Here is a 55434-nt window from a genome sequence, read left to right on the forward strand (position 1 = left end):
CGGAAATGAACGCCGATAAGTTTGCCCCACTTGAAATACTCGGCCGTAATCTGCCAATCTTTCTTATAGCGTTTGATTCGGCGAATGAGCTCTCGGTCTTCTGTGTATCCAGCAAGCCACCCCTTTTCCTGCTTCCAGATCTCATTTGATCCCATTGAAACCCCTCTTTTATTTTTTGTATAAAAAGACACCCTCCAGCTCTGCCACGGTATGAGCCTTCATCGGGTGTTAGCTATAATTTTTTAAAGTTATTGACTATTTACATTTGATATGGTAATGTTATTTTGGACAAGTGTAGATAGTAACCAATATAATCATGGAAAAAGTTACTGTATAATTCTTCTATGATTTTCTGAAAATCTCATATATTCTTCTGTAACTATGAATTTATGGGAAAGTCTAGCAGCTACAGCGTCACTGACTCGTCGTTTACCGGACTCAATCATCGCAATTGTTGCTTGCGCCACTCCCAAAAACTCGGCGAATTGTGTCTGATTCATTCCTAGATACAATCTTATTGTCTTAAATTTATCCCCGCTCATAAGCTACCCTCCTTTTTATCACTATTAAGCCAAAGAAATAGCAGATACGCTGCCGGCTTGCGTACCTACCTCGTTCCCCTTATACCTTTTTACTGCGGCTAAATTTCTTACTCTTTTCCTTTCGTGATACATTTTTTTAACCCCATATTTCTCAATGAGATATTTATTTATCTCGTCAGGATCCATGTAATATGTTTTCACTTCTCCCGGCTCTCTTCCGATCGGCTTTCCGAATTTAACCGATACTTTTGGTCGTTCGACTTCATTCCCATTGTAGGGTACAACGTGCTTCGGCTTGCGTTTCCCACCGATAAGACTATCCCTCTGCTTTGCAGCGGCAATACGCTCTATCTTGTGTACGTCGTAAGGTGCTTCGTGCTTCCATGAAGATTTAAGCATTTCGTATTCATCTAGCCAAAAAGGGTATTCAAACCAGTGGTAATAATTCAGTTCGCGCTTGGTCCTTTTCTTTGGTTTAAAAAGCGCTTGTTTCTCACGTTTCATTTGGCGCTGTATCGTATCACGTGCAACTTTACAGCCAGCAGAGCATGTCTTACTATTATTTGGTTTAGTACTGTCACGATAAAGATATCCACAGTAATCACAAGTCTTTATCCGCTTATCACTCTTATCATGGAGATCCCCTCGTAATAAGGAGGTAATAACTTGAAGTGCGGCCGACTTGCTTAATCCATAAACATAATCTCTTGCATATCTAATCGAGCCCTCTCCCGGATTCCGATACCTCATTCGACCACTCCTTTAAAGTTTGTATTCCGCCCATTCCCGAAGTACACGACGCATTCTTGACGACGGCAAGTAAAGTTGAATAGGTTGTCCGTTTCTAATCCGCGAACGGTATATCCACTGCAGCAAATCACTAACCGCTAGTAAGTCTTGATTAACCTTTACACCGTTGTCTTGGAAGAACGCCTTTTCTAATGGATTCATATATCGATTAAAGACATACGCCAATGCTTTGCGGTCACTATATTCGTTAGTTGCACGGGCATTACATTGAAGGAATGACCTTGTATATCCTCTTCCGGAATGTCCTGACTTCGCTTTTTTAACTGTGGTCCATAAGATTTCCTTTGATTTAGCCTTCGCGATATTCCGGAAGTAATTGTAGATATTGTTTCTAATTTCTTCTTCTATTTCTGCGCTCATGTTACCTAAATAACTTGAACTAAAGGCATTTTCCCTATCTCCGATCTCATTTAATTTCCCCTCATATAAATCAATTAGATTAAAAAGCTCCTGCCGATTCTCCGAAGAACGGTCATAACTTGCGAGAACGTATTCAGTGCCTTGCTTCTGGACAGAATTGTATTTATAATCGAAGCTATAGAGATCGAAGTAGTAGCGTTGGATTTGTGCATCGAAAAGGTATGTTAGTATGAAGACATTATCAAAAGCGCGGAATACTTGCGGCGGGAAAGCCCATATTAAAAACTGGCCGCGATGGTAAAATAAATTATTTGAGTTTGCTAGTAACTTAATGTCCAGATATCGACCTTCAACATACTCATCGCAATTCCAAACCACTTTATTATCGACTATTTGGATATGACCCAATCGCTGTAAGTCTGTTATGTCTCGCTTAGTTATGTTTGCTTGTTCAATAACATCCATAACTTCATCGAGAATTAACGTATAACCTGCGTCCGTTAATAGATCGATTAGCTCGTCGTCAGAAGCTTGGAATAATGAGTGTGTCGAAACTATATCGCATCCACTTACGATAAGTTCTTTAAGGCTGCGCAACTTACTCCCTTCGCTATTGTTATTATTCGGAGCAATGAAATCACGGGTACTCTGCTCTTGTATTCGCTCCACTTCGGAAAGATACGGCGTGATGTAAATGAATTTATGTGGCTTGTCCGCTTTGTTCATATAATTGATTGCCCAACTCGTCTTACCACTACCCATGATCGAATCCACTACATTGATTGTCATCAAATCACTCCCATAAATTTTGTTAGTAACAACCATCAAATAAGCAAAGGGCAAAAAGTACCCCCTACTGTATGTACGCGTCCCGATTGCGTTTGGAGCATTTTTCATGTCCGTTTTTCGCGTTTGTAATGTAACATTAATCACAACGAAACATTCTCGTAATAAAAAATACATAAATTGTAATTTATTCAGACTCATAAAATCATTCGAGTAAATGCACTATGTTTATAATCTAAAAAAATTGATAAGTATTTCAGTTCAAAACGGCCTCAATCGTGATCGTGGCGTTCAAACTACGCGCAACCTCTTCGCCCTTTCGTACCCGACGCTTGTATTCTCGCTCAACCTCCGATATATGACGGCGCAGAAGATCGTGAGCTGGCTGCAGTTGTATTAATTCGCTCTTAATGCACCGGCGTCTCTGCAGAACGTCTTTCAGTTCACGGGCATACTGGAATCCTTCCGTTTCATCGAAATCGTGCTTTTCGATCTCGTGATATATGGCGCTGACCTGCTTGTCCGCTTCGGATTGCATCTTATTCAGCATTTCGAAATTTTCGGCAATTTCTTTATGTAGTTCCTTGAGACGCTCGAAATAGTGAGAGGCGAGAGTCATGCTATCGCCCCCTTTACAGCAGTTTCGACTTCTGCTCCGAAAATGGCAATTAGGCAGCCGGCCGTAATCATTTCAGAAGTTGACTCGACATATCCTAACGGCTTCTCATGCGGATATAGCTCGGCGTACTCTTCCGGCGTCATATGCGCGACAAAGGTATGTCCGTTTGGCGCTTGGTACTTCACTGTAATATCGCCGGCAACTCGGACGAACTGCGCGAGATATAGTTCAGCTTCGAAAGGATCGGCGCTAATCCATCGGAAGGACGGCTCGGTAGCTTCCGCCTCTGCTTTCGGGAAGTCTCCGTAAATTGCGTGCAGTTCTGCGTCCAATTCTTCGCCGAAGATATCTGTAAGGACTTCGACATAAACACATAGCGTTCGGCTATCCTGCGATTCCTCTAGCGGATCAGTCGGAAACATGCGATCATACTCCGCGATTGATACGGCCTTGCTTCGGTTAAATCCTTCATCGTTGAATCGAAGTTGTACACGGTTCCCGACACGAGTTGCCAATAGGAAGAACTCCTCGACGTCCACCTTGCGCCATTTTACGTAAGGACCGGTCGGCATTTCTCCGGCAACATCCGGGATATTGTAACGTTGGCGGATTGCATCGAAGATCTCGTCGATATTACTCATTTCATCGATAGAAGCGCGGCAATGTTTGCGGACAGCTTCCGGCATATCGAATGCCGCGAAGTATAGATCGGCTAGTTTTTCGAATGCTTCTGCGGATACATCCGGGCGGACCTGCGGATGACCTTGTACCTTAATCGCTTCGATGATTTCGTTTCTTTTCATTATTTATCGCTCCCTTGTAGGCGTTTTTTAGTTTCGGTAATACCACGGCGGACGACTTCGAGTAGACTATCGGACTGGAATACGTTAACGATGGCGGCTGCGCCTGCGGCATCCAGCGTCGGAAATGCTAGCGCGAATGTTTCGTTTTCCTCCGATATAACGATGATTCGATCTCCAATTCGGCGGCTGAATCGGTAAAAAGTGACTTCCTCCGGATCGTGCGGCACCATTACGATGTCCTCCGATAATGCGCTGCCTGTTACAGTGACGGATTGCTGCTTGCGGTACTCGTCCATAAAGCGGATTTCTACTTTAACTTCGTTCATTTTCCGGCTCCTTTCGCTATAAGGCGATAATCAAAGTGACGTAGACAAAGGCCAGCGTTGCTGCGAATAGTATCGGGAAAGCTATTTTCGGATTTGTTATTGTGAGCGCCTCCTTACGTTTTCAGTTTAACTATTTGAGTAATACTTTATGAGTTAATAATATAACTCGACGAGTCATACGTCAAGCGATTTACGAAAAGAATTTTTTAAGGTATAATGAACGCATAAATAAACGGAGGTTATATATAGGATGGGGAAAATAAGATTCACACTAGAAGACACACTAAACACACTAGATGTATCCCGTAACAAGCTCGCCGTAGAAGCAAAGGTACGTCCGGCAACTATTGCGGATATCGTTAAGAGCGAAAGTAAGTCGATTAACTACGATACATTGACCGCGATACTCGATACGATCAATAGACTTGCCTCCGAGAAGAAAATAGACAAGCGATTCAACGTCACTGATGTTTTTACATATGACGCAGAATAGGCGCCAACTAGGCGTCTTTTTTATTGCGTAATTCCTGCTCATAGGAATCGGGTACGTATTTCGGACAAACATAATAGTTCAACATTTATTTTGGTACGATGTCGTACCAGTTAAAGAACGATAACCCTCGCCGCACACTTCGCATCCTCCGCCATCGTCCGAAGCATCATCGCACGCCCCTCCGAGAAAAGTCCCTATATATAGTACCCAGCTCAACCGCCTAGAGAATACAAAAAAGCGCCGATGCCGTAGCATGAGCGCAGTTAATTCCTATATAAGCCCCTGAGATTAAAATTTTTGGCGCGAATTTTTCAGCCCCCGGAGTTAAAAATGATGCTCGTTCGGTTTGGCTGCTTGGAGAGGGCGGACCCGGCGCGACCACCCCCGCGGCTTTCTTCGGCTGCCGATCTGGGAATATTGCATACACTTCCGGCCAATCACCGTTGCATAACGTTGTATATCGTATAAATTTACAGTTTACATAATCACCATTTTCGGAACTTGCGTTATGCCACAAACCGCATCATATCAACGTTTCACAAAGTGCCGAATTTTATTGTTTATGCACGTTCTTATACATCGTTGATATACCGGCATTCGTCACGCTTATTTCGTTTGTGAAATCCGCCGATAATGTATAAACGATAGGCCTGTCGTTATTCATTCGGCTGCATATCCGATTCATTCAGCCCCCGAAATTTTGGCACCCTCTCCCGCGTGAAGCCTGCGCCTGGTATATCGGCATATCGTAAACCCTCGTCAAGGTTTCGGCACATGTTGCAGCTACCTCCGATATATGTTGTAAAGCGCGTGGCTATGCGATTCGTGGCGATTTATTGCCGTCGATATGTGCATGAGGATAGCGACAAGGTGCAGCTTTACACGGGAAATATTTCCGATGATATTTACTACTACACTACCGACCCTTTCGGACAAAGAACGTCCTCAGCAGGGAAAGATCGCCCTGCAGATTACTTTACTCCGAATAATATCTTATCGGTGGAATTAGATGGCATGAGGTACGGTTTTTGTACCGATATGCAGTGCTTGTATTTTAGCACTTTTATATACTCTCTTTAAGGGAAAGACGCTACAACCCGCATTATATCAACGTTTTCGACGGATTTTAGCACATTTATCCTGCTAAACGGAATGTAGTAGTAATTAGCGCGGTATCTGCCCAAGTATCACTTTTCCGGTAGCTGATCGGAGTAAATCTCGACGTCGACGAATAACGTAGTACGTTCTCCGAAATGGTTTGACGTCAAACCGTCCGCGTATTTACCGATTGCTCACCTTTCGGCGGAATTACTGCCACGATAGGGCGGGTTTTGACCGCATGTTGTCCGAGAAAAGTCATATTCGATTCCTGATCGACTTTCGTTTATAAAAATCCTTACTCGGCGCAAACTTTTCATGAGCTGCAACGATATCATCTCGCGAAAACTGCAGATAATTCTCCGTTGTCTTTATTGATGAATGTCCCATTATCTTGCTTAACGTCATTATGTCTCCGCCCTTTTTTAGATACTTTATCGCGAACGTATGGCGGAATCTTCCCGGCTGTATTTGCGCCAAACCTGCCCGTCTGGCATACCGGTGAAATAGTCGACGAATAGCATCAGGTTTCAACGGATCCCCGAACGCCGACAAAAAGATAAAATCGCTCTCTCCGAAAAATTTCTCGTTCTCCTTAATAAGCCTCCCGATAAGATCGAGGACAAACTTTGATACGGGTACATCACGATACTTCCGAGTTTTGGATTCATTTGCCGGTAGCGTACAGATACGTCTATCGAAATCAATATCAGATTTCCGGAGGTTCACTGGCTCAGCCACTCGATATCCTCCGTCCAGGTAAAAGTAAATAAGTATCTTACTGCGGAACCCTGCGTATGTTTTAACATCAATTACGTTGAGTATCTTATTTATTTCATCGTCGGTAAAATATCGGATCTTCTCGGTATCAGTACGCAGCTGTTTTATCGGTGTCATCGGATTGATATCCGTGTAGCCTTCCCGATTCAAGAAATTATAGAAGGTCCGGAGATTACGTAGCCTTATATTTATTGTTGCCGGCGCCAGTCCGACCTTTCCGTTCTCTTTGTCCGATAATCCATCATATTGGATCCGATCAAACTGAAGAAAGTTTATGTAATCCCTGACGTCTGATGTTGTTAATTCATGAATAAATCGAATCTCCGATTTGAACTCGTCAAGGTAATCCGTAAAGTAACCAAAGGTCCTGCTATACTCTTTTAGTGTACTGTTTCGGCAGCCCTCCGCCTTCTTTACGTTAATAAATGAATCAATAGCTTCGGAAAACAGATAATCTACTACTAAGTCTTTTCCTTCTGCTCTAACTTCTCGGTTGCCTAATGATATTTCGTGTTCAAATTTGTCATAGTTGTATTTGTGTCTCATACTGTTTTATCACCTATTCTCCATCTTCGATAATCAGCACCAAAAACCCTTTAAAACGTTGCTATGACGGCGTTTTCGAAGTGTCAGCGAAAACAAACGGAAGTTAACGGAAAAAACGAAGGTACAAAAATAGCGCCACCCTCCGAAAAGGATGACGCTAGTCTTATCGTTTCTTATTTATATCGGTTACTCACGAATGGCGAAAACTGATCGTGCTTCTCGCGCATTTCTTTTATGTCCATCTGAATATATCGGCGCATCGTACGAATATCCGACCACCCTCCGAGCTTCTGCAGCGTAAAGGCATCGCAGCCTTCGAGGACCATATTTTTCGCCCATGTATGGCGGTAAACGTGCGCTGTTCTTTTCTTCGCAGTCACTCCGGCCTTCTCCGCATAATACTTCAGTCGCTTGTTAAAATGGTTCTGACCGAGGGGCTCTCCGTAGCTGGAAAGAAACAGCCGGTCTGTCCGGAAGTGCTCGTTGTTTTCTGTTATCAATCGCAATATTAATTTCGAAGTATGCGTAGACATCGGCACCATCCGTTCTTTCCGGTTCTTACTTTTATCGGCGTCGATATGGATGAACCGCGTCTGGAAATCGATATTTGCCGTTCGTAGCGACAATAGCTCCTGCGCACGCAATCCGCAGTCAAGCAGAATATTAATCGCAACATAATCTCGGAATGATACGTATTCCTTTAGATTCGGTACCGCTAGGATCCTGCGCACTTCATCGTCAGTCAACGCGTTAGTCAAATCGTTCTGGTCGAAACGAAGCAGCTTAATGTTCCGCATCGGACTAACCGGAATCAATTCTTCGCGCTCCAAGAAATTAAACAACGCGATAAGCGCACGGAGGTTAATGTTTATCGTAGTATCGGAGAGACCTACGCCCTGGTCCGCCGTTATAAATTTGTGGCCGCCATAACGAGGCTTATCGTATTTCATATAGTTGATGTAATTTCGGAACATCTCCGCAGTTAATTCGCCGACATGCGATACCTCGTAATTTTCGTCGAGCCATTCTCGGAAGTATCCGAACATCTTTACGTAGTCTCTTAACGTTCTATCCCGCACGCCCTCCGCTCGTTTTCCGGCAACTACGATTTCTAGCGCTTGATCTAGCGAAAGCTCCGGATACTCCTTCACTTTTTCGGATAATGCTACGACTCTTTTCCGTGTCTTCTTCTTTAACGCCATAATAAAACGACCTTCCTAACGAGTAAGTTTTACCGTTAAGAAAGCCGTGATTAACAATCCATTCCCGCCGATATTACGGTTGTTTACGTTCATTATCGGAATTGTTTTTCTTCAAAATCCGCCCGCAATCCGTAACCCTCCGCTAACGTTTCCGATTAGCCTATCGGATGATGAAACGCTAGCAATTCTCCGGCGTACCAGCATTCGTCGCTGTCTTGAACGACGACCCACACCCGCAGCTGACAATGGCATTCGGGTTATCGATGGTGAACCCGCCGCCCATCATGTTTTGTTTAAAATCGATGGTGGTTCCGTCGATGACCGGGATATCCATGGAACGGATGATGACCGGGATATCGTTAACCACTTCATATGTGTCCAATTCTTCGTTTTTCTCATATTCAAAGCCGAGGCTGTAGGAAAGACCGCTGCAACCGCCGCCTTTGACGCCAAAGCGGAGAAAGACAGTTTCTTCGTCTTCTTCCTTCAACATGTCCTTGATCTGAAGGCTGGCACTGTCCGTAATATTCAACACCATTCAGGTTACCTCCCATTCTAATCTTATCTTTAGTATACGCTCCTATATAAAGATGCTCAAGCACCGCGCTCCCAATGGAATGTTCCAGATACTGTCTTTTCGGCTGCACCGCGCATCCAGACAGATCCATCCTTTTCCCAGCGAATGAACAGATCGCCACCGCTTAGATGAACAGTCACTTCTTCCCCGTATGGTGCCTTTTCATTCAGGATAGCTGCAACAACTGCCGCACAGGCACCGGTGCCACATGCCTGTGTCACACCTGAACCGCGTTCCCAAACGCGGAAATGCATCTCCCTATCTGAGAGCATCTCGATGAATTCAACATTGACTCCTTCCGGGAATCGAGGGTCATTCGTAATAACGGGACCTTGTGTGTAAAGCGGCGCATCATCGATGTTATCGACGAAGAAGACCGCGTGCGGATTGCCCATGCTCACCGCCGTTACCAAAAGCTGTTCTTCCCCTGACTGAAAATCTTCCGCTACTACTTTCTGGGCTGGTGCACCTTGCATCGGAATCAATTCCCGCTGTAAAATCGGCGCGCCCATATCCACCGTCACTTCATGTACATGCGCTCTGGTTCCATGGACTTGTGCTTCTACCTGTCCCGCTTTTGTCTGGATGGTGAATGTATCACTTTCCACTAAGTTATTCTCATAAGCGTATTTTGCAACACAGCGCAGACCATTTCCGCAATTCATGGCTTCAGATCCGTCAAGGTTGAAAATGCGCATGCCGACATCACATGTATCACTAGGATGGATGAGAATCAAGCCATCAGAGCCGATGCCGGTATTCCTGTCTGCTACAGCTATCGCAAGCGGTGCCAAGCTTTCCTCCTCCAGTTGGAATTGGAATAGATCTACGAAAATATAGCTATTTTTCAAGCCGTGCAATTTTACAAAAGGTATGTCCATTGTCTCTTCTCCTCTACTATGAAAAAAGCCATGGCCTGCGGAATGCAGACGCATGGCCAATTAAAATAACGGATTTTCTTCAATGAACTTGTAAACATTCTCGACAAGTTCATCGGCTGTTTCAGCAGTCACCGGCTCGCCATTAACTAGCGCGAACATGTGCTGCGCGCAAATGCCGCAAAAGCTTGTACAGCCGTATTCTATCACATCGAGACCTGGATCGCTGTCGAGCTTTTCGAAAGCTTCCTGCGAGCCGGAGGCCAGATTATTTACACAAAACTCGATGATCGGATTCATCCCGCTCACTCCTATTCTAGGATGTAACACTATCAAGTGATAATCCTACCATAATGCGGGATGCAAGCACAACTAGGCTGACTTTTCGACTGCTTTTGTGACCGCCTTAAGCGAGATGATCCCTTCCCCAGCAATTTCATCATCTACCAGTACAACCGGATAGAACAAATCCTCATCGATCACTTTAGCCGCAAATTGTTTGTGTTTTTCATCCGCCGGCGGTTCGTGGATGTCGATATAGTCGAATTGGAACTGCTTGTTTGCAAACTTCCTTGCCAAGGCTGCCTGAAGCCATTCATATGTATCCTTTGAGCTCGGTGCGTTGACACAGCTTGCACAAATGATATCTGCACCGTACACGGTGATCCTGGTTGTCATCCTGTTCCACCCTTTCGTATGCTGTTACCTTCAGTTTACCGTAACCAGTAAGATGTTGGAATACATTTTTAATTGATAAAATTTCTCAGTTAGCTATCGTGGATTTTTTGACGGAAAGGATTTATAATGAATATATAATCGTAAGGGGGATAATGGATGATGGAAAACCAAGTACAAGAAGTTCTGAATAAATTACGTCCATTCTTGCTTCGTGATGGCGGTGACGTCGAGCTTGTCGATGTTGATGAAGGTATCGTGCGTCTGCGCCTTATGGGAGCATGCGGTAACTGCCCAAGCTCTACGATCACATTGAAAGCCGGAATCGAACGTGCCTTGATGGCTGAGGTTCCTGGAGTGCGTGAGATCGAGCAAGTATTCTAATAGAAACAACAAACCCACAGAGAAGTGCTCCTTCTCTGTGGGTTTTTTCTACAAAATTACTTAATCGCTATGTAAATCTCTACTTCCCCATTCGGATGATATTCCTCCAAATCATATGAGAACTCTCTTTGCAGGCGTCCCCTCCTCCTCATGCTTCCATATACATTTCCAAGTATTTATGATACCTTGTTCATTTGTTGTGTCTACAGGAAAGATTTCATATTTTGTATTATCAGATAACTCTATTGAAGATTCGCTTGTATCATCCTCTGTCGCAATGCTCAAAGTATAGTCACCCTTGTAATCAGTTTCAAATTCATGGTATACACCATAGTCAATAGCTTCTTGGTTTGTTAAGCACATTGAAGCAGATTTCCACAATTCGGCAATCGTTTGCTTTGAGAATTCATCTTCAGAATTATTCGTTCGATTGTTAATCTCATAAGTACCCCCTACCCAACCATGTTTAGTGTGACACCATTCTTCTGTATCTTCCTAGCGAAAATGAAAACCAACATCAGGCTTTTTGTTGATTCCTAACGTCCGAAGTAAAATCCTAGTAACCTGAAGACATACAACCCCCAAAAACAATAAACGTTAAAAACCACAGAAATATATGATTTCTGTGGTTCGGATTAAGCTTCAACCGCAAGTTCTTCTGTACAGCTGCCTTTTGCAGCACAAGAAAGCAACAGCCACTCAAAGCCTGGATATTTATTTTGATAGTCCGCATGGATGGCATCCGCTGCTATTTCATCTACGACAGCAATCATCGTCGGACCGGCTCCGCTCAAATAGACGCCATACGCTGTACCCTGCAAAGACGCTGCTATTTCGCCGTAATGAGGAATCATCGACTGTCTGTAAGGCTGATGGAAAAGATCCCTTTTCATCATCTCCCCAAGCAGCTTCCAATCCTGCTGCAGCAAGGCAGCCACTGCTACATTGGCAATGCCGCTAGCTTTTACCGCCTCTTTATACGGAAGCTGTTCGGGCAGGACCGCCCTGGCATCCGCTGTAGCGAGCTCGAATGGCGGAATCACAGCCAGAAAACGCACATTTTTTATAGGTGTTTGCACATGATGGACTTTGTCATCATAATATCCAATCACACAGCCGCCCAAAATCGATGGCGCTGCATTATCTGGATGTCCTTCCAAACTGACGGCGATCTCAAGCTTTTCTTCATCGCTCAGCTGAAGCGATAAGAGGCAATCCGCCAGCTCGATCCCAGCCACAAGGGCAGTCGCACTGCTGCCGAGTCCCCTTGCCAGCGGGATTTCGCTATTCATACGGACTGTACAAGCTGGCAGATCTTCAAATCCATATCGTTTAGCGACAAACCTGGCCGTTTGGTAAATCATATTGTCCTTGCCAGACGGCAGGCCTTGTACTGCATCTGACAACGGGATGAATTCCCACTCGTCCCCGAGCTGCACATTTAGTTCCAAAAACAGATCCAAGGCAATTCCAACAGAATCGAAGCCTGGTCCGATATTGGCAGTGCTAGCCGGGACGCTTATTTGCCAGCGCTTCATTACATCCGCTCCTTGATGGCATCCGCAATCACTGTCTCATCATTCGGGAGAACAACCGGCTTGATCGTGCTGTATTCGATTGCTGTATTTGGATCCTTCAATCCATTCCCAGTCAGCACACAGACCACTTTTGAACCTTTTGCCACCTCTCCTTGTTCCAATGCCTTCAAAAGTCCTGCAAATGACGCGCATGAACCCGGCTCAGCAAATACGCCTTCCTTACGGGCGATTTTCTGATAAGCTGCGATGATTTGCTCATCTGTCACCTCGTCGATCGTACCGCCGGATTCATCTCTTGCAGCGGTCGCCTTTTGCCAGCTTGCCGGATTCCCGATACGGATGGCCGTTCCGACGGTTTCTGGATTCTCGAACACGCGGTCATGCACAATTGGTGCTGCTCCACTTGCCTGGTAGCCTTTCAGAACTGGCAGGTTAAATCCTTTTTCCTGCTCATATTCTTTGAAGCCTTTCCAGTAAGCACTGATATTGCCGGCATTTCCGACGGGAATGAAAAGATAATCAGGTGCTTGTCCCAATTGTTCACACAGCTCGAAGGCTGCCGTTTTTTGTCCTTCGAGACGATATGGGTTGACGGAATTGACAAGTGCGACAGGTTCCGTTTCGCTCAAGTTCCGTACCACTCGCAGTGCATCATCGAAGTTACCCTCGATCGAAAAGATCTCCGCTCCATACATCACTGCCTGTGCAAGCTTGCCTTGGGCGATTTTCCCTTCCGGAATGACGACGAAGCAGCGCATTCCGGCACGTGCGGCGTAGGCTGCTGCTGAAGCCGATGTATTCCCTGTCGACGCACAGATGACTGCTTTGGCCCCTGCTTCTTTCGCTTTGGCAATCGCCATCACCATGCCGCGATCCTTGAAGCTGCCTGTCGGGTTCGCTCCTTCAATTTTGGCATAGGCATCGATGCCATACGCTGCTGATATTTTCTCCAGCTTTACAAGGGGGGTATTGCCCTCCCCAAGGTTTACAGCTGGTGTTTCCTCTGAAATTGGCAAATGCTCTCTATAAGCTTCCAATAGTCCATTCCATACCATCCTGCTCAATCCTCTCCGTCTACACGATAACAGCTGATAACACGTTTCACGACGTCCAATTGTTCCAGCTGCTGTATGCTGTTTTCGATTTGCCTTTTGCTATGTTTGTGCGTCACCATGACAACCTCTGCTGTCTTCGAGCTAGGATGCGGAAGCTGAAGGATTTTCGCAAATGAGACATCTTGTTCGGCAAACACGTTGGTGACTGCGTGGAATGCACCAGTCTGGTCCTCTGCTTCCACTCTGATAAAGTGCTTGGCATGTTTTTCGGTATCATCTTTTAAAGCGGTCTTGTATTGCGGCTGTACATAAGCTTTTCCGCTTACGCCAAGCCGGATGTTTTTGACGACTTCCATCAAATCCGATACGACTGCCGTCGCTGTGGGCAGTCCGCCGGCGCCCGGACCATAGAACATCGTCTCTCCCACTGCCTGCCCATATACATAGACAGCATTGAATTCATTCTTCACCTGTGCGAGCGGATGTGCTTCTGGCAGCAAAGTCGGCTCGACACTCACTTCGACTTTGCCCTCATCCATCGCGGCAATTCCGATCAGTTTCACGATATAGCCGAGCTTCCCGGCAAACTCGATATCTTCCCGGGAAATGGAAGTGATACCCGCTACATCGACATCCCCATAGGCGACAGGCATCTTGAAAGCCAAATTCGCAAGCAACGTCATTTTACGGGCTGCATCCAGACCTTCCACATCCGAAGTGGGATCTGCTTCAGCGAATCCGAGCTCCTGGGCTTCCTTCAGCACCTTTTCAAATGATCGTTTCTCGTCTGTCATCTTCGTCAGGATGAAGTTCGTCGTCCCATTGACGATCCCCATCACTTTCTGGATCTTATCTGAAGCAAGGCCGTCACTTAGCGAACGGAGGATCGGAATCCCGCCGGCCACGCTAGCCTCGTAGTAGATATCCGTATCATATTCCTGGGACAACGCAAACAGCTTATCCCCATGCTCGGCCATCAGGTCTTTATTGGCTGTCACAATCTGCTTGCGATTCCGGATACTGCGTTCCAGCAGCTGATAGGTGTCCTCCAGTCCGCCCATCACTTCGACCACGATATCGATCGCTGGATTATCGGTGATAGCAGCAGGATCTGTGGTCAAAATGCTGCCATCCGCCATATATTCCCGCTTTTTATCCTTATTTTTGACGAGTACCTTGGCCACTTCCACTTCACAGCCAAGCCTATAGCGGATTTGTTCTTGATGCTCCTGCAGAATCTGAACAACACCGCTTCCGACTGTACCAAGGCCGCATAAGCCGATTTGTATCTTTTGCTTCATCTCATCCAGCCTCCTGTCCACCTGAAATACACAAGTGTTCTTATATAAAGGACATTATAACTCTATCAATCTACTATCGCAACCAACTTTACAAAAAATTTTCCAACAAAGGTATTTCAAGAGCCTGCGGATCCACTTGCATATGCTGAAAAAGTCCAGCTAAACGCTGTTCATACACACTTTGCTGCATGATGAGTTTTTCATACTCTTTCCCAGCTGTTCCTTCCAGTCCCCGCTCCATTTGATCAAACAGATGAAGCGGCATGATCAGCCTGGCATACAGCAGCCTCATGCCGAATACAGACAGAGGGCAGACCTGCATATAAGACTGCAGGAAGTCCGCCGCCTCACTCATTTCCTCTTTTAAAAAGGAATTCCTTGTATATTCCGCCAGATCTCGTGCAGGATGATCATATATGATTGCGTGTGGCAGTACATATGTATCAGCCAGCTCGGATTGGTATTTCACAAATACCGTCGTTGGCTGATCATAGTCTGTAAAACGGAATTCAGTGTTTGTTTCATTCAAATATTGGATGGCGAGTTCCGCCCTGCCAATCACATAATAAAACGTGTCCAGGAAAACCCGCTCCTCATGGACAAGTGGACGTTTTTGATAAATATCGGAATAGAGCTTTTCCGCCTGGGTCAAACGCGCAGTCCACAAATCACTCCATCTTCCGTAGCTGGATAAAGTATCCGGCGCAAACGGACAGCCGGCACCAAGCTGGTGGAATAACGCCAATTCAGCCCCATGGGCATGAAGCTTTCGCGTATATGGCGGCGGCATCTCCACGACTAGATAAGCGGTATTCTCATAAACAGTCAAAATTTGTCCTTTCGTCGAGAGTAACGGCTGCGCGAGACGCGAAAAACCCGCCTCCTGCATATAGGCGGTGATGGCAGCTAATTCATAATAGCTGTCTTGATCCGTCCTTGCTGGTATAATGACATATAAACGATCCATTGTCTGATATGCATGATAATTGCGATAGGAAACCGGTTTTCCGGTGAATCCAGGTATATATTGCTGCATCAACTGCAACACGAGCAAACACCTCCTGCTTTATTTTATGAAGCAACTGTGCGAATCATGTTCAGAGCTGATGGTTGACGCATAAGCTAGAAGGGTATACTGCTACCAGTATCATACATAGGAAAGCGAAGTGATCTTATGACAGCTGAATTAGAAAAAAAAGCACGGGAGTGGCTCATCGAACGAGGGGTACAAGTAGAAGACATCGCTGAGCTTGTCCATTTCCTGCAAGACAAATATTATCCTGGTCTGACTATGGATCGATGTATTTATAATGTGGAACGAGTGTTGTCCAAGAGAGAGGTCCAGAATGCCATCCTGACAGGGATCCAGCTTGATGTGCTTACCGAACAAGGAAAATTGGAACAGCCGCTTCAGGATAACCTGGCAAACGATGAGGGCCTGTATGGAATCGATGAAGTCATTGCACTCTCCATCATCAACCTTTATGGTTCGATTGGATTTACGAATTACGGCTATATCGACAAGCAAAAGCCAGGGATTCTGGCAAAGCTGAATGACAAGAGCAGCGGGGAATGTCATACGTTTCTGGATGATATCGTCGGCGCGATAGCCGCAGCCGCAGCCAGCAGACTTGCCCATAGTCAGAATGAAGAAGAAAATATCGATGGTTGAACAAAAGAAGCAGCTTACAGAGGCTGCTTCTTTTTTATGGCAAAAGTATCAAGATAACAACTGCCCGAATATAGTGTAAACGTCTATTATACGAGGAGGTAAATCTCTTGGAAAATACATCGACCAGCTATCCAAATCATTTGGCATGGCATGAAACACTTGAGCTGCATGAACTCGTCGCTTCCCAAGCTGTAGCATTGATGAAGCTCAAGCAATTCATTGGAAACGTCAATGACGGAGAACTTCGCATTATATATGAGCAAACCATCAAAGGGTTGGAAAACAATCTCAATGAATTGCTTCAATTTTTCCCATATGCACCAAGCGTACACAATCAAACAGAGACTCGGGTCAGCACAGCCTTCTACGCCAGTGATTTACTTGTTTTTGCCAAAACTTCTGTTCGTAATTATGCCATCGCCATTACAGAAACTGCAACACCAGCTCTTCGGGAAACATTAAGAAAACAATTACAGCTGGCAATAGATACCCATGCAAGAATCTTTGATTTTATGTATAGAAGAGGACTTTACCCTGCTTACGACTTTGAACGTTTGCTGCAAAATGACATCCGCAATGCCAATAGAGCACTGCAAATGGGTTACTGACAACATTTGCTTTTCATCATTTCCGAGTGAAAGATTTCTCTTGGAACTGTTCCCTTGCCTAAGATATGTGGCGGTACGCTGTTAAAAGAGGGTATTATGCACTCGAACAGGCGAATCCGGAAATGGCCAGCAAAATCGGTGCCATGTATCAGATCGTACCAGAGGATCAAGAACAGATCCAAGCATATATGCGTAAGTATGACGCCATGAATCCAATAGCGGGTCAATGCGACCATATGTATCAATAAAAGAAAAAGAGCAGACCTCTTGGAGGCTGCTCTTCATTTGAATTCCCATTCGGTCAACGTGTCGATTGTATATGTCGGTTTTGGATCAAGCAATGGAAGCTCCTCCCGCTTTGTAAAACCGGTGCATACCATCAGTGTATCCATACCCGCACGGATCCCGGCTGTTATATCTGTCAGGTAATTGTCCCCTACCATGAGGACTTGTTCTTTGTCCAAATCCAACAGCTTCCTAGCTTGCTCCATCATGATGTTTTCTGGTTTTCCGATGAAAGTCGGTTCGATTCCGGTACTGACGGAAATGACAGCTGTCAATGATCCGTTACCCGGCATCAAGCCCGCTTCGGTTGGCAATGCTTTATCACTGTTCGTTGAAAGAAACTTTGCACCTGCTCGGACAAGCAGACAAGCCTTCGCCAACTTTTCGTAGGTAATGGAAGTATCAAGACCGATCACGACATAATCACAGTCTTCTTCTGCCAACGTAAGTTCCTCTTTTGCCAGCGCATCGAAAAGTCCTTCCTCGCCAATGGCATATACCCTTGCTGCCGGATTATGCTCACGGATATAGGCAGCGGTTGCCATACTTGTCGTGAAAACATCTTCCGGATCAGCTTCTATATCCATTAGACGGAGCTTATCCGCCACTTGTTTTTGGGTACGCGTGCTATTATTCGTCACGAATAAATGCTTTTTACCAGCGTCTTTTAGGCTGCGGATGAATCCCGGTGCTGCTTCAATCGGTTCCTTCCCAATATACATGGTTCCATCGAGATCAATCAGATACCCCTCATAAGCTTTCATTGTCACTGCTCCTTGCAAAAGCGGAAGCTGTCCGCGTTTCGTTCACCAGGTAAGCTCTTACCCATTCTACATAATGTCGTAGCAGGTCCAGATGTTTTTCCATCGTCCCGGCAAGCTTTTGGTGATCCACATGCAGATAATCACCAGTAAGCATCTTGCGCAATGCAATGATTTCCTTGAAGGCAGGTGCCGTATTTTCCGCTATCACCTGTTCATCAGCAAGGATGTCGATAATATCATCATAGCTGCCGGGATCCCGCATGATGAATCCATCGATCACACTATTTCCCGTATCAAGAATCCCTTCGATCAAGAGCTGTGCCCGGCGCTCTGCCGCAAGCTTCCCGGAAAGCTCTTCTGAAGGAGTCATCTCGGCTGCAAGCAGTTCTTCCATATATGTAAGGATTGCTTCTATTTTTCGTTTATCAACAAAGTACATCGTCATTGCCCCTCTCTTGCACTCACTTTGCCGAAGTCTTTTTCACGACAAAGTAGGCACAGCCAAAATTGCAATACTCATACAAATAATCTTCCAATGTGCTGATTTTCGTATCGAAGGTGGCCTTCGGATTATCGTCATCAAAGAAACCTTTCAGACGAAGCTGTTCATATCCCCAGTCACCGACAATGTAATCATATTTTGTCAGGATTTCACTGTAGCGGTTTAGGAATGCCTGTTCCTGAAAGGCATCCTTTATATCCTGCACAACTTCATAATGTTTGCCTTGCACTGTTGTTTTCACCACTATCGACACCCCTATCTTGCTTCTAGTGTAGCATATTTTCTTCATATTTTCGCTTCACTTCTTTTAAGTCGCTATTACGACTAGAAATGCCAATCTCTGTACAAACTAACAGCAAACGTGCAAGGAAAGGTGAGCAGCACATGAAAAAGATACACATCGCCATGCTGATGATCCTCCTGTTCATGAGCTTTCCATTCCCGGCTTCTGCCAAGGAAACGGGAAAAAGCGATGAAGCAAAACAGGAGCGCATGGCACTTTACAAGAAAACCGCAGCTGCCACAGGACTTCCTTGGTATTACCTGGCTGCAATCGATCAATATGAGCATAATCTCCCCACCCAATCCAAAGAGGAGAAGCTGATTGCAATCGAAATCCCGGAGGAAAAATGGTTTGGTGCAGCCAAACATGGAGAGGATGCAGACGAATCCTCCATTTTATGGTTCCACGGATTGGGGCGGGATGGAAATGGAGACAAACAGGCTGATCCTGATAACCCGGAGGATATTCTGTATACCATAGCATCTTTCATCCAAAAGTCTGGGACGACGAAGAACGACATCAAAATTGCCCTTTGGCATTATTATGAGCGTGACCTTACCGTTCAGACCATCATGAATACCGCCAAGCTCTATGAGAAGTTCGGGACAATCGAGCTGGATGAGCGCTCTTTTCCACTTCCGCTCCACCATAACTATAGCTATCGGAACACATGGGGAGATGCCAGGGGCTTTGGCGGCAGAAGAATCCATGAAGGTACGGATATCTTCGCCAATTACGGTGTACCAGTTTATGCGACCACATATGGCGTTATTGAACTGAAGGGCTGGAATCTGTATGGCGGCTGGCGTATCGGTCTTCGGGACAGCAATAATATTTATCACTACTATGCCCATTTGAATGGATTCGAAAAAGGGGTATCCGTCGGGAATGTCGTCAAACCTGGTGATGTCATCGGATATGTAGGAGCGAGCGGTTACGGACCTCCCGGAACATCAGGAAAATTTCCGCCACACTTGCATTACGGTATGTATAAAGACAATGGAAGGTCGGAATTTTCCTTCGACCCATATCCTTACCTAAGGATTTGGGAACAAAAATCGAAACAGCAAAAAAAGGAAGGCTGAGTTTATTCGCCTTCCTTTTGCATTGGTATGGAGAACGATGGTGATGAACTGGTTCCCCCTCCATTATTATAAAATTCCGGTACTTGCCCTTGGATGACAGTACTGCCAAGCAGCACATCCTGTGTCACTGTCGTCGTCTTGGTTGAAAATGGGATGATGATCCGGACATTTGCTTTGATTTCTACCATGAAGACGAACATCGCATTATTGATGCCGTATTCCTCCACCTTTACATCGACACCGGATTCCACATAACCGATCATTTCAAATTTCACCGGAATCCGCGGGCCGAGATTAGCAAGCAAAGCATTATTGGTTGCTTGACCGAGCGGTATATCGACCAGAGTCGGATCTTCTTCCAGTTTCTCCTGGATGATATCGGCCGCAGCCTCCTCTGCAAGCTGCTCCTGACTGACAGCCGGCATTTCGCCGTCCTCCATCAGCCGCAAATAATTCTGTACGCGAAATGTCACCTTCCGCAGCACTTCATTCACGGTTGCTGCATCCCAGCTGGCATGTGTGACATTTCCATTGGTATCTTTCTCTACTTGCACGAATGCATTCAAGTCCAAATCCGCTTCCTTTTCTGCCTGGACGGCTTGGTTGATCGCTTGTTTTGCAAACTGCTCTGTTTTTGTTTCGGCAATCGCCATAAGCGTCGGCTCCAAGCCTTTATTCACCATCCATAGACTCAAGGAAGTGAATAGCAGGAAAAGCAGCATGCTCATCAGTAGTACATGCCGAAAGGAAGGTGGTGCTTTAGAAGCTCTGCGATGCCATGGACGCATGAAAAAAACCCCCTCGAAACAAGCTTATGCTTGACCTAGGGAGCTTAGAATAGGCTAGTTATCCTCAGCGGATGTCGAACAAGCAACAACCGTGATATTAAGATGCTCATATAAATTCACTTCATATGGTTCCGGCTCTGTCCCATCAGCCTCCTGCAGGATCCTGACGATCGGCCGCGTATTGATATCCTCATTCTGCCGGATGACGATTCCCATACGATCATCACTCAGCCGTACAGTCAGGCCAGTTGGATAAATGGCCACACTTCTTTTGAAAGCTTTGACCATCTCCATATCGAATTGGTCACCTGCTCCGGCAAATAATATTTCCATACCCTCATGCGGGAGCATGGCATCCCGGTAAACCCGGTTGCTCGTCACAGCATCGAATACGTCCGCGATGCCGATTATCTTTGCGTACAAATGAATGTCCGGGCCGCTTATGCCGCGCGGATAGCCGGAACCATTTATCCGTTCATGATGCTGGTAGGCACAATGGGCAATGACAAGGGGGATATTGTTCATCTTGCGTAAATAATTAAACCCTTTCGTCGTATGCTCCTTGATCTGCTCGAATTCCGCATCCGTCAGTTTGCCGGTCTTCTGCAGAACTTCCTGGGGTACAAACATTTTACCTACATCATGCAATATTGCGCCAAATCCTATCTCCTCTACAACAGAAATCGGAAGCCGCATTTCATTGGCGATGGCCATCGCATATAGTGCAACATTGACCGAATGAGAAAAGATATAATCATCATATATGAGCATATCGGAAAGAATCGTCAATGTTTGGCGTTTTGGCCGCAGATTGCTGACCATCTCCTGGATGGAACTTGTGATTTTATCAGTCATCTTTTCCGTCAAATATCGGCCATTATCGCTTTGTTTGATTTCCTGAAAGGACTTATGGATGACTTGCATCGCTTTTAGCCGTTCTTCATTGGAAGTGGAGAATTCGAGCTCGATGTCCTGCAGCCTGTCATCCTGTATATAGACATAAGTATACCGCAGCTCTTGCAAACGATCGATGATACCAGCCGTCAATTCCACATCCCGCTGGATAAGAATACTGCCTTTGTCATTATATACTGGCTGCGCGAGCCTGTTGCCGGGCTTTACCGATTTTGTCGATACTAATCTCATTGTCGTACCCCTTATCTTCTCCAACATTCCATTCTGATAAAATAGTACCAGAAAAGCGGCAAACAATCTAGATTGATGGTACAGGGTTCGACAATTTTTTCACGGCAGAAGGAGCAGCGCTTCCTTACCCGTGATACCAGGCTTCCAGCCATATGCCCAGGAAGCATCCGTCACTTTCTCAAGTGGTGCCGCCAGCAGCTGCTCAATCGTCTTGACGCCGACTGCCCTGCCGGAGATGATTTTCCGATCGGCCAATTTATTGTTGAGTAAATCAACATCCAAAGCACCACACATGATATAACCGACATCGTTCGACACGACCAGTAACGTTGTTTTCGGCAGTTTGACTGTCACTGCGGTAAAAGGCTTTCCTTCCAGGAACATGGGTTCTACAGTCATCAATTTAAATACACCTCCGTTATATCCTATGTTGGAAAAACGGAGGCGTTTGCTCATTTTGCTATTTCCTTGAATGCTTCCAATAGCAAATCCCGGAGCATCTCCGGCATATAATATTTCTTTCCTTTTGCCTGCTTGATACAAGGAAGCAAGCTGCCGAATGTGAAAGTGTCAGCCATAGCTGTCAGATAAAGCCTTTCCGGTTCCAGCGGCTTGCCATTGACCCGCAGATTCACCGCTTTTGGTTTAGCTGCCGTACCTGCTATATCAAACGATAGTCTGCTGTAAACCATCTTTCCGATCACCTTCCCGCGGAAGCCGAAACCTTTGAGCGGGAAAGTGATGAAATCCGGTTGCAAGGCAGCGTTGACGATCTCCTCCAGTTCTTCACCCGTCAATGGAACAGTGGCAGGATTGATCGGATGGGGACAGATTCGGTGGATATCCATATAGGATACAGCTCCTGCCGGAAAACTATCCAGCAGTACTCCTGCGTTGAGAAAAGCAAGATCTGCTTTCGTCCATCGGCGCAAATAATCTGTCAAAAGATCCATTGCAAGGGAATCTTCATAAGGAGCAGACGGCAGCGGATCTGGCAGCACAACGGCAGAACGATGCAGTGCTTTTTCTGCGTTTTCCGAGTAAACGGCAACTTGCTCAGCCGTATCTGCATCATCTTCCAAGTCTGCGACAGGAATGGCCCTGGCTTTCTTTTCTAGAATGATTTTCTGTTCTGTGTCCCAGATGATTTCCACTTCACCGAAATGAAATCCCTGCTTCCCCGCAGTCGTGATCAGACATTGATTCACATATTCGCCTTCATGGAGAAGATGATGGGTATGCCCGCCGATGATGACGTCTATTTCCGGAAAGGCAGCTGCTATATCACGATCAGCATAAAGCCCCAAGTGGGATAGCAAAACAACCACATCACAGGAAGACCGAAGCTGACCAATCTCCCGCTTCAGCACTTCCATTGGATCCTCGATATCCCAGCCTATCAAATTATAGAAATCCGGAAAAGGCGCTGTCAGCCCAATCATGCCTACCTTTGTTCCACCGGCCGCTTCAACAATCCAAGATGGCTCCATCCAGCCAGGATCTTCGCCCTTTTGTGAATGAAGATTCGCAACAGCAATTCGGAATTCCGCTTCATCGTATAAATGATAAAGATCATCATAATCAAGCGTGATTCCTTCATTATTCCCGATGGTCGCAAAATCATAGCCCGCTTCATTCAGCAAGCTGATATTCGCCCTGCCTCGGAATGCCTCTGCAATCGGACGCGATCGATCAACATGATCGCCAATATCAAGCAGCCAGCACGTTTGACCCGCATCCATAAGCTTTTGCTTATTATGCTTCAAGTAACCGACAATCTTCGGCCAGTTTTCGAAATAGCTATGCAAATCATTTGTGTAGTTGATAGTCAGCTTTTCCTGCATCCTTCTCTACTCCTTTATTACGACAACCCATCCCAAATCAGACGGACAGCAACTAATACGAGCATGATACGCAATATCCAGACAACCGTATTACCTTTTAGCATCTGGTTGACTTTCGCCCCGAGAATTCCACCTATGATCGCACCCGGAATAAAGGCCCACACATAGTTCCATTCCACATGTCCGAGCGAAATATGCATGACGGTACTGACAACGCTGAGGAAGAATACCATGAACATACTGGTTGATACGGCAACATGCGCCGGGAACCCAAACAACAGGATCATCGCAGGCACCATAAAGCTGCCTCCCCCGATTCCAAACATGCCGGAAAGCAGTCCGACGAATAAGGAGAGCGCAAATGCCGCGATGAATCGGAAACTATATGTATAAGTCATACCGTCCAGCTCTTTCGTAACGATGATGCCTTTCGGGTTCTTCACTTCCCGTTCCTTGCGCTTCACGAAAAACATGAAAAAGACGAGCAAGACTAGAATACCGAAATACAAGGAGAAACCATCCCCCGATACAAATCGATTCAAGTAAGAACCGAGTATGGCTCCCGGCACCCCTCCGGCCATGAAAATAAGTCCGCTTTTGTAATCTACACGCCCACTCCTCATATATGTGAGTGTGGATGATAGAGCGGTGAAAATCATCACGATGACAGAAACTCCCACAATTGCTTGCGGTGTTGCCCAGCTGAAGGCATCCCAGAAACCGCTCAAAATAAGCAGCAGCGGTACAAGGATGATACCGCCCCCCAAACCTACCAGACTGCCAAGCGCTGCTGCAAGGAGCCCTATTACTAAACTTACGGCAAAAACCATAGGTATCCCTTCCATCTTTTATGTAGAATATAAAAATAGTATGACTGCATACCGCAGTCATACTATTATAACAGAATTCATTTATATTTGACCGATCCGCCGTTCACCGGAAATTCCGCGCCATTGACATACGTTGCTTTGTCAGAAGCCAAGAAGGTAACCACATCGGCAACCTCATCCGGCTTGCCGATTTCCCCACGAGGTATCTGGCGGACTTCCTTTGCGAAATAGCTGACAGCCTCCTCGCCTTCTTTGTCGAACATATCACTGAGCATATCAACCATACCGCCTGGTTTATTCCACATTGTCGTCCGCGTCGGACCAGGTGATACGACATTCACCCTGATATCCCCGCCGAATTCATCAGCCAAGGCTTGCGTGAGATTGAGGATTGCTGCTTTGCTTCCGCTGTAATCGATCGCAAACGAATCAGGCACATGCCCGCTCTCGGATGCCACATTCACAATGCTTGCTCCCGGCTGTTTTTGGAGCTCCGGGATGGCAGCTTTTGTCATAGCTACTACAGCAAATAGATTTGTCTCGAAAGTCTCTTTCCAAATATCAAGTGTCACATCCATGAAACTATCCTTATAGATAGCAATCCCCGCAATATTCGCCAGGATATCAAGTTTGCCGAAATGAGACACAGCAGCCTCGACCACTTTCTCGGCTGCACCTTCGTCAGTCAGATCCAGCTCCAGCGGCAGAAAGGAAGAACGATCGGCAATGCCCTTCACGTCATCTGTTTTCAAGCTGACTCCGATAACTTTGACTCCTTCATCCAGAAATGCTTTTACCGTTTCTAAACCAATACCGTCATTGGCTCCGGTCACGATTGCTACTTTTCCTTCGAGATTGTAACCCAATGGACTTCATCCCCTTTATTCATTCACATAAAGAAAATGTTCCCGAACGCCAGGAAAGCAAAACATTTTTGGCTTTCAGCTTAATGCTTTGCTATTTGTGCCTGATTCATCGGACGTAACGGTTTTTGGATAGCATCCTAGAGCAAAACAGTGTTTCGGTTTCCCTCAAGGTTGGATGAGAAGAATGCCCTCGGATTCAGTCTTTTTGTAAACCGAGTATAAAAAGGTTTAGCCTAACGTCAACCACTTCTAATCCATCGACATTTTCTTCTTATACAGCTTCAGTGTCGCCACAATCAGGAAACTGACAATCACCAATAACAGCCATGAACTCACCTTGCCCAAATGAACGAGACTCCAGGCATCAGCTTGGTTCGGATATTCCCAAGCGCCAAAAAAGGTAGCGATATTCTCAGCAATCCAGATAAAAAAACCGATCAGCACAAATGAAAGGGACAAAGGCATTCGGTAACGGCTTTCACCAACCTCATACGTAACCCATGACCGCCAAAACACAACTAACACTAGGCCGGATAAAATCCAGCGAATATCGATCCAAAAATGGTGGGTGAAAAAATTCAAATAAATCGCAGCTGCTAGAGGTACAACAACCAGATAAGGCGGCCATCTGACCAGATCCACTTTCAGCCTCCTCCATGCTTGGCAAAGGTAACTCGCTACACTTGCATACATAAAACCGCTATATAACGGAACTCCGAATATTTTAAAGTAACCTTCTTCAGGATATGACCAAGAACCCATATGTACCTTGAATAATTCGAGGGCAAGGCCAATGATGTGGAATAGTGTGATTACCTTTAGTTCATCCCTTGTCTCAAGCCCCAAACGAAGCATCAACCACTGCATCAGCAGGCAGATGATGAGCAGCCAATCATAGCGCGGCAGCAAGGGAAGCGGAATGACTTGCGTCAGTGCCAGCGAAGCAAAAATGATGACAGGAAACAAACAAGATAATGCCTGCTCCCAGCCGAAACGGATAAGCTGTATACATGCCATCCGGAACTTTGCAGCCAGCTTTTTCTTTTTGAATGCAGGTAATTCCTGTCCAGCATAGTAAGTGGGCAGGTTGCGATTTCTGTACATTTCTTCACACCTCCGAGTTACTTTCTTAGCTTCCTTATCCTTCATCCATTCTGTATTCCAGGATGTCTCCAGGCTGACAATCCAACGCCTTACATATTGCATCTAATGTTGATAACCGAATCGCCTTAGCTTTTCCATTTTTCAAAATGGATAGATTCGCCATCGTGATGCCCACCTTTTCCGACAGCTCTGTCACACTCATTTTTCTTTTTGCCAGCATTACATCAATATTTATTATGATCGCCATATTGTTCACCTCAGACCGTCAAGTCATTTTCTGATTTTATGTCGATGGCATTTTTCAAGAGTCTTTGGAGTACAGCAGCAAAGAATGCAATGACTAGCGCTCCAAAGATAATGGCCATACCTATCAGGATAAGACCTGGTGCATCATCTCTGTCTGCCACGATATAAATGAGCGGCAGGAATAGTACATAAACGCCAGTGATGGTGATCGCACATTTTTTTATATTCTTCAGCGCTTTCACCGACAAGTCAGAAAAAGCTATATTTCTGTCAATATAGCCCAGCAGCCTGAAAGCCTGATACAAAGCCATGAAAAATGCCAATGCAGTCAGGTACAAACCGATTAAAACGGGATATTTTAAAAATTCAGCCTCGGGATAATAGTCAGCTGAACCAAAAGCAATCGGCGGGATGGCAAAAATGCACAAAGCTAGAACCGGCAATGCCATGAGAAAGACAGCCAACTTTAAAAAGAGTGTTTCACGTTTCAAAAAAAGCACCTCATTTGTTTTTCTTTAAGACGATTTTAATATATTATTTATCGTTTTACAATAAATAATTATTGATTAATATATACATATTATCGAAATACAAAAGAAAAAGCACTCTTCTCCTGGGAAAAATGCTGTGCGTAATTTAAATCGATATATACCTTTCTGATTTGAACAAAATATAAGCTTATATACTTAAGAGCTTTATTTATAGCTGATATTCAAAACCTTAGTCGTTATCATTTTCCTGGTCTATCTTTAAGATTCTGCCGTTTTTTGCAAGTATCTCTACTTCAAAGATCATACCTTGAGCTGTCATAATGAATACTTCGTATACTAGAACGCCATTTTCCAAATCCATATCCACATGCATAACTCTTCCTGGAACTCTTTGAAGAGCTATTTCTTGAGCCTGCTGCATCGTTATTCTTTGTCTATGCATGGAGTTAGTATAAGAAGAATCTTGATACATGAAAATCCTCTCCCTCTACAAAGATTCAACTCATGTATCTTTATACAACAGACAAGTTTTGTGTTCCTGAATCTTAACAAATAAAAATAGCGTGTTCCATCCTAATATTTAAAGCAACTTCCCAGCAGGGTAATGACAATGAATATCTCTTAGAACTACATAAAAAGAAGGCGAACTTTAAAAGTTCGCCTAGAGATCAGCTGTCGTTAATATGGCATTCAAAACTAACGTTCACTTTATACTGCTGGATATAAACATCGAGGCATCTTGATTCATAAAAATGCGATTTCCATGATGGAAGGTTCTAATTTCAGTTGATTTAAATCCAACTGCAGACAGAGTATCTTTTAGTTCGTCATGCGAAAAACCATTGTGGACTTTCGGGTGATTTATTTTATTATTTTTGTCAAAATCAACAATGATCAATTTGCCATCGTCATGTAAAATATGGAACAATTCCTGCAGAATCTTTTCAGTATCCGGAATATGAAGAAGAACCAGTGACATGACCACGATATCCGCTTTAAGTTCAGGAGTATCTTGGGTAAAATCTGAATAAAGCACACTGGCGTTGGTAATTCCTTTGTTGGAAATCTTTGTCTTTGCGACCTCCAACATTTGTTCTGATGAATCCACCAACAAAATGGAATCAACTAAATCCGTCAATTCTAAACTAATTAGACCGGTACCGCTCCCATAATCCAGCAAAGAGCTTGATTTACTATCTTGTAATTCGGGTCGGATTTCCTTCACTATAATTTTAGCTAATGCCATTCTCTCTTCCGTATCATATTTTTTTGCCAACTGTTCAAAAACGTTATTTTCCATGATTCACTCTCCTAATTATAATCACAAACAAAAGACCCTTGATATACAAGGGTCTTCTGTATTAACCGATAGAACCTTCCATCTCGAATTTAATCAGACGGTTCATTTCTACGGCATATTCCATTGGAAGTTCTTTCGTGAATGGCTCGATGAAGCCCATTACGATCATTTCTGTTGCTTCTTCTTCAGAGATACCACGGCTCATCAAGTAGAACAATTGCTCTTCGGATACTTTGGAAACTTTCGCTTCGTGTTCCAAGGAGATGTTCTCGTTGAAGATCTCGTTGTATGGAATCGTATCGGAAGTGGATTTATTATCCAGGATCAGCGTGTCACACTCGATGTTGGAGCGTGCGCCGTCTGCTTTCTTGCCGAAGTGAACGATTCCGCGATACGTTACTTTACCACCTTGTTTGGAGATGGATTTGGAAACGATCGTTGAAGATGTGTTTGGTGCCAAGTGATGCATTTTCGCACCGGCATCCTGATGCTGGCCTTTACCAGCCAGAGCGATGGACAATGTCATACCACGAGCGCCTTCGCCTTTCAAGATGACAGCAGGGTATTTCATTGTTAGTTTGGAACCGATGTTACCATCGACCCACTCCATTGTACCGTTCGCATCAACTGTCGCACGTTTGGTAACTAGGTTGTAAACGTTGTTTGCCCAGTTCTGGATCGTAGTGTAACGGCAGTAAGCATCTTTTGCGACAAAGATTTCAACAACCGCACTGTGCAAGGAATTCGTTGTATACACAGGAGCTGTACATCCCTCGACATAATGAATGGATGCGCCCTCGTCAACGATGATGAGTGTACGCTCGAACTGCCCCATATTTTCGGAGTTGATCCGGAAATATGCTTGCAATGGGATATCTGTCTTAACACCCTTCGGAACATAAATGAAAGAACCGCCGGACCATACTGCAGAGTTCAAGGCAGCGAATTTATTATCCGATGCCGGAATCAATTTTCCGAAGTACTCACGGAACAAATCTTCATTCTCTTTAAGTGCTGTGTCCGTATCTTTGAAGACGATACCCATTTCTTCCAAGTCTTCTTTTAAGTTGTGATACACAACTTCTGATTCGTACTGCGCGGAAACACCGGCAAGGTACTTCTGCTCAGCTTCTGGAATACCAAGTTTATCAAATGTGTTTTTGATTTCTTCCGGTACCTCATCCCATGAACGCTCGGAGCGCTCGGATGGTTTCACGTAATAAGTGATTTCATCGAAGTCAAGCTCAGCAAGGTCTCCGCCCCACTGCGGCATCGGCTTCTTATAGAATTGCTCCAAGGATTTCAGACGGAAGTCCAGCATCCATTGTGGTTCTTCTTTCATCTTAGAGATTTCTTCAACGATTCTAGGTGTAAGGCCTTTTTCCGTACGGAAAATGGAAATATCACGATCACTGAAGCCATACCGGTAATCTCCAATTTCAGGCGCTTTTTTAGCCATGGTAAAACCTCCTTATAGGATTACATCTATTTCACACGACAGTGTTCCATTAGTTTTTTTCGACGCCTTGCTCCATCGCTTTCCAGGCGAGTGTCGCACATTTGATGCGCGCCGGGAATTTTGCTACGCCCTGCAGCGCTTCTACATCACCGAGTTCCAGATCACCAGGGTCGATTTCTTTCCCCAGCATCATATCGGAGAATAATTGCGACATCCGGAGTGCATCTTCGATGGATTTGCCTTTGATGGCTTGGGTCATCATGGAAGCAGAGGACATGCTGATGGAGCAGCCCTCTCCTTCGAATTTCGCATCCTTCACCTTGCCATCCTCCACCTGAAGCTGCAGCTGGATACGGTCTCCGCAAGTAGGGTTGTTCATGTCGACCACCAATGCGTCTCCTTCCAGCTTACCACGATTCCGCGGATGTTTATAGTGATCCATGATCACTTGCCGGTAGAGTGTATCAAGGTTATCAAAAGACATTTCCGAAAAACTCCTTCGTTTTTGTCAGTCCGCTGACAAGTTTGTCGATATCGTCCTCGGTATTGTAAACGTACATACTTGCTCTGGCAGTAGCTGTTGCATCCAACCAGCGCATAAGCGGCTGGGCACAGTGATGTCCGGCACGGACAGCGATGCCTTCCGTATCGAGGGCAGTCGCCGTATCATGCGGGTGCACACCATCGATATTGAATGTGACAACCGCTGAGCGTTTTGCAGCGGATGGACCATAGATGGTCAATCCTTCAATTTCACTCATGCGCTCCATCGCATATGCTGTCAGCTTCTGATCATGGGCAGCAATCTGATCCATCCCAATTTCATTGAGAAAATCAATTGCAGCTCCGAGACCGATTGCACCGGCTATGATCGGTGTACCCCCTTCGAATTTCCAAGGAAGCTCCTTCCACGTTGAATCATACAAGTGGACGAAATCGATCATTTCGCCGCCGAATTCGACTGGTTCCATATTGTCCAGCAGTTCCTGCTTACCATACAGGATACCTATTCCAGTCGGTCCGCACATCTTATGGCCGCTGAAGCAATAGAAGTCGCAATCGGTGTCCTGTACATCCACTTTCAAATGCGGAGCACCTTGGGCACCATCCACAAGGACGACTGCATTCTGCCGATGAGCAAGCTCGACGATTTCTTTTATCGGATTGATGGTTCCCAGTACATTGGATACATGCGTCAAAGCGACGATCTTCGTCTGCGGACCGATCGATTTTCTCACATCATCCATATTCAAGGTACCATCTTCGTTCAGTTCAAAGTATTTCAGTGTTGCTCCGGTCGCTTTGACCGCCTGCTGCCACGGGATGATATTACTATGGTGCTCCATCGGTGTGATGATCACTTCATCACCAGGTTCCAAGTTTGCACGGGCGTAACTGTGAGCAACCGTGTTGATCGCTGTCGTCGTACCGCGTGTGAAGATAACTTCCTTGGTGCTTCTGGCATTGATGAACTGCTGCACCTTTTCCCTGGCACCTTCATATTTATCCGTAGCCCGGGTTCCCAGCGTATGCACACCGCGGTGTACATTGCTGTTATCGTTCCGGTAATAGGCATCCACAGCTTCCAATACCTTTATCGGCTTATGGGAAGTTGCTGAGGAATCCAAGTAGACCAGCGGATGTCCGTTGACTTCCTGATGCAGGATCGGGAACTGTTCACGGATAGAGCGGGCATCCATTAGTTTACTTTCCCTTCGATTACCTGAGTCAGCTGATTTTTTACAGTTTCAATCGGCAGCTGATTTACAACAGGTGCAAGGAATCCATGGATGATCAGACGTTCAGCTTCATGCTTCGTGATTCCGCGGCTCATCAAGTAATAAAGCTGAAGCGGATCGACACGGCCTACAGATGCTGCGTGCCCTGCCACTACATCATCTTCATCAATCAAAAGAATCGGGTTCGCGTCACCGCGTGCACCTTGGCTAAGCATCAAGACACGTGTTTCTTGAGTGGCATCAGATTTGCTGGCACCATGTTCGATTTTTCCGATACCGTTGAATACAGAGCTTGCCTGGTCTTTCATGACACCATGGGACAAGATGCTTCCAACAGAATTCTTACCGAAGTGGACGATATTCGTTGTGAAGTTCTGGATTTGTTTCCCGCGTCCGACTACTACACTTTTCGCTTCGGAACCGGAATTATCACCGATCAAGTGAGTGATATGCTCACTGATTGTGTTACCATCGTTCATTTGGCCGATCGCCCAGTCGATGCGAGCATCTCGGTAAGCTACACCGCGGCGTTTTGCATAGACAGTCGTACCTGCAGCATAGTTATCAACCGCACCATAAGATACGTTGGCATTATCGCCTGCTATGACTTCTGTCACAACGTTTGCGAATGTTGCTTGATCTGCGTTATGGGAAATGCTGTTTTCAACATATGTTACAGCACTATTCGCTTCGGCAACGATCAATATATGATTGAAGGAAGCTACTTTGTCATCTTCCTGCCAGAAGATTGTCTGAAGCGGCTCATCCACTACGACATTCTTCGGAACATAGACGAACACGCCGCCGTTCATTAATGCTGCATGCAGAGCAGTAAGACGATCTTCATCAATACTTACAGCATCCTTCATGTAGAATCTCTTCACCAAGTCACCATGCTGCTGCAAGGCAGTGAAGATATCCGTGAAGATGACGCCTTGCTCGCTCCATTTTTCGCTTAAGGCAAGGTATGCCGCACTATTATTGCGCTGAATGTAAAGGTTTGGGGCATTATCCGCATCGATCAAAGCCGCCACACTTGCTGGCAGGCTGTCCAATGCGCTGATTTTCTCCCCTTCTACTTCATGCACATACGTGTCGAAATCCCAGTTCTTGATCCCAGTTTTATCGGGTTTTGGCATGTCCAAAGATTCCGATTGGGAAAGAGCTTGCTGACGAAGTTCCTTCATCCATTCAGGCTCATTGCGGGAACTGGAAAAACGGCTGATATATTCATCATTATATGGTTGCTTCGTTTCAACAGTCATAAGATCCCTCCTCCAGTTTACGCGTTAATTGTTTCGTCTTCGATGTTCAGCTCTTGTTTGATCCAATCGTAGCCTTCTGCTTCCAGACGCTGGGAAAGCTCGGATCCGCCGGATTTAACGACACGGCCTTGCATCATAACGTGTACGAAGTCAGGCTCGATGTAGTTTAGCAAACGCTGATAGTGGGTAATGATTAGGCAACCGAAGTTTTCGTCGCGCAGTTTGTTGATACCTTTTGCGACAACTTTCAGTGCATCGATATCAAGACCGGAGTCGATCTCGTCAAGGATACCGATTTCAGCTTTCATCATAAGAAGCTGAAGGATTTCATTACGTTTTTTCTCACCGCCGGAGAAACCTTCGTTTAAGTAGCGCTGAGCCATGTTCTTATCCATTTCAAGGAAGTCCATCGCTTCGTCCATTTCCTTGATGAATTTCATCAATGGAATCTCATCGCCTTCTTCGCGGCGGGCGTTGATAGAGGAGCGAAGGAAGTCGGCATTTGTTACACCGCTGATTTCACTTGGATACTGCATTGCAAGGAATAGACCGGCACGAGCACGCTCGTCCACTTCCATTTCCAACACATCTTCCCCGTCCAAAGTGATGCTTCCGCCTGTCACTTCGTATTTTGGATGGCCCATGATTGCGGATGCCAATGTGGATTTACCAGTACCGTTTGGTCCCATTACCGCATGGAATTCCCCGCTTTTTATCGTAAGGTTTACACCTTTAAGAATTTCCTTATCTTCAATCGAAACATGTAGGTCTTTGATCTCTAGAACTGAACCTGCCATTTATTAACCCTCCGATAGCTGCTATTTTATAAATTTCGATAATGTTATTTAAACACATTATCAATTTATTCTCATTATAATCTTAAAGCATTGTTCGACCATTATCAACTTTTTTACTAGATAAAAACACAGTTTTAACATGGTCTTGTCCTATTGTATCACACTTCCATTTCAAGCCAAAAATAATGCCTTTGCTGAGAATACCAGCAAAGGCATGAGAATGGTCTTTCTTATTCATCGACAGGGAGAATGGAACCATCGTACTTCTCTTCGATGAATTGTTTGATCTCATCAGAATGAAGCACGTCCATCAATTTCTGCAATGCTTCGTTATCTTTATCCTCGGCACGAGCAGCAACGATGTTTGCATATGGAGAGTCTGTGCCTTCAAGAATCAATGCATCCTCGGAAGGTTTAAGATTTGCCTGCAAAGCATAGTTCGTGTTGATGACGACCAATGCGTCTTCTTCGGATTCGTACGTATCCGGCAAGAAGGCAGGATCAACTTCCATGCTGAACTTCAAGTTCTTTGGATTTTCTGCGATATCATCGAAAGTTGCATCAACAGGCTCGACGCCATCTTTGATCTTGATAAGACCTTCTTCTTGGAAGATGGATAGCACACGTCCTTGCTCGGCTACGTTACGACCCATGAGTACTTCTGTGCCATCTTTGATATCATCGATTTTCTTGATGTTTTTAGAGTAAACGCCCATTGGTTCCAAGTGAACACCGCCAAGGCTGATCAAATCATATCCAGTATCTGCATTGGAAGTCTCCAAGTAAGGGATATGCTGGAAGTAGTTAGCGTCCAGGTCGCCATTGGCCAAATCGTCGTTGGGAAGGACATAATCCTGATACTCTTCAATTTCAAGATCGACTCCTTCTTTTTCCAAAAGCGGTTTTGCTTCTTCAAGAATTTCTGCGTGTGGTGTGCTGGAAGCGCCCACTTTGATTGTTGTTGTTTCTTCATCGCCTGAGCCGCTATCGGAAGAACCGCAAGCTGCCAGGAATACCATGAAAACAGCCGATAAAATGACTAATAATGCCTTTTTCAATTGAATCCCTCTCCTTTATCGTTTATCTAATTTATTTGAAATCAAGTCTCCAATAAATTGGAAGACGAATACCACGATGACAATCAATAGCGTACAGATGAATACGACATCGAACTGCCGGCGCTGGAAACCGTAGAAGTAAGCGAAATCGCCTAATCCGCCTGCGCCGATCACACCAGCTACTGCTGTAGATCCGATAAGGGCGATCGCTGTTACCGTAATACCTGAGACAAGCGCCGGCATGGATTCTTTCAGCAATACCTTGAACATGATCGTACTGTTTTTCGCACCCATTGCCTTGGCAGCTTCAATTACCCCGTTGTCCACTTCTTTCAGCGCAATCTCCACAAGCCGCGCATAGAAAGGTGCAGACCCGATGATAAGTGCAGGCAATGCTGCCTCCGGTCCGCGGATCGTGCCGACGATAAAATCGGTGAATGGGAACAGCAGCAAAATCAGGATGATGAATGGAATGGCACGGAATACGTTGACTACCGCCGCCACGATCCAATAGACGATTTTGTTTTCCCACAGCTTCCCTTTACTAGTCAGATAAAGTAAAAGTCCAAGGATGATGCCGATGATGAAAGTACCGATCAAAGATAGGATCGTCATATAGAATGTCTCGTAGATGGCTGTGTTCAAATCTGCTATATCTACATTCGGAAACCATTTCTCAAACAAGTTCCTGCACCTCCGCTTTCACATTTGCACTGCGGATGAAGTCCAGTGCCTTCTCCACTTCCGCTTCACTGCCCACAAGCTGCAAAAACAGACTTCCGACTGCACCGGTTTGTGTCTGCAGTACATTCCCTTGAAGGATATTGATATCCACATCGAATTGTTTCGCAGTATGGCTGACAACTGTCTGGTTGACATTTTCGCCGGAGAAGGAAAGCTTCACGATCGTTCCTGACCCTTCTTTCAGCGCGGCCGCCGATAAGGATTCATATTGCTCACTTCCATCAAGCTGCTGAACAAAGCGCTTCGTGATCGCTTGCTGCGGATTTTGGAATACATGCGCTGCGTCGCCTGCTTCCACGACCTTGCCTGTATCCATTACGGCAACACGGTGGCAGATTTTGCGGATTACGTTCATTTCGTGCGTAATCATTACGATGGTCAAACCAAGCCGTTTGTTGATGTCTACCAGCAAATCAAGGATGCTATCTGTCGTTTCCGGGTCCAATGCTGATGTCGCTTCATCACATAGCAGCACTTTTGGATCGTTAGCGAGCGCTCTTGCAATGCCGACCCGCTGCTTCTGTCCGCCGCTTAATTGTGATGGATAGGCATTTTCGCGTCCTTTCAATCCGACCAGTTCAATCAATCGATCGACTTTGGTTTTTCTTTCTTTCTTTGGCACACCTGCTATCTCCAACGGAAAGGCGATGTTCTGGTGTACCGTACGGGACCACAGCAAATTGAAGTGCTGAAAAATCATCCCTATTTCTTGTCTGGCAAGTCGGAGTTCATTTTTATGCTGTTTGACGATGTCCTTGCCATTGATGATTATTTCACCGGCAGTCGGTTCTTCGAGACGGTTCAACAAGCGTACGAAGGTACTTTTACCAGCGCCGCTATACCCGATCACACCGAAAATCTCACCAGACTCTATCGTGAGGTCAAGCTGATCGACTGCTGTAATATTCTGTTTTTTTGTGCGATATATTTTGGAGAGGTTTTTGATGGTGATCAATATCCGCTCCTCCTTCCTCGTGTTGCTCTGCAAATATAAAAAAGCGTCTTTTTGTCATGAGAACAAAAAGACGCGGTTTTATGTGCGAAAATTGTTCTCTCATCTGTACAGGTTTCCCTGCAGGAATTGGCACCATACAGGAAAACCTGTGGTTGCCGGGCTTCATCGGGCCAGTCCCTCCGCCACTCTGGATAAGAGTTTTTATATATGATTGCTAAAAAGGAGTTTAGCACTAGTACAAAGTTCTGTCAACATATATTACAGTCTGGCTCCGGCTCCCAGAAACAAGAGAGCTTCCACAAGAAGAATATGCTGGTAATCCCCTTCCACAACTTGCCTGTTACATATACTGCGAAGCTGGACCTCGCCGGCAAGGAGCTGATGAAGTGTCTGTTCATCTGTACGAATATGCAAAAATCCATAAGGCTTTGAAGCTGGTGTCGTCAGACTGCTTCTATCAATATGCAAATCGAAATGGTCATCTTCCCATTCAATGAAGACCTTCAGCCGTTTGTCGTTGCATAAAGGCAACAGATCCTCCCTAGCTTCGATCTGTTGCTTGAGCTTTTTCAATTCTTCGATGATCATGCTCCATCCCCCCTTGCTTTGTATTTGGCTCCAAGTCACCAAATTTCCTGCAAGAAAAAACAGCTTTCCATTTGGAAAGCTGTTTATTCATCCAGCGTTTTCGCCAGCATATGCTGGACGGAATGAAACGCATATATTTTTTCCTGAACTTTTCCTTGTTTGAAGATAATGAGACAAGGGACGCTTTCAATCTGATATTCCTGCATGAAATCAGGAAATAGAGAGGCGTTCAGTTTATGATAATATTCCTGGCCCGTCACAGTCTCGACTGTCAGGAGCATTTTTTCGGCAAGCTGGCATGTGCCGCAAAACGGCGTGTGCACAAATATCCTTGCCTGTTCCTGCCCGATGACTCCCTGGACCTCTTTTTCGATGACGTTGATAATTCATCCCTTCTTTCTTCAGGCGAGGAAGAATGGATGCACCATGATGCTTCTGCTAAGCAAGGCCGTGGCCAATTCAGGTGCCGGGGTCGCCGCTACCTCTCGATAGGTTCTGTCTACGTAGATATGCTGGGCATGTGGAAGCTCTCGGGCCAGCTGTTTCCTCAGCTTATGCCCAGCACTGTCCTCATCCACCATGATATATACTTGCTTGTGATCCAAGTCATAGTCATACAACAGCTGTTCCAGCCGCTCGATGCCCAATGTACCATTGGTGCAGATGATCGTCACATCCTCATCGATGATTTTCTTAATCTGCTCTTTGTCCGAGCGCCCTTCCACGATAATGACCTTTTGTTCATCACCCATACTGGCATCACCTATTCTGATCGATATTTGATTGCTTCCTTGCCCGCGCTCCGAATGAAGGCAGCTTAGCAATAAAGCTTGCCATAGTATATGAAAGGAAACCGCTGCCCTTGCCAACAAGGGCAGCAAAAATTAATCCTCTTTGATTCTTCCTTCGTAATCCTCAACCGAAAGCAGGCTTTCATAAGCTGCTTCGTCGTCTGTTTCCACCACGATCATCCATGCTTTCTCGTATGGGGATTCATTCACGAATTCGGGACTGTCATCCAAATCTTCGTTCACAGCCACTACTTTACCGCTGATCGGAGCATACAGCTCGGATACTGTCTTGACAGATTCGACACTGCCAAATGGCTCGTCCGCTTTCAATTCATCACCAACGGATGGAAGTTCCACGAACACGATATCCCCGAGTTCATCCTGAGCGAAGTCGGTAATACCGATCCGGTACTGGTTGCCTTCTTCTTTTTTGATCCATTCATGTTCTTCCGTGTAACGTAGATCTTTCGGTAAGTTGCTCATTTTAATTCCTCCACCTATTTTCTACAAGAATAGCTAACATATTTACTATAAGAAATAATAGATAAAATTACCACCGATTCAGCTTATTTCGAAGCAGTTACAGCCTCATATGTTTCTTGCTTGAAACCGACGGCAGCAGTGTCCTCACCGATCAAAAGCGGACGCTTGATCAGCATACCGTTTTCAGACAGCCACGCCTTCGGCTGGTTATCATCTGCATCTTTGATTTTATCCTTATAGCCGCCCTCACGATAGACTTTCCCGCTCGTATTGAACAGTTTTGCAAGCGGCAGGCCGCTTTTATCCGCTGCTTCCTGAAGAACTTCAGGGCTTGGAGGGTTCTCGACGATATGTATTGCTTCATACGATACCTCATTCGCATCCAGCCATTTTTTTGCGTTTTTGCATGTACTGCAATTCGGGTACCAATAAAATCGGAACATGTTATCCCCTTCCTTTCCTACTGCTATTTTAGCATAGTCCTTTGCATCTTACGCACAGAATAAACCGATGGAACACGGGCACGATAGAAAAGAAAAAGGAGGGATCCCATGCCACCAGGAAACACAAACGATATCATGCTGCAGCCGCCGGAAATGATTTCTGAAAAAGACTTACTGTACTTGACCGATATGCTCAATTGGAATTTGAATGCAGCCAAGAAAGCACAGCATGCCGCCAGGGAAGTACAGCTTACAGATGCACAGGAAGCATTGCACACTGTCGGTCAGATGCATCAGCGCCATTATGATATGTTACTGGAACATTTACAGACGAAACCGCTTAATTAAGGGAGGAGGGAACGCTATGCCGCAGAACCAGAAGGTACAGAATCCGCAAACACCGGTACCGACGACACAGGATATGAATGATCGGGACCATGTGACTGATTTGCTTGCGACCGAAAAATATATGACAGCTTCATACAGCACTGCACTTAATGAAATGAGCAATCAATCGCTGTATGAAACAGTGGCTCGCATTTTCAAGGAATCACAGGATGCCCAGCGCAATTTGTATAATTTGATGTTCCAGCACGGCTGGTACAGCTTGGAACAAGCCCCGCAGCAGAAGGTGGAGCAAGCCTATCAGCAATTCAGCAACACACGCCAGGAACTTCCTTATATATGAGACAGATGGACAATCAGCTGCTGGTTGTCCTTTTTGTTTGAATCCAAAAAAATTATTGACGAATTGTGTACAAATCTGTAATATACTTGCATGTGCAACTATTTGAAAGGAGCAAAACATGGGCAGGAAACAGGACGAATTAGGACTGATTTTATCCAGGACTTACCTATCCTTGAAACGGGAAACTTCCCGTATGCTTCTACCGTTTGAACTGACACCTGAACAATTCTCCCTTGTTGCCGAATTGGACAAGCAGGATGATATCACACAAAAAGAGCTTGCCGGATTGACGGAGAGAGAACAGACAACTGTGACAAAGATTGTCGATAAACTTGTAAAGAAGGGTTTAGTGACCCGCGGACATGATCCGCATGACCGCAGGGCAATCCGCTTGCAGATTACGGCTGATGGCCGGGAACTGGTTCAACTTATCAAACCAAGGATAGAAGAAATCGAAAAACATGCGTACGGTGGGTTCCAACAAAGTGAAATTGAATTGCTGCATACTCTGATCCACAGGCTGCATCAGAATTTGCAGTGATTTTTTTCACCAAATACATGCACATGCAACTATTATAGAATGGAGTTTTTTATTTTGCGTTTACAACCATTACGGGAAATGTTTAAAATCCCAAATACGAAAGTCGGCATCACTTTTGCCATCATTGTCCCCTTACTTTTTTCCATCATTTGGTTGACAGGGTATCATGATGCAACCGATCATCTGGATCGTCTGCAAGCTGCCGTGGTCAATGAAGATGGTACACAGGCTGATGCATTGACCGATCAGATGATCGACAGCATGCCATTCGATGCAGAGCTCGCTTCCTTTGATGATGCGAAAGAACAGCTTGATCAAAACGACATTGCCATGCTGATCGTCATTCCAGAGGCATTCACTGAAAACTTGGCCAAACAGAGCGATACTTCCCTGAAGTTTTACATGAACAGTTCCAATTCACAAGTCGCCCTGTCGGCAGCTGAAAGTGCAGCCAGACAAATGACAGCTTCCATCGCTGGAACGAATGTACAAGCGGAAATCATCAAAGAAAATCCCATCAGTAACTTTGCAACTTCCATGGTTCCGATGATTCTCGGCTTCATCGTGTTCATCGCTGTCATGACAATGAATATTCAAATGAACATCGTCACGCAAATCATGAACCGCAAATTCGGCAAATGGCACGTCTTTTGGAACAAGCAGCTTCTTTTGCTGATCATCGGACTCGTCGTAACGACAATCACCGTTACGATTCACTACTTTGCAAATGATATTGCTGCTTCTTATATGCAGCTATGGGGCTACGAGCTGCTCGTCGTCTTTGCCTGTATCAGCTTCACCCAGATGAGCTTTGCTCTATTCGGTAATGCCGGCGCCTTATTCAATGTAGCGATGATTCCGTTCCAGCTGATGGCAGCGGGAAATATCATTCCGGCAGACCTATTGTCTCCTGTGTTCCGTGTGATTGGGAGCGCTCTGCCAGCTTCCAACGGGGTACAAGGCTTCAGTCAACTAATTTATGCAGGACAAAGTGTTTCCTCGACAATCCTTCACCTTGGATTGATACTGGTCATCACCTTCCTGCTTTCCTGTCTTGCATTGATGCTGAAGAAACAGCAGCCAATTCAATATGTTAAAAAAGACGAAACAGCTGCAGCTGTGTGAGAAAAGATCTCCGCTCATCAAGGCGGAGGTCTTTTTCCATCCATTACATTCTCTTTGCTTATTTCGCGGATTCATTCCCTAAACTCTACTTGCATCCTCTTGATTCAAAAGCTGAAGTTTGTCTCCCTCCTTATTTAAAAGTGAAATTCTTTTTAAATCGAAACGATTATGATTTACAAATCGAAATGATTACGATAGAATAGTTCCTTGTGAAAGAGTACGTGATTAGAAAGGTGATAGAAAATGACATCTATCCTTCAAATAGATAATATTAATTTTTCTTATGAACAAAAGGCAGCCTTGCGCGAAGTATCCTTGCAAGTGAGAAAAGGTGACTTCCTTGGTTTGATCGGACCCAATGGCGGAGGCAAAACAACTTTGATCAAGCTTGCCCTCGGACTGCTTCAGCCGAATAAAGGCTCCATCCAGCTTTTCGGACAGTCTGTTTCTTCCTTCAAAGAATGGAATAAGGTCAGCTTCGTTTCGCAAAAAGCGAATGCCTTCAACAAAGGATTCCCGGCCACTGTATTTGAAGTGGTTGCGATGGGTCTTACTCCAAAGATCGGTTATTTCCGCAGATTCTCGGCCAAGCACCGAGCTGCGGTGAAGCAGGCAGTGGCACAAGTGGATATGAGTGACTATTTGCATGAAAATATCAGCAGCCTGTCCGGCGGTCAGCAGCAGCGTGTTTTCATCGCCAGGGCGCTCGTCAGCCAGCCGGAATTGATCATCCTCGATGAACCGACGGTCGGGATCGATCATGCCAATGTAAAAGGTTTCTATGAATTACTGCAGCGCTTGAATAGTGAAAATGGACTGACGCTTGTGATGATCACCCATGATTTGGCGGGAATTGCACAATATGCGTCCAAACTGGTTTATTTGGATCAGCAAGTCCAATACGAAGGCAGTCCCGAACAATTCAGCCTGCCTGAATCCGATTTACACGTATTGCGAGGTATCCATGCATGATTGCAGACTTTCTTCAATTCGAATTTTTACGTAATACACTATATACTGGTCTGCTGATCGGCTTGATAGCCCCATTATTGGGCTGCTTCATCGTCGTCCGCAGGCTATCCTTGATCGCAGATGCTTTATCGCATGTGACGCTGGCCGGGATTGCTTTCGGCCTTTTAATGGAAAAGAAGCTGGCAACTCCTGTGATCTCGCCATTTTATGCAGGACTTAGCTTTTCCGTCATTGCTTCCTTGTTAATCGAAAAGCTTCGCAGCATGTTCCGCAACTTCCAGGAAATCGCCATTCCGATCATCCTATCCGGCGGAGTAGGATTAAGTGTCATTTTCATTTCATTGGCGAATGGATTCACGACCGATTTATTTTCATATTTATTCGGCTCGGTATCAGCTGTCAGCAGTGAAGATTTGCGGGTCATCATCATCATTTCCATCATCGTTTTGCTTGTGATCGGGGTCCTTTACAAACAGTTGCTCGTGCTCTCCTTTGATGAGGAACATGCGCGTGTCAGCGGCTTGCATGCAAAAGTGATCCACTTCATTTTCATGCTGCTGACTGCCCTTGTCATTGCAGCGAGCATCCGTATTGTCGGCGTACTGCTCGTAAGCGCCTTGATGACCATCCCTGTCGCTGCAGCCATCCGGCTGGCAAAGGGATTCAAACAGGCAATGATTCTTGCAATTCTCTTCGGCGAGACTTCCGTTATTGTCGGGTTGTTCTCGGGTTATTATTTTGAAATACCGCCAGGGGGAACCATCGTCGTTGTATCCATCCTTATTCTTCTGTTGAGTTTCATCGTTCAAAAGCTGCTGCTTGCGAACAAACGAAAAACTGCATTCGAGAAAGGAGTTTCCTGATATGCGAGTGGAAGAGGGCATTGCTGTACTGAAAGAAAATGGTCATAAATATACCGACAAACGTGCGGATATCTTATCCTATTTCATCCATGCAAAAGGGTATCGAAGTGCTAAAGCACTGCTTGCGTTCATGGAAACCAGCTATAAGGGCATCAGCTTGGATACGATTTACCGTAATCTTCGTCTTTTTGAACAGCTGGAACTGCTGGAATCCCGCGAGAAAAATGGTGAGAAGCTGTTCAAGATCGCTTGTAAAAGTGGCTCGCATCATCATCATTTCATTTGCGAAAGCTGCGGGCTGACCAAGCCGCTTCAGAAATGTCCGCTGCCGGTTTACACAGATGAATTGGCGGATTATCATATAAATACACACGCATTCGAGCTTTATGGACTTTGCCCGACGTGTCACAACCGCTAAGGAGTCGATGTATATGCCAATCATTACCGTCAAAATGCTGGAAGGCCGTACAGATGAACAAAAGGAACAAATGATCAAGAAAATGACCGATGTAATGGTCGAGACGACAGGTGCACGCGAGGAAGCAGTTTCCATCGTCATCGAAGAAATGAACAAAGCAAATTACGGTGTGGCAGGAAAACGCCTATCCTAATGAAAAAGCAGCATGCTCACCCTGAGCATGCTGCTTTTTGCTTTCAAATACTATTCCCCTATATTAAGCTCATGTCTTTCAGAGGTGATAGGGGATCCCAAGGTGTCATTTCTTCGCTTTTGCCTTCCCACGTTTTTTCACAGAATCACTTCCTCCAGCACTTTCTTCTCCTCTTGATCGAAAAGGTTTTTGCTATCGGTTTGCTGAACTTGCTTCTGCATATAGCTTTCCATCAACTTCGCTTCTTCTGCATTGCCAACGAGGTGGATGCTTTTCCATTCCTTATCCTTGGCAAGCTTATCGAGATCGGGCGCCAATGACTTATACCAGCGTTTTTGGTTGGCTTCCCACCGGTTCTCGATTGTATCCTTTTTCGATCCCTTTCCGCCTTTACCTTTGATGGACAATGCGCGCTGGGGACTTGCCTGCACCTTCCATCTCTCAGTATCCAAATCCATTTCATATAGTTTCGTGTCATTGATTTTTCCTAGCACGGCGTCAATCACTTTGACTTGATTTTTTTGTACCAGAATCACTCCCGATTCCGGGAATCGTTCATACAGCAACTGGAATTGTTCCAGCTTCGGCTCATCCTCCCAGTGAAATTCCGTTGTTACAGGCATTTGCAAGCATTCGGCAAACCAAATATCTTCTGCTGATGCAAACACGACGCAGCTTTTTTTCATGCTTTGACCGTTGTCCTCCAAAAAAGCTTTCACCTTGTCCTTCACTTTCAAGAATTGTTCCAATTCTCCCGGATCATTCTTGAGATATGTCTCGAAATTTTTCAAACCATTTTTTACGTGAATCTTCCATTTCCCACCCGCCTGGTCACGATCGGCAGGGTCGGTGTTCACATACATGCTAAGTACTTTCTGAGGATGGCGCTTGGCTTTTTGTGCAAGTTTCTCCATGTCTTTCGCGTAACACAAACTGCAATCACTCCTCTTCCAGATTTGCTTGATACAACTAGCATATAGCACTACATACCACATTCATGCCACTTGAAACGTTAAAAAATAAGTAAAGGAGGGAATGATGTTAAGATACAACCACGTCACCCGAAGGCTGTGAAAAATCATGTTAAAACGGACCAGGACACAAATCCTGCAATTCACCTCAATTGGTATACTGAATGCAGCAGTCGATTTGGCTGTGCTGAATTTATTACTACTTATTTGGCCGACAAAAAATAATCTTTTACTGTTATTATTTAATACAATCAGCTATTTGATATGTATCTGGAACAGTTATTATTGGAATACAAGATATACGTTCCGCAGTCAAAAGAAATCGAATATAACCGAAAAGGGTTTATTCTTCGCCCAAGCCTTGATTGCGTTAGTAATCAGTAATCTTGTATTCATCGCCGGTGTTGCTATCCTTGGAGCTACGGCGTTTATCTCGATTCCGGCTTATGTGGAAAACAATATAGCAAAAGGAGCAGCGATGTTCCTTTCCTCCGCCAGCAGCTTCTTGTTCATGAAATACATTGTGTTCAAAAGAAAAAAATAGCGACTGGAACATAACCTGAAAGAATATGTCCAAAATTGAATGATATTTTCCAGCCTCGCTCCAGCAGAACACTCCGCTTTCCACGGGCTTCGGCAGCCTAACATCGCACGAAGAAACTTGATTGGCATTTCCAGGAGCCTCCGCGCTCGAATCACACTAGTAAATACTATTACAAAACAAAAAACCGAACTGACGTAATCTTTGTTTAAAAGAATCACGTCGAGTTCGGCTTTTTTAGTTAAATCATTTTATCCCGGCATCTATTTTCATGTTTGACTATATACAGCACGTCGATCGACCAATGCCTGGCTTGCATGGTCCAAATTTTGAATGTCAGCTTTGATGCCGTATTCCCGATATTTCAGCACAAGCTTATCCAATGCCCCGACAGCTGAATCATCCCATAGTCTTGCTTCCTGAAAATCCAGGACGATTTGCTTGGTTGTTTCCTGTTTAGGGTTGAAGCTTGCCAGAAAATCAGTCACTGAAACGAAGAACAATTGACCTTTGATTTTATATACCTTAGTCTCCCCCTGCATTATCTCTTTGACATCCACCTTGGAGATTTTAGCAGCAAAGAATACGGCGCTCATCAACACCCCAATGATGACGCCAATCGACAGATTATCTGTCCACACCACTGCAATCACTGTCACAATCATGACCACTGCGTCAGTCAACGGCATCCGGTGCAGATTCCGTACCGATGACCAGTCAAATGTCCCGATGCTGACCATGAACATGACAGCAACGAGTGCTCCCATCGGGATTTGCACCAAAACATCCTGGAATACGAGAATCAGCAGCATAAGAAAAGCACCTGCAATAAAGGTCGATAAGCGGGTACGCCCTCCTGCTTTTACATTGATGACGGATTGTCCGATCATGGCACAGCCAGCCATACCGCCGAAGAACCCAGCAGTAATATTGGCAATTCCCTGACCTCGTGCTTCCCGGTTTTTATTGCTGTTTGTGTCCGTATATTCATCCAGCAGCTGCGCTGTCAGGAATGTCTCCATCAAACCGACGATCGCCAAAGCGATTGCATAAGGGAAAATGATTTGTAATGTCTCCATATTGAATGGGACATCAGGGATCAAGAATGAAGGCAACGCTTGCTTCAGCTCACCCATATCACCGACTGTTTTGGTCGAGCTATGTGTAAAGATGGCGATGATGGTCATCACAACAATGGCTACCAGCGGTGATGGAATAGCCTTCACAAATCTCGGCAGTACATAGATAATCAGCAAGGCACCTGCTGCAAAAGCATAAATTTGCCATGATTCACCTTTGAAATGTACAAGCTGGGCCATGAAGATCAAGATTGCCAAGCTGTTGACGAATCCAGTCATAACCGGCCGCGGAATGAAAATCATCAGTCTTGCAACTTTGAAAATGCCGAATAAAATTTGAATGATACCGGTCAAAATGGTCGTTGCAAAAAGATACTGCAGTCCGTGGTCAGCCACAAGACTTCCCATCACAAGTGCCATCGCACCCGTGGCTGCAGATATCATCGCAGGTCTTCCCCCTGCAAATGAAATGACAACGGCAATACAGAAGGAAGCATACAATCCGACCATCGGATCGACACCGGCAATGATCGAAAAGGCTATCGCTTCCGGAATGAGTGCTAAAGCGACTAAAATACCGGATAAAACATCCTTGGGTACGTTGGAGAACCATGCTTCTTTTATATTTGTAATCATGAACGAAATAAACTCCTATCTCTTAACTTACGGCAGGTTATTATACCATATTTTTTAGACTTGTTGCAGCTGCGTATACGTGCAGCGAAAACTGGACATATTGTATAAAAAAAGCAGCAGGTGAACAATGATGAAACATGTCAAAGCAATAGTTCTGAAAGGCATCTTTGCCTTTGCCATCCTTTATCTCTTCGCAGGTTTAATCTATCAATTATCCTTTACCAAAGTAGTGCAGCTGACAGTTGTCCTGACAGTTATCGGCTACTTGATCGACATGGCATTGCTGCCAGGTAAAACAAATAAAAAAACAGGATGGCTCGATTGTATATTCTTCACCATTGTCAGCTGGATGCTCATATTCTTAGCGGCAGATGAGAGTCTACATCCATTGATAGGGGCAATTCCCGCAAGTCTGATCCTAGCTTGGCTGGATGGGACATTCTTGCATGCCTATGTGCGGAAATATGTGATAAGGAATGGGAAAGACCAATATTATAATGTCATCTTCCTGGATCAGTTTCGTACAAAGATTGCTGGGAATCTGCCAGTTCGCGGACCGCATAAGGATTCTTGAAGCTATGAACAGAAGAAAGCCCGTGGAGTGAATTCCACGGGCTCTTTTTTATGGTTTTGGATCCCATTTGATGATGATTCCGCATTCGGTCAAACCGCCGCCGAATCCGTATAATAGCATTGTATCACCATCTTTGACCTTATTTTCTTGTAATCCGAAATCGAAAGCCAAAGGTATTGTAGCGGAAGATGTATTACCAGCTGTAGCCATGCTGGTAAGTGTCTTTTCCACTGGATAATCCAGGCGATCACAGATAGACTCGATCATCCGCATATTGGCACTATGCGGGATGAACCAATCGATATCATCCATGGACATATTAGCTTCTTCCACTAGTTTCTTGACACCTTTTGGTACACCGGAAACGGCCCATTTATATACTTCACGTCCATTCTGAACCAATTTCCCTGGGTTCATGAGCTCTTCCCCGCCCATTGTCGTGGACAAGCCAGTTTGGTAAAGATGGCGGCCGCCTTCTCCTTTTGTTCCCATATGGAAGCCGAAGAAACCAGGATTTTCAGCATCGTACTCTACCAATGCAGCACCAGCACCGTCACCGAATAGGATACAGCTAGTACGATCGGTATAATCAGTGATTTTGGACAATGTCTCTCCGCCCAAAACAAGTACTTTTTTATGCAAACCGGAAGAAATCAACCCGTTAGCCATATGCAGCCCGTAAACAAAGCCTGCGCATGCACCGCCCAGATCAATTGCGCCCGTGTTTTTCAGTCCCAACCTTGCTTGCAGCTGACTCGACACACTAGGGAATTTATATTCACCTGTCACTGTAGCTACAAGAATCAAGTCTACATCTTCCAATGACTTGTTGAAATTCTTTGCAAGGTTCCTTGCCGCTTGTTCACATAAATCTGTTACATATTCATCTTCAGCAGCGATTCTTCTTTCTTTGATACCAGTTCGCTGGACAATCCATTCATCAGAAGTATCGACCATTTTTTCAAAATCTGCATTGGTCAGTACCTTTTCTGGGATATATGTTCCAATTGCTGTTATGCGTGCTTTGGATTCCATATTATCTGCCTCCTTCACATCTGCTTCCATTATACCATCTAGTTTTAATACCTGGTACTAAAAAGAGTAAATTAATTTTCCTTTTTCTCTGCATTGGAAGCCAGGAGCTCTAAAACGGCATCATCCATCGGTGGGTTGTGCAATCCGGCACGCACATCCCGATAATGCTGCTCGAAGTCTTGGGACTTGGCAAGTCCTCTGCCGCCGGCAATCCGCATCGCCAGGTCCACTACCTTGGAAGCAGCTTTCGTTGCATTCACTTTCACCGCTGCCAGCTCAGGCCCCATGTATTGTTGCTTCTCAGGATAGCTATCCCACAAGCTGGCAACATGATACATAAAATGTCTGGCCTGCATCAATTCCAAGTCCATTTCACCGATTTTCTCCCGGATATGCGGAACACTGATAATCGGTTTATTCAATGTATTCGGCTGAAAGGTTTTGGCAAATTTGACAGCTTCATCTCGTGCGCTTTTGGCAATGCCTAAATAACAGGCAGGAATATGCAGCAAAGATCCTTTTGGCCCGGACTTCTTCTTAGTTCTTTCCACATAATGATTTGCCGGTACCTTAACCTGTTCCAAAATCAAATCATCACTTCCGGTTGCACGCATTCCCATCGGATTCCAAGTCTTTTCGACACGCCCCCCATTTATTTCCCTGGAAATCAAAAAGCTGCCGACAGCATCTTCTTCTTCTACAAAAGCCGTGACAAGATAATAATCCAAGTCAGCTGCCATGGATGTGAATGTCTTACGACCGGTGATTATATAATGATCTCCCTCCCGCTTGGCGCAAGTTTCGGGAATGCCGCCGCGGGTAGGGCTGCCTGTTTTCGGTTCAGATGCTGCACGATTCACTATTTTACGATCCTGGACGACTTCCTTCAAGAATCCTTCGAACATCCCATCTGGCCAATCGGCATTTTCACTTAAATCCTGCATTGTACTAAGGTGCCAGCCAATCGATAAAGCAGCAGCCCCATCTCCAGCAGCGACCGTTTCCTGTGCCAAAAGAAAATCATGAAGATTAGCTCCATCCCCACCATGTGCCTTTGGTATAGTCAGCAATGTATAAGCTGTCGTACGAAATGCTTGCACCACTTGTGGTGCAAGCTGTGCCTGCTCATCCCCAATCCGTTTATATTTTCTTGCCACTTCTGCCACTTGATTGGCCTTTTTTAGTATATGTTCATCATGTGCCATTATCATGTACCGTACCTCCTCATTTCTCTTCTCTATTCTAGAGAAAATCAGAAAAGAATACAAAAAAACCCGCTCAAGAGAGCGGGTTCTATCTTACATACTCATACCCATATGCATGTGACCGGAAGTCATCAGCCAGTAAGTACCGACAATGATGACGATAGCGATGAAGAAACCGAAAAGTGTATTCCCGGAAATCAATCCACCGTCTTCTCCTTCTGTCATGTGCATGAACATAACAAGCTGCAATGCTGCTTGGATGACGGCAAAAATCAAGATGATGATGAATATCGTTGATGATGACCAGTCAGTCCATAGCGCTGTTGCGAAGGCGACGAGTGTCAACGCGATCGAAATCAAAAAGCCGATGATATGCTTCCAAGGGAAATGTCCTTTTTTCGTTTGTTGACTCATATTAACTCACCATCCCCATCAAGTAGACGCATGTGAAGATAAAGATCCAAACAACGTCTAGGAAGTGCCAATAAAGACTTGAGATAAATACTTTAGATGCTGTTTTTGGTGTAAGTCCTCTTCTTGCAAGTTGAATCAATAGAAGAATGATCCAGCCGATACCGATCGAAACGTGCAGACCGTGTGTACCAAGCAAGATGAAGAAAATGGACCAATGAGCACTTGTGCTCAGTGTAACACCTTCGTGTACGTAATGTACGAATTCATACAACTCATAACCGATGAATCCTGCACCAAGGATGAGTGTGATGATCATCCAGATAATAACGCCTTTTACATTGTTCGCACGCATTTCGTGAATGGCGATACCGCAAGTGAAACTACTTGTCAAAAGCAGCATTGTCATAATCATGACAAGACCAGCTTCGAACATCTCAGTTGAGGTCGGGCCGTCACCTACACGTGATTGCAACGCGAAATAGGATGCGAATAATGTCGAGAATAAAGCGATCTCTGCACCAAGGAAGGTCCAGAAACCGGTGATGTTCAATCGACCGACTTCTGATTGATATTCCAATGGAGCGTTGGGGTTCACATTGTGATCATGTGCCATATCTTCACAACCTCCTTATTTATTCGCTTTCGCTTCTGTTTCTTTTATTTCTTCCACACTGATGTAATAACCGTCATTGTAATCGAATGAACGAACGATCATTGTGATGAAGATACCGATTGCACCTACGATACCCATCCAATACCAATGGAACACTAGGCCGAATCCTGCAAATCCCATCAAGACGGACATGATTGCCGGTACAGCGGAGTTGTTTGGCATGTGAATCGGTTTGTAATCAACATTCTTCTGCTTATCGAGGCCTTTTTCTTTCATATCCCAATAAGGATCAAGACCTGTCACTTCCGGAAGAACTGCAAAGTTGTAATGCGGCGGGATAGAAGAGCTTGTTGCCCATTCCAGGTTACGTCCAAGACCCCATGCATCGCCGGTTTTTTCTCTTGGTGCATATCTCCAGCTGTAGTAGATGTTATACACGAAGATGATGAATGCAAGACCCATCAGGAAGGCACCGACTGTGGAAATGAAGTTCAAACCAGTCCAGCCATCTTCCGGTAAATAAGTGGAAATACGTCTTGGCATACCGTCCAACCCTAGGAAGTACTGCGGGAAGAAACATACATTGAAGCCAATGATGAAAATCCAGAATGCCCATTTACCGATTTTTTCGTTCATTTTATGTCCGAACATTTTCGGGTACCAGTAAATCAAACCTGCGAAACAAGCAAATACAGTACCAGAGATCAACACATAGTGGAAGTGAGATACTAGGAAGTACGTATTGTGATACTGATAGTCAGCTGCTGCCATCGCAAGCATAACCCCTGTCACCCCACCGATAACGAAGTTCGGGATGAAGGCAAGGGACCAAAGCATCGGCGTCGTAAAGGTGATACGCCCTCGATACATCGTGAATAGCCAGTTGAATATCTTGACCCCGGTAGGGATGGAAATAGCCATTGTTGTAATAGAGAAGAAACTATTCGCTTCTGCACTATTACCCATTGTGAAGAAGTGGTGAACCCATACTAGGAAGCTCAACACAGAAATCGTCACAATGGACACAACCATCGCTTTGTAGGCGAATAGCTGTTTTCTTGCAAATGTCGAAATGATCTCCGAGAAGATCCCGAACGCAGGAAGTATAACGATATATACTTCAGGGTGACCCCATACCCAGAACAAGTTGACCCAAAGCATCGGGTTACCATCACCATGCAAGGTGAAGAGTACGGAACCGAATAGACGGTCGAATGTCTGCATTGCCAAGGCTACTGTAAGTACTGGGAATGCAAAGATGATGATCAGCATTGTGATCAGCGTTGTCCATGTGAACATGGACATTTTCATCAATGTCATACCTTTCGTACGCATCTTCAAGATGGTTACGAAGAAGTTGATACCTGTCATCAATGTACCGATACCAGCAATCTGGATACCAAGTAAGTAGTAGTTCTGACCAGGACCCGGGCTGAAATCATTCGTCGCAAGCGGCGTATATCCTGTCCAGCCGGCATCCGGTGAACCACCGATGATGAAGGAAATATTGAATAGAGCCATACCGACAAAGAATGTCCAGAAGCTCAAGTTGTTCAAGAACGGGAAGGCAACGTCACGCGCACCGATTTGCAACGGTACGATGTAGTTGATCAAACCGATCAGGAATGGCATCGCCATGAAGATGATCATGATGACACCGTGTGTCGAGAATACTTCGTTATAATGCTGCGGATCAAGGAATTCCATGTTTGGTGTTGCAAGCTGTGTACGCATCATCAAACCGTCGACTCCACCGCGGAATAGCATCAATAGGGCACTAAGGATGTACATGATACCCAATTTTTTATGGTCGACAGAAGTCAGCCATTCTTTCCATAGCCACGTCCACTTTTTAAAATAAGTAAGGGCAGCAACTGCAGCGATCGATCCAAGCAAAATACTTATTTGTGCACCTAGGATCAACGGATCGCCAGTGATGATAAACTCATTCCATTTTAAGTCCAAAATTCTTCCCCCTCTCTCTGTTACTCGTGACTCGCATGCGCATGTTCATCATTGTCCATGTCTTCATCCGAGTAGTCTACAGTATTGTCTTGCTGATAGTATGGAATCTCATCTTCCGGCAAGATATTTTGGGATTTGTCTTTCGCATGCGGGTTCTTCGGCTCATAGCCTAAACGATCCCATGCTTCCAATGTGTATTCCGCATCTTTGGAATGGTCGATCCATTGCAAGTGCGTACCATTGAATTCAGCTGTTCCGTCATAAACACCAGGAATCAGAAGGTTGTCATACTTGTATTGTGTCAGTTCTGGAGCGGAGTCCTGTACTTCTTCCACCCACTGGTCGTAATCGGCTTCTTCCTCAGCATAGACTTTGAATCGCTGTTCATTAAAGCCTTCGCCTGTGAAGTTTGCGTTGCGGCCATCGTAGACACCAGCTTCATCAGCTTGCAGATAAAGCGTTGTCTGCATGCCTGCCATGTTGTATTTCTGACCTCCAAGGCTTGGAATCCATAGAGCAGCCATGGAATCGGCAGATGTCAGTTTGAATTCCACCGGACGGTGAATCGGGATGTGCAGATAGTTCACTGTTTCAATATCTTCATCCGGATAGGTGAATACCCACTTCCAGTTGATGGATGTTGCATGGATCACCAGCGGATCTTCACTCGCAGCTTCAGCCGTTTTCGGCTCCGGCGCTTTCTCTAGTGAATAAATGGTTCTTACAGTTGGAACAGCCAAGATAACGACGATGATGATCGGGATGATCGTCCAGATCGTCTCAAGCAGCATGCTGCCATGTAATTCAGGGCTGTACTTATCGTGATCCTTTCTTTCTCTGTACTTGACAAGGATGATTGTCAACAGTACGAATACAACCGCAACGATTGTAAGCATGAAGATGATCGATAGAATAATAAGGTCACTTTGCTGACTTGCCACTGGTCCTTTCGGATCGAGCACTTCCGGTGTAGAACAGCCGGCGAGCATTAGCGGCAGGGCAAGGAACAACAGAAGACTTAAGGGTTTCAATTTTTTAAGCATGCGCCTGCTTCCCTTCCTTTCTTTACCTGAGTTCACGAATGTGCCATTTTCCCTCTGCATAAGAAAACGACCCTTCGCTTTAATAGGGTTTTGATAAGTATTTCACAATGAGCCTTCCGCAATACCATAAGAGTAGCAGAAATTTCAGATGGAAACACACAATCACACTGCCTGACAGGCAGTGTCTGACAACAATCCAGAAACTAGTGTAATACAAAGCAGCCAAAAAGACCAGACTTGCCTAGTAAGTAAACAGTTCATTTTTCATTCTAACACCAGCAAAAAGAGAGAATAAGAACAAGTATTGAACAAAATTTGAACGTTTTATGTAATTTGGCTTCAATGACTGGATAACCAACCGTTATTTGGTTTTGCTGTAATACACCGTATTGCGCACCGTCTTTCCATCCGCGTGCAGGCTGTCGCAATAATGTATCCCTTCCAGCTGGTAGCCGAGCCGTTCCGGAACGGCCCGGCTTGCACTGTTTTCCTCATCACACAGTATCTGGACCCGACGGACACCGAGCTCAGTGAAAGCATACTCCGTTTGCGCCTCGACCGCTTCGGTCATAAACCCCTGACCCGTATGGCGCGTATCCATCCAGTAGCCTATTTCGACTTTAGGGATATCCCAATCGATTGCGTGAAAGCCGCTGGAAGCAATGAAACTTCCCGTATCCTTACGAAAGATGAGCATGCGCAAGTTCGTCCGATTGATCCAATTTGCAACCGACTCCCTGATATTTTCTTCCGTATCCTCCGGCGTCGGCAATTCCTGGGCAAACGGCAGCCAGCGCTTCAACTCCGGCAAGGACGCTTTGATCGCATCATTCACAGCTTTTCCATCACCGACTTGCGGCTGCCTGATGATAAGACGTTCTGTTTCGATAGTAGTCTTGAAGTCTCTTACGATTGGATTCATGACCTGCTTCCCTCCCAGAAATTTCTTCTAGTATGCAGGAAGCCATCAGGACTTGCAATAAGTTCAGGCCACTTCAGCTGCTTTTTTCTCCTCCCGGTAGGAAACAGCAGATAATAGTATACCAATTATGGAAATTCCGGCTCCTATAATGGAAAGCCATGTGTAACCTAGATTTGCATCGAGCACGATACCGCCTATATAAGCACCGCTGGCATTTGCCAGATTAAAAGCTGAAACACTTGCGGCTGCTGCAATTGTCGGTCCTTCCTTTGCTGCCATGACGATTTTTGACTGCAATAATGGTGTCGTTCCAAATGCACCTGCTCCAAATAGCCCGATAACCAAAACAGCCGTGATGGCATAGGGTGTAGCCAGCGGAAACAGCAATAGGATGACTGTCAGTACCGCAAACACATAGATAAGCGTCCTGGTCACATTCCCCCCAGCTAACTTTGGAGTAGAGAAGTTGCCTATGACGCTGCCCATTCCAAAGAAGAATAGACTGATCATAATCCCTAGACCGCCAAAGCCGGTGATGGAACGTAATAATGGTTCAATATACGTATAAGCGGTGAATACACCCGAATAGCCAAAAATGATAATGGCAATCGTCAGCAGTACTTGCTTATGCTTGAACACACTGAGTTCCTGCTTGATGCGCGGTGTTTGTTCCGGCTTCGTATTAGGCGCACAAATGAGCAAGCCAATCATACCTATCACCCCAAGA

Annotated in this window: 70 protein-coding genes and 1 riboswitch (2 of these 71 only partly in view); of the genes, 16 read left to right on the forward strand and 54 right to left on the reverse strand. The window is 45.2% G+C overall.

The features are described 5' to 3' along the window. The 7 genes from AB1K91_RS02610 to AB1K91_RS02640 all read right to left on the reverse strand — a co-directional run. Positions 1–155, reverse strand: partial view of a hypothetical protein gene (locus tag AB1K91_RS02610; RefSeq protein WP_413087895.1) — the 5' portion only. It extends 64 nt beyond the left edge of the window; only the first 155 of its 219 coding nucleotides appear in the window; it begins with the start codon at positions 153–155; its stop codon lies off the left edge, out of view. Positions 156–326: 171 nt separating this feature from the next. Then, positions 327–542: a helix-turn-helix domain-containing protein gene (locus tag AB1K91_RS02615; protein ID WP_413087897.1), complete on the reverse strand. Its 216-nt coding sequence runs from the start codon at positions 540–542 to the stop codon at positions 327–329. Positions 543–566: 24 nt separating this feature from the next. After that, positions 567–1292 (reverse strand): hypothetical protein, encoded by a 726-nt coding sequence (locus AB1K91_RS02620; RefSeq protein ID WP_413087899.1) that lies wholly within the window; start codon positions 1290–1292, stop codon positions 567–569. A 12-nt stretch (positions 1293–1304) separates the two neighbouring features. After that, positions 1305–2501, reverse strand: a complete 1197-nt coding sequence (locus AB1K91_RS02625) for a hypothetical protein (RefSeq protein WP_413087901.1) — start codon at positions 2499–2501, stop codon at positions 1305–1307. A 253-nt stretch (positions 2502–2754) separates the two neighbouring features. Next, a complete protein-coding gene (locus AB1K91_RS02630; protein WP_413087902.1) occupies positions 2755–3117 on the reverse strand; it encodes a hypothetical protein in 363 nt (120 codons plus the stop codon). Further along, positions 3114–3920, reverse strand: a complete 807-nt coding sequence (locus tag AB1K91_RS02635) for a hypothetical protein (protein WP_413087904.1) — start codon at positions 3918–3920, stop codon at positions 3114–3116. Before AB1K91_RS02635 ends, AB1K91_RS02630 begins: the two co-directional genes overlap by 4 nt. Then, positions 3920–4246, reverse strand: coding sequence for a hypothetical protein (locus tag AB1K91_RS02640; RefSeq protein ID WP_413087906.1), 327 nt, complete (start codon positions 4244–4246; stop codon positions 3920–3922). Before AB1K91_RS02640 ends, AB1K91_RS02635 begins: the two co-directional genes overlap by 1 nt. Positions 4247–4496: 250 nt before the next feature. Here AB1K91_RS02640 and AB1K91_RS02645 point away from each other — a divergent pair, with 250 nt between their 5' ends. Beyond that, the gene (locus AB1K91_RS02645) at positions 4497–4739 is read left to right on the forward strand and encodes a hypothetical protein (RefSeq protein WP_413087907.1); all 243 of its coding nucleotides are present in this window, start codon (positions 4497–4499) and stop codon (positions 4737–4739) included. Between the two features lie 1356 nt (positions 4740–6095). On the opposite strand, the gene AB1K91_RS02650 is transcribed toward AB1K91_RS02645, so the two are convergent. From AB1K91_RS02650 to AB1K91_RS02675, 6 genes are all read right to left on the reverse strand, one after another. Next, positions 6096–7163 carry a tyrosine-type recombinase/integrase gene (locus tag AB1K91_RS02650; RefSeq protein ID WP_413087909.1) on the reverse strand — a complete coding sequence of 356 codons (1068 nt, stop codon included), beginning with the start codon at positions 7161–7163 and terminating at the stop codon, positions 6096–6098. 173 nt (positions 7164–7336) lie between these two features. Then, positions 7337–8365 carry a tyrosine-type recombinase/integrase gene (locus AB1K91_RS02655; RefSeq protein WP_413087911.1) on the reverse strand — a complete coding sequence of 343 codons (1029 nt, stop codon included), beginning with the start codon at positions 8363–8365 and terminating at the stop codon, positions 7337–7339. 178 nt (positions 8366–8543) lie between these two features. Beyond that, positions 8544–8903 (reverse strand): HesB/IscA family protein, encoded by a 360-nt coding sequence (locus AB1K91_RS02660; protein ID WP_413087913.1) that lies wholly within the window; start codon positions 8901–8903, stop codon positions 8544–8546. A 56-nt stretch (positions 8904–8959) separates the two neighbouring features. Next, a complete protein-coding gene (gene dapF, locus AB1K91_RS02665) occupies positions 8960–9823 on the reverse strand; it encodes a diaminopimelate epimerase (RefSeq protein WP_413087915.1) in 864 nt (287 codons plus the stop codon). A 60-nt stretch (positions 9824–9883) separates the two neighbouring features. Beyond that, the gene (locus AB1K91_RS02670) at positions 9884–10120 is read right to left on the reverse strand and encodes a YuzB family protein (protein WP_093725777.1); all 237 of its coding nucleotides are present in this window, start codon (positions 10118–10120) and stop codon (positions 9884–9886) included. Between the two features lie 72 nt (positions 10121–10192). Beyond that, a complete protein-coding gene (locus AB1K91_RS02675) occupies positions 10193–10498 on the reverse strand; it encodes a YuzD family protein (protein ID WP_413087916.1) in 306 nt (101 codons plus the stop codon). Positions 10499–10654: 156 nt separating this feature from the next. Between AB1K91_RS02675 and AB1K91_RS02680 the strand changes: the two genes are divergently transcribed. After that, positions 10655–10879 carry a NifU family protein gene (locus AB1K91_RS02680; RefSeq protein WP_038564952.1) on the forward strand — a complete coding sequence of 75 codons (225 nt, stop codon included), beginning with the start codon at positions 10655–10657 and terminating at the stop codon, positions 10877–10879. Between the two features lie 635 nt (positions 10880–11514). Here AB1K91_RS02680 and thrB read toward each other — a convergent pair. The 4 genes from thrB to AB1K91_RS02700 all read right to left on the reverse strand — a co-directional run bounded on the left by thrB (position 11515) and on the right by AB1K91_RS02700 (position 15821). Then, complete coding sequence (thrB, locus tag AB1K91_RS02685) at positions 11515–12417, reverse strand: homoserine kinase (RefSeq protein ID WP_413087918.1); 903 nt, start codon at positions 12415–12417, stop codon at positions 11515–11517. Then, complete coding sequence (thrC, locus tag AB1K91_RS02690) at positions 12417–13472, reverse strand: threonine synthase (RefSeq protein WP_413087920.1); 1056 nt, start codon at positions 13470–13472, stop codon at positions 12417–12419. The genes thrB and thrC overlap by 1 nt, the downstream gene beginning before the upstream one ends. Positions 13473–13477: 5 nt before the next feature. Next, positions 13478–14773 carry a homoserine dehydrogenase gene (locus AB1K91_RS02695; protein ID WP_413087922.1) on the reverse strand — a complete coding sequence of 432 codons (1296 nt, stop codon included), beginning with the start codon at positions 14771–14773 and terminating at the stop codon, positions 13478–13480. A gap of 88 nt (positions 14774–14861) precedes the next feature. Beyond that, entirely contained in the window at positions 14862–15821 is a 960-nt protein-coding gene (locus AB1K91_RS02700) for a protein kinase family protein (protein WP_413087924.1), read from the reverse strand. A 126-nt stretch (positions 15822–15947) separates the two neighbouring features. Between AB1K91_RS02700 and AB1K91_RS02705 the strand changes: the two genes are divergently transcribed. The 3 genes from AB1K91_RS02705 (at position 15948) to AB1K91_RS02715 (ending at position 17301) form a co-directional block, all read left to right on the forward strand. Further along, positions 15948–16445 carry a phosphatidylglycerophosphatase A family protein gene (locus AB1K91_RS02705; protein ID WP_093725770.1) on the forward strand — a complete coding sequence of 166 codons (498 nt, stop codon included), beginning with the start codon at positions 15948–15950 and terminating at the stop codon, positions 16443–16445. 107 nt (positions 16446–16552) lie between these two features. Continuing rightward, positions 16553–17053, forward strand: a complete 501-nt coding sequence (locus tag AB1K91_RS02710) for a spore coat protein (protein WP_244499221.1) — start codon at positions 16553–16555, stop codon at positions 17051–17053. Between the two features lie 122 nt (positions 17054–17175). Next, positions 17176–17301, forward strand: a complete 126-nt coding sequence (locus AB1K91_RS02715) for a hypothetical protein (RefSeq protein ID WP_413087926.1) — start codon at positions 17176–17178, stop codon at positions 17299–17301. A gap of 33 nt (positions 17302–17334) precedes the next feature. Here the strand turns inward: AB1K91_RS02715 and AB1K91_RS02720 are convergent, their stop codons facing one another. The 3 genes from AB1K91_RS02720 to AB1K91_RS02730 are packed head-to-tail and all read right to left on the reverse strand — an operon-like array spanning position 17335 to position 18848. Further along, positions 17335–18102 carry a TIGR01457 family HAD-type hydrolase gene (locus AB1K91_RS02720; RefSeq protein ID WP_413087928.1) on the reverse strand — a complete coding sequence of 256 codons (768 nt, stop codon included), beginning with the start codon at positions 18100–18102 and terminating at the stop codon, positions 17335–17337. Beyond that, complete coding sequence (locus AB1K91_RS02725) at positions 18089–18541, reverse strand: DUF86 domain-containing protein (RefSeq protein WP_413087929.1); 453 nt, start codon at positions 18539–18541, stop codon at positions 18089–18091. Before AB1K91_RS02725 ends, AB1K91_RS02720 begins: the two co-directional genes overlap by 14 nt. Positions 18542–18563: 22 nt before the next feature. Beyond that, the gene (locus AB1K91_RS02730) at positions 18564–18848 is read right to left on the reverse strand and encodes a YutD family protein (RefSeq protein WP_244499220.1); all 285 of its coding nucleotides are present in this window, start codon (positions 18846–18848) and stop codon (positions 18564–18566) included. 140 nt (positions 18849–18988) lie between these two features. Between AB1K91_RS02730 and AB1K91_RS02735 the strand changes: the two genes are divergently transcribed. Further along, the gene (locus AB1K91_RS02735) at positions 18989–19972 is read left to right on the forward strand and encodes a M23 family metallopeptidase (RefSeq protein ID WP_413087932.1); all 984 of its coding nucleotides are present in this window, start codon (positions 18989–18991) and stop codon (positions 19970–19972) included. Positions 19973–19974: 2 nt separating this feature from the next. Here the strand turns inward: AB1K91_RS02735 and yunB are convergent, their stop codons facing one another. The 24 genes from yunB to AB1K91_RS02855 all read right to left on the reverse strand — a co-directional run bounded on the left by yunB (position 19975) and on the right by AB1K91_RS02855 (position 38909). Continuing rightward, positions 19975–20760: a sporulation protein YunB gene (yunB, locus tag AB1K91_RS02740; protein WP_413087933.1), complete on the reverse strand. Its 786-nt coding sequence runs from the start codon at positions 20758–20760 to the stop codon at positions 19975–19977. 54 nt (positions 20761–20814) lie between these two features. Then, positions 20815–21906 (reverse strand): HD-GYP domain-containing protein, encoded by a 1092-nt coding sequence (locus AB1K91_RS02745; protein ID WP_413087935.1) that lies wholly within the window; start codon positions 21904–21906, stop codon positions 20815–20817. A gap of 99 nt (positions 21907–22005) precedes the next feature. Continuing rightward, a complete protein-coding gene (locus AB1K91_RS02750) occupies positions 22006–22305 on the reverse strand; it encodes a YunC family protein (protein ID WP_413088368.1) in 300 nt (99 codons plus the stop codon). Positions 22306–22358: 53 nt separating this feature from the next. After that, complete coding sequence (locus tag AB1K91_RS02755) at positions 22359–23750, reverse strand: bifunctional metallophosphatase/5'-nucleotidase (RefSeq protein WP_413087937.1); 1392 nt, start codon at positions 23748–23750, stop codon at positions 22359–22361. 17 nt (positions 23751–23767) lie between these two features. Next, complete coding sequence (locus AB1K91_RS02760) at positions 23768–24580, reverse strand: sulfite exporter TauE/SafE family protein (protein WP_413087939.1); 813 nt, start codon at positions 24578–24580, stop codon at positions 23768–23770. Between the two features lie 77 nt (positions 24581–24657). Continuing rightward, on the reverse strand, positions 24658–25446 hold the full coding sequence (locus AB1K91_RS02765; RefSeq protein WP_413087941.1) for an SDR family NAD(P)-dependent oxidoreductase: 789 nt from the start codon (positions 25444–25446) through the stop codon (positions 24658–24660). 249 nt (positions 25447–25695) lie between these two features. Then, positions 25696–26463 (reverse strand): DUF817 domain-containing protein, encoded by a 768-nt coding sequence (locus tag AB1K91_RS02770; RefSeq protein WP_413088370.1) that lies wholly within the window; start codon positions 26461–26463, stop codon positions 25696–25698. A 121-nt stretch (positions 26464–26584) separates the two neighbouring features. Then, positions 26585–26797: a helix-turn-helix domain-containing protein gene (locus tag AB1K91_RS02775; RefSeq protein WP_093725759.1), complete on the reverse strand. Its 213-nt coding sequence runs from the start codon at positions 26795–26797 to the stop codon at positions 26585–26587. Between the two features lie 10 nt (positions 26798–26807). Next, on the reverse strand, positions 26808–27287 hold the full coding sequence (locus AB1K91_RS02780) for a DUF2975 domain-containing protein (protein WP_413087942.1): 480 nt from the start codon (positions 27285–27287) through the stop codon (positions 26808–26810). Between the two features lie 229 nt (positions 27288–27516). Next, complete coding sequence (locus AB1K91_RS02785; protein WP_413087944.1) at positions 27517–27759, reverse strand: PepSY domain-containing protein; 243 nt, start codon at positions 27757–27759, stop codon at positions 27517–27519. Positions 27760–27990: 231 nt separating this feature from the next. Continuing rightward, on the reverse strand, positions 27991–28587 hold the full coding sequence (locus tag AB1K91_RS02790; protein WP_413087946.1) for a class I SAM-dependent methyltransferase: 597 nt from the start codon (positions 28585–28587) through the stop codon (positions 27991–27993). A 61-nt stretch (positions 28588–28648) separates the two neighbouring features. Then, a complete protein-coding gene (gene sufB / locus AB1K91_RS02795; RefSeq protein ID WP_413087948.1) occupies positions 28649–30046 on the reverse strand; it encodes a Fe-S cluster assembly protein SufB in 1398 nt (465 codons plus the stop codon). A 49-nt stretch (positions 30047–30095) separates the two neighbouring features. Continuing rightward, positions 30096–30530 carry a Fe-S cluster assembly sulfur transfer protein SufU gene (gene sufU / locus AB1K91_RS02800; protein WP_413087950.1) on the reverse strand — a complete coding sequence of 145 codons (435 nt, stop codon included), beginning with the start codon at positions 30528–30530 and terminating at the stop codon, positions 30096–30098. Further along, entirely contained in the window at positions 30520–31746 is a 1227-nt protein-coding gene (locus tag AB1K91_RS02805) for a cysteine desulfurase (protein ID WP_413087951.1), read from the reverse strand. The genes sufU and AB1K91_RS02805 overlap by 11 nt, the downstream gene beginning before the upstream one ends. Further along, positions 31746–33050, reverse strand: a complete 1305-nt coding sequence (gene sufD / locus AB1K91_RS02810; RefSeq protein WP_413087953.1) for a Fe-S cluster assembly protein SufD — start codon at positions 33048–33050, stop codon at positions 31746–31748. The genes AB1K91_RS02805 and sufD overlap by 1 nt, the downstream gene beginning before the upstream one ends. A 17-nt stretch (positions 33051–33067) precedes the next feature. Beyond that, a complete protein-coding gene (gene sufC / locus AB1K91_RS02815; protein ID WP_413087955.1) occupies positions 33068–33847 on the reverse strand; it encodes a Fe-S cluster assembly ATPase SufC in 780 nt (259 codons plus the stop codon). Positions 33848–34077: 230 nt separating this feature from the next. Then, positions 34078–34905 (reverse strand): MetQ/NlpA family ABC transporter substrate-binding protein, encoded by an 828-nt coding sequence (locus AB1K91_RS02820; RefSeq protein ID WP_413087957.1) that lies wholly within the window; start codon positions 34903–34905, stop codon positions 34078–34080. Positions 34906–34920: 15 nt separating this feature from the next. Continuing rightward, entirely contained in the window at positions 34921–35589 is a 669-nt protein-coding gene (locus AB1K91_RS02825) for a methionine ABC transporter permease (protein ID WP_170829557.1), read from the reverse strand. Then, complete coding sequence (locus AB1K91_RS02830) at positions 35582–36604, reverse strand: methionine ABC transporter ATP-binding protein (RefSeq protein ID WP_413087959.1); 1023 nt, start codon at positions 36602–36604, stop codon at positions 35582–35584. The genes AB1K91_RS02825 and AB1K91_RS02830 overlap by 8 nt, the downstream gene beginning before the upstream one ends. A gap of 96 nt (positions 36605–36700) precedes the next feature. Further along, a riboswitch (SAM riboswitch) is annotated at positions 36701–36802 on the reverse strand. A 60-nt stretch (positions 36803–36862) separates the two neighbouring features. After that, on the reverse strand, positions 36863–37192 hold the full coding sequence (locus AB1K91_RS02835) for a hypothetical protein (protein ID WP_413087961.1): 330 nt from the start codon (positions 37190–37192) through the stop codon (positions 36863–36865). Between the two features lie 83 nt (positions 37193–37275). After that, positions 37276–37515 (reverse strand): thioredoxin family protein, encoded by a 240-nt coding sequence (locus AB1K91_RS02840; protein WP_413087963.1) that lies wholly within the window; start codon positions 37513–37515, stop codon positions 37276–37278. Positions 37516–37593: 78 nt separating this feature from the next. After that, the gene (locus AB1K91_RS02845; RefSeq protein ID WP_413087965.1) at positions 37594–37944 is read right to left on the reverse strand and encodes a toprim domain-containing protein; all 351 of its coding nucleotides are present in this window, start codon (positions 37942–37944) and stop codon (positions 37594–37596) included. A gap of 132 nt (positions 37945–38076) precedes the next feature. Then, positions 38077–38466, reverse strand: a complete 390-nt coding sequence (gene gcvH, locus AB1K91_RS02850) for a glycine cleavage system protein GcvH (RefSeq protein WP_093725748.1) — start codon at positions 38464–38466, stop codon at positions 38077–38079. 83 nt (positions 38467–38549) lie between these two features. Further along, positions 38550–38909, reverse strand: coding sequence for an arsenate reductase family protein (locus tag AB1K91_RS02855; protein WP_413087967.1), 360 nt, complete (start codon positions 38907–38909; stop codon positions 38550–38552). 108 nt (positions 38910–39017) lie between these two features. Between AB1K91_RS02855 and AB1K91_RS02860 the strand changes: the two genes are divergently transcribed. The 8 genes from AB1K91_RS02860 (at position 39018) to thmT (ending at position 43709) form a co-directional block, all read left to right on the forward strand. Further along, positions 39018–39257 carry a hypothetical protein gene (locus tag AB1K91_RS02860; RefSeq protein WP_413087969.1) on the forward strand — a complete coding sequence of 80 codons (240 nt, stop codon included), beginning with the start codon at positions 39018–39020 and terminating at the stop codon, positions 39255–39257. A 16-nt stretch (positions 39258–39273) separates the two neighbouring features. Then, on the forward strand, positions 39274–39597 hold the full coding sequence (locus tag AB1K91_RS02865; RefSeq protein WP_413087971.1) for a spore coat protein: 324 nt from the start codon (positions 39274–39276) through the stop codon (positions 39595–39597). Between the two features lie 118 nt (positions 39598–39715). Beyond that, on the forward strand, positions 39716–40138 hold the full coding sequence (locus AB1K91_RS02870; protein ID WP_413087973.1) for a MarR family winged helix-turn-helix transcriptional regulator: 423 nt from the start codon (positions 39716–39718) through the stop codon (positions 40136–40138). Between the two features lie 54 nt (positions 40139–40192). Next, the gene (locus AB1K91_RS02875) at positions 40193–41263 is read left to right on the forward strand and encodes a YhgE/Pip domain-containing protein (protein ID WP_413087974.1); all 1071 of its coding nucleotides are present in this window, start codon (positions 40193–40195) and stop codon (positions 41261–41263) included. A 243-nt stretch (positions 41264–41506) separates the two neighbouring features. After that, entirely contained in the window at positions 41507–42235 is a 729-nt protein-coding gene (locus tag AB1K91_RS02880; protein WP_413087976.1) for a metal ABC transporter ATP-binding protein, read from the forward strand. Then, on the forward strand, positions 42232–43098 hold the full coding sequence (locus AB1K91_RS02885) for a metal ABC transporter permease (protein ID WP_413087977.1): 867 nt from the start codon (positions 42232–42234) through the stop codon (positions 43096–43098). The genes AB1K91_RS02880 and AB1K91_RS02885 overlap by 4 nt, the downstream gene beginning before the upstream one ends. Before the next feature lies 1 nt (position 43099). Then, a complete protein-coding gene (locus AB1K91_RS02890) occupies positions 43100–43516 on the forward strand; it encodes a Fur family transcriptional regulator (protein WP_413087979.1) in 417 nt (138 codons plus the stop codon). Positions 43517–43529: 13 nt separating this feature from the next. Then, positions 43530–43709, forward strand: coding sequence for a 2-hydroxymuconate tautomerase (gene thmT / locus AB1K91_RS02895; RefSeq protein WP_413087981.1), 180 nt, complete (start codon positions 43530–43532; stop codon positions 43707–43709). A 137-nt stretch (positions 43710–43846) separates the two neighbouring features. On the opposite strand, the gene AB1K91_RS02900 is transcribed toward thmT, so the two are convergent. Continuing rightward, entirely contained in the window at positions 43847–44641 is a 795-nt protein-coding gene (locus AB1K91_RS02900) for a VLRF1 family aeRF1-type release factor (protein WP_413087983.1), read from the reverse strand. A 148-nt stretch (positions 44642–44789) separates the two neighbouring features. Here AB1K91_RS02900 and AB1K91_RS02905 point away from each other — a divergent pair, with 148 nt between their 5' ends. Continuing rightward, positions 44790–45224, forward strand: a complete 435-nt coding sequence (locus tag AB1K91_RS02905; protein WP_413087985.1) for a GtrA family protein — start codon at positions 44790–44792, stop codon at positions 45222–45224. Positions 45225–45490: 266 nt separating this feature from the next. Here AB1K91_RS02905 and AB1K91_RS02910 read toward each other — a convergent pair whose 3' ends face one another. After that, complete coding sequence (locus AB1K91_RS02910) at positions 45491–46936, reverse strand: SulP family inorganic anion transporter (protein WP_413087986.1); 1446 nt, start codon at positions 46934–46936, stop codon at positions 45491–45493. A gap of 127 nt (positions 46937–47063) precedes the next feature. On the opposite strand from AB1K91_RS02910, the gene AB1K91_RS02915 reads away from it, so the two are divergent. Continuing rightward, positions 47064–47510, forward strand: coding sequence for a DUF2512 family protein (locus AB1K91_RS02915; RefSeq protein ID WP_413087987.1), 447 nt, complete (start codon positions 47064–47066; stop codon positions 47508–47510). 48 nt (positions 47511–47558) lie between these two features. Here the strand turns inward: AB1K91_RS02915 and AB1K91_RS02920 are convergent, their stop codons facing one another. From AB1K91_RS02920 to AB1K91_RS02955, 8 genes are all read right to left on the reverse strand, one after another. Then, a complete protein-coding gene (locus AB1K91_RS02920; RefSeq protein ID WP_413087989.1) occupies positions 47559–48545 on the reverse strand; it encodes a ketoacyl-ACP synthase III in 987 nt (328 codons plus the stop codon). Between the two features lie 71 nt (positions 48546–48616). Beyond that, the gene (locus tag AB1K91_RS02925) at positions 48617–49756 is read right to left on the reverse strand and encodes an acyl-CoA dehydrogenase family protein (RefSeq protein WP_413087990.1); all 1140 of its coding nucleotides are present in this window, start codon (positions 49754–49756) and stop codon (positions 48617–48619) included. 87 nt (positions 49757–49843) lie between these two features. Continuing rightward, entirely contained in the window at positions 49844–50164 is a 321-nt protein-coding gene (qoxD, locus tag AB1K91_RS02930) for a cytochrome aa3 quinol oxidase subunit IV (protein ID WP_093725734.1), read from the reverse strand. A gap of 1 nt (position 50165) precedes the next feature. After that, the gene (gene qoxC / locus AB1K91_RS02935; protein ID WP_093725733.1) at positions 50166–50777 is read right to left on the reverse strand and encodes a cytochrome aa3 quinol oxidase subunit III; all 612 of its coding nucleotides are present in this window, start codon (positions 50775–50777) and stop codon (positions 50166–50168) included. Between the two features lie 15 nt (positions 50778–50792). After that, on the reverse strand, positions 50793–52742 hold the full coding sequence (qoxB, locus tag AB1K91_RS02940; RefSeq protein WP_413087993.1) for a cytochrome aa3 quinol oxidase subunit I: 1950 nt from the start codon (positions 52740–52742) through the stop codon (positions 50793–50795). 20 nt (positions 52743–52762) lie between these two features. Beyond that, positions 52763–53785: a cytochrome aa3 quinol oxidase subunit II gene (gene qoxA / locus AB1K91_RS02945; RefSeq protein WP_413087995.1), complete on the reverse strand. Its 1023-nt coding sequence runs from the start codon at positions 53783–53785 to the stop codon at positions 52763–52765. Between the two features lie 361 nt (positions 53786–54146). Then, on the reverse strand, positions 54147–54707 hold the full coding sequence (locus tag AB1K91_RS02950) for a GNAT family N-acetyltransferase (protein ID WP_413087997.1): 561 nt from the start codon (positions 54705–54707) through the stop codon (positions 54147–54149). Between the two features lie 63 nt (positions 54708–54770). Next, positions 54771–55434, reverse strand: the 3' portion of a protein-coding gene (locus AB1K91_RS02955) for an MFS transporter (protein ID WP_413087998.1). The gene runs 521 nt beyond the window's last position; 664 of the gene's 1185 nt are visible here — the last part of the coding sequence; the start codon falls outside the window, past its right edge; it ends in the stop codon at positions 54771–54773.

Source organism: Terribacillus jepli, assembly GCF_047228925.1.
Classification (GTDB): Bacteria; Bacillota; Bacilli; order Bacillales; family Amphibacillaceae; genus Terribacillus.

What these genes read in the sequence shown, in the direction of transcription:
- AB1K91_RS02615 (WP_413087897.1), bottom strand. Translation starts at nt 542, where the DNA reads ATGAGCGGGGATAAATTTAAGACAATAAGATTGTATCTAGGAATGAAT.
- AB1K91_RS02620 (WP_413087899.1), bottom strand. Translation starts at nt 1,292, where the DNA reads ATGAGGTATCGGAATCCGGGAGAGGGCTCGATTAGATATGCAAGAGAT.
- AB1K91_RS02625 (WP_413087901.1), bottom strand. Translation starts at nt 2,501, where the DNA reads ATGACAATCAATGTAGTGGATTCGATCATGGGTAGTGGTAAGACGAGT.
- AB1K91_RS02630 (WP_413087902.1), bottom strand. Translation starts at nt 3,117, where the DNA reads ATGACTCTCGCCTCTCACTATTTCGAGCGTCTCAAGGAACTACATAAA.
- AB1K91_RS02635 (WP_413087904.1), bottom strand. Translation starts at nt 3,920, where the DNA reads ATGAAAAGAAACGAAATCATCGAAGCGATTAAGGTACAAGGTCATCCG.
- AB1K91_RS02640 (WP_413087906.1), bottom strand. Translation starts at nt 4,246, where the DNA reads ATGAACGAAGTTAAAGTAGAAATCCGCTTTATGGACGAGTACCGCAAG.
- AB1K91_RS02645 (WP_413087907.1), top strand. Translation starts at nt 4,497, where the DNA reads ATGGGGAAAATAAGATTCACACTAGAAGACACACTAAACACACTAGAT.
- AB1K91_RS02650 (WP_413087909.1), bottom strand. Translation starts at nt 7,163, where the DNA reads ATGAGACACAAATACAACTATGACAAATTTGAACACGAAATATCATTA.
- AB1K91_RS02655 (WP_413087911.1), bottom strand. Translation starts at nt 8,365, where the DNA reads ATGGCGTTAAAGAAGAAGACACGGAAAAGAGTCGTAGCATTATCCGAA.
- AB1K91_RS02660 (WP_413087913.1), bottom strand. Translation starts at nt 8,903, where the DNA reads ATGGTGTTGAATATTACGGACAGTGCCAGCCTTCAGATCAAGGACATG.
- dapF (WP_413087915.1), bottom strand. Translation starts at nt 9,823, where the DNA reads ATGGACATACCTTTTGTAAAATTGCACGGCTTGAAAAATAGCTATATT.
- AB1K91_RS02670 (WP_093725777.1), bottom strand. Translation starts at nt 10,120, where the DNA reads ATGAATCCGATCATCGAGTTTTGTGTAAATAATCTGGCCTCCGGCTCG.
- AB1K91_RS02675 (WP_413087916.1), bottom strand. Translation starts at nt 10,498, where the DNA reads ATGACAACCAGGATCACCGTGTACGGTGCAGATATCATTTGTGCAAGC.
- AB1K91_RS02680 (WP_038564952.1), top strand. Translation starts at nt 10,655, where the DNA reads ATGATGGAAAACCAAGTACAAGAAGTTCTGAATAAATTACGTCCATTC.
- thrB (WP_413087918.1), bottom strand. Translation starts at nt 12,417, where the DNA reads ATGAAGCGCTGGCAAATAAGCGTCCCGGCTAGCACTGCCAATATCGGA.
- thrC (WP_413087920.1), bottom strand. Translation starts at nt 13,472, where the DNA reads ATGGTATGGAATGGACTATTGGAAGCTTATAGAGAGCATTTGCCAATT.
- AB1K91_RS02695 (WP_413087922.1), bottom strand. Translation starts at nt 14,773, where the DNA reads ATGAAGCAAAAGATACAAATCGGCTTATGCGGCCTTGGTACAGTCGGA.
- AB1K91_RS02705 (WP_093725770.1), top strand. Translation starts at nt 15,948, where the DNA reads ATGACAGCTGAATTAGAAAAAAAAGCACGGGAGTGGCTCATCGAACGA.
- AB1K91_RS02715 (WP_413087926.1), top strand. Translation starts at nt 17,176, where the DNA reads ATGGCCAGCAAAATCGGTGCCATGTATCAGATCGTACCAGAGGATCAA.
- AB1K91_RS02720 (WP_413087928.1), bottom strand. Translation starts at nt 18,102, where the DNA reads ATGAAAGCTTATGAGGGGTATCTGATTGATCTCGATGGAACCATGTAT.
- AB1K91_RS02725 (WP_413087929.1), bottom strand. Translation starts at nt 18,541, where the DNA reads ATGTACTTTGTTGATAAACGAAAAATAGAAGCAATCCTTACATATATG.
- AB1K91_RS02735 (WP_413087932.1), top strand. Translation starts at nt 18,989, where the DNA reads ATGAAAAAGATACACATCGCCATGCTGATGATCCTCCTGTTCATGAGC.
- yunB (WP_413087933.1), bottom strand. Translation starts at nt 20,760, where the DNA reads ATGCGTCCATGGCATCGCAGAGCTTCTAAAGCACCACCTTCCTTTCGG.
- AB1K91_RS02745 (WP_413087935.1), bottom strand. Translation starts at nt 21,906, where the DNA reads ATGAGATTAGTATCGACAAAATCGGTAAAGCCCGGCAACAGGCTCGCG.
- AB1K91_RS02750 (WP_413088368.1), bottom strand. Translation starts at nt 22,305, where the DNA reads ATGACTGTAGAACCCATGTTCCTGGAAGGAAAGCCTTTTACCGCAGTG.
- AB1K91_RS02755 (WP_413087937.1), bottom strand. Translation starts at nt 23,750, where the DNA reads ATGCAGGAAAAGCTGACTATCAACTACACAAATGATTTGCATAGCTAT.
- AB1K91_RS02760 (WP_413087939.1), bottom strand. Translation starts at nt 24,580, where the DNA reads ATGGTTTTTGCCGTAAGTTTAGTAATAGGGCTCCTTGCAGCAGCGCTT.
- AB1K91_RS02770 (WP_413088370.1), bottom strand. Translation starts at nt 26,463, where the DNA reads ATGGCATGTATACAGCTTATCCGTTTCGGCTGGGAGCAGGCATTATCT.
- AB1K91_RS02775 (WP_093725759.1), bottom strand. Translation starts at nt 26,797, where the DNA reads ATGGCGATCATAATAAATATTGATGTAATGCTGGCAAAAAGAAAAATG.
- AB1K91_RS02785 (WP_413087944.1), bottom strand. Translation starts at nt 27,759, where the DNA reads ATGTATCAAGATTCTTCTTATACTAACTCCATGCATAGACAAAGAATA.
- AB1K91_RS02790 (WP_413087946.1), bottom strand. Translation starts at nt 28,587, where the DNA reads ATGGAAAATAACGTTTTTGAACAGTTGGCAAAAAAATATGATACGGAA.
- sufB (WP_413087948.1), bottom strand. Translation starts at nt 30,046, where the DNA reads ATGGCTAAAAAAGCGCCTGAAATTGGAGATTACCGGTATGGCTTCAGT.
- sufU (WP_413087950.1), bottom strand. Translation starts at nt 30,530, where the DNA reads ATGTCTTTTGATAACCTTGATACACTCTACCGGCAAGTGATCATGGAT.
- AB1K91_RS02805 (WP_413087951.1), bottom strand. Translation starts at nt 31,746, where the DNA reads ATGGATGCCCGCTCTATCCGTGAACAGTTCCCGATCCTGCATCAGGAA.
- sufD (WP_413087953.1), bottom strand. Translation starts at nt 33,050, where the DNA reads ATGACTGTTGAAACGAAGCAACCATATAATGATGAATATATCAGCCGT.
- sufC (WP_413087955.1), bottom strand. Translation starts at nt 33,847, where the DNA reads ATGGCAGGTTCAGTTCTAGAGATCAAAGACCTACATGTTTCGATTGAA.
- AB1K91_RS02835 (WP_413087961.1), bottom strand. Translation starts at nt 37,192, where the DNA reads ATGATCATCGAAGAATTGAAAAAGCTCAAGCAACAGATCGAAGCTAGG.
- AB1K91_RS02845 (WP_413087965.1), bottom strand. Translation starts at nt 37,944, where the DNA reads ATGGGTGATGAACAAAAGGTCATTATCGTGGAAGGGCGCTCGGACAAA.
- gcvH (WP_093725748.1), bottom strand. Translation starts at nt 38,466, where the DNA reads ATGAGCAACTTACCGAAAGATCTACGTTACACGGAAGAACATGAATGG.
- AB1K91_RS02855 (WP_413087967.1), bottom strand. Translation starts at nt 38,909, where the DNA reads ATGTTCCGATTTTATTGGTACCCGAATTGCAGTACATGCAAAAACGCA.
- AB1K91_RS02860 (WP_413087969.1), top strand. Translation starts at nt 39,018, where the DNA reads ATGCCACCAGGAAACACAAACGATATCATGCTGCAGCCGCCGGAAATG.
- AB1K91_RS02865 (WP_413087971.1), top strand. Translation starts at nt 39,274, where the DNA reads ATGCCGCAGAACCAGAAGGTACAGAATCCGCAAACACCGGTACCGACG.
- AB1K91_RS02870 (WP_413087973.1), top strand. Translation starts at nt 39,716, where the DNA reads ATGGGCAGGAAACAGGACGAATTAGGACTGATTTTATCCAGGACTTAC.
- AB1K91_RS02880 (WP_413087976.1), top strand. Translation starts at nt 41,507, where the DNA reads ATGACATCTATCCTTCAAATAGATAATATTAATTTTTCTTATGAACAA.
- AB1K91_RS02885 (WP_413087977.1), top strand. Translation starts at nt 42,232, where the DNA reads ATGATTGCAGACTTTCTTCAATTCGAATTTTTACGTAATACACTATAT.
- AB1K91_RS02890 (WP_413087979.1), top strand. Translation starts at nt 43,100, where the DNA reads ATGCGAGTGGAAGAGGGCATTGCTGTACTGAAAGAAAATGGTCATAAA.
- thmT (WP_413087981.1), top strand. Translation starts at nt 43,530, where the DNA reads ATGCCAATCATTACCGTCAAAATGCTGGAAGGCCGTACAGATGAACAA.
- AB1K91_RS02905 (WP_413087985.1), top strand. Translation starts at nt 44,790, where the DNA reads ATGTTAAAACGGACCAGGACACAAATCCTGCAATTCACCTCAATTGGT.
- AB1K91_RS02910 (WP_413087986.1), bottom strand. Translation starts at nt 46,936, where the DNA reads ATGATTACAAATATAAAAGAAGCATGGTTCTCCAACGTACCCAAGGAT.
- AB1K91_RS02915 (WP_413087987.1), top strand. Translation starts at nt 47,064, where the DNA reads ATGATGAAACATGTCAAAGCAATAGTTCTGAAAGGCATCTTTGCCTTT.
- AB1K91_RS02920 (WP_413087989.1), bottom strand. Translation starts at nt 48,545, where the DNA reads ATGGAATCCAAAGCACGCATAACAGCAATTGGAACATATATCCCAGAA.
- AB1K91_RS02925 (WP_413087990.1), bottom strand. Translation starts at nt 49,756, where the DNA reads ATGATAATGGCACATGATGAACATATACTAAAAAAGGCCAATCAAGTG.
- qoxD (WP_093725734.1), bottom strand. Translation starts at nt 50,164, where the DNA reads ATGAGTCAACAAACGAAAAAAGGACATTTCCCTTGGAAGCATATCATC.
- qoxC (WP_093725733.1), bottom strand. Translation starts at nt 50,777, where the DNA reads ATGGCACATGATCACAATGTGAACCCCAACGCTCCATTGGAATATCAA.
- qoxA (WP_413087995.1), bottom strand. Translation starts at nt 53,785, where the DNA reads ATGCTTAAAAAATTGAAACCCTTAAGTCTTCTGTTGTTCCTTGCCCTG.
- AB1K91_RS02950 (WP_413087997.1), bottom strand. Translation starts at nt 54,707, where the DNA reads ATGAATCCAATCGTAAGAGACTTCAAGACTACTATCGAAACAGAACGT.